Source organism: Bacillus sp. FSL R5-0654 (assembly GCF_038008745.1).
Taxonomy (GTDB): Bacteria; Bacillota; Bacilli; order Bacillales; family Bacillaceae; genus Bacillus; species Bacillus safensis.
Genome location: NZ_JBBOZV010000001.1, coordinates 2185732 through 2243402, shown reverse-complemented (window position 1 = coordinate 2243402; position 57671 = coordinate 2185732). Strand labels below are relative to the sequence as shown.

Sequence of the window (57671 nt, the reverse complement as noted above, 5' to 3'; positions counted from 1 at the left end):
TGCAAGCCAAGAAATTGAAACACAAGATGAATTGGTCGATATTTTGAAAGCCGATGGATATAACATCACACAAGCGACCGTTTCTAGGGATATTAAGGAATTGCATTTAGTGAAAGTTCCGACGAACAATGGAACATATAAATACAGTCTTCCTGCAGATCAGCGGTTTAATCCGCTGTCAAAGCTGAAGCGGTCCCTAATGGATGCATTTATTAAAATGGATGCTGCCAGTCATTTAATTGTTCTGAAAACAATGCCGGGTAATGCTCAGGCGATTGGTGCTTTAATGGATAATTTAGATTGGGAAGAAATTATGGGAACGATTTGCGGGGATGATACGATTTTAATCATTTGCCGCACCCCAGATGATACAGAGACAGTTTCGAGCAAAATTTTAGAGCTTCTATAAAGAATCAGGTTTACTAAAAGAGGTGTCAAATGAGTGTTAGCAGAACTAACCATTAAAAACTTTGCAATCATTGAAGAGTTAACGGTTTCATTTGAAAAAGGACTCACGGTTCTAACGGGGGAAACAGGTGCCGGAAAATCCATCATGATTGACGCTGTCTCACTTCTCGTGGGAGGAAGAGGATCCTCTGAATTTGTCCGCTACGGTGAAAAAAAGGCAGAGCTGGAAGGGCTTTTTCTTGTACCAGCCGATCACCCTGTATTTGCTCTATGCGAAGAGCAGGGAATTGACGCATCAGATGAAATGATGATCCTCCGCCGTGATATTAATAACAGCGGGAAAAGCATTTGCCGGATTAATGGAAAGCTTGTCACCATCTCACTTTTACGGGAAGTAGGACGGCTTTTGCTTGATATACATGGACAGCACGATAACCAGCTGCTCATGGAAGATGAAAATCATCTGCATTTGCTCGATCAATTTGGAGCAGAAGACATTGCACCGGCTCTCTTGCAGTATCAAGAAGCATATGATCAATATATGAAGACGGCTCAAAAGCTAAGGCAGCTGTCTGAGAATGAGCAGGAAATGGTGCATCGCTTAGATTTACTGCAATTTCAGCTAGAGGAGATTGAGGCGGCACAATTAGAGCCGGGAGAAGATGAGAAGCTTCAGGAAGAGCGTCATCAAATCAGCAACTACGAAAAAATCTATTCCTCACTCCAAAACGCGTATAACGCCTTGCGTAATGAGCAAGGAGGGCTAGATTGGGTTGGTATGTCTTCAAGCGAGCTTGATCAGGTGTCTGAGATCAACGATGATTTGAAAAAGCTATCTGAACAAGTGTCGAACTCCTACTACTTATTAGAGGATTCAACCTTCCAAATGCGGAGCATGCTGGATCAATTAGAATTCGACCCGGCTCGTCTTGATTTTATTGAATCCAGGCTGAATGAAATGAAGCAGCTAAAACGAAAATACGGCACAACCGTTGAAGAAATTTTGGAGTATGCGGCGAAGATTGAAGAAGAAATAGATCAGATCCAAAATCGAGACAGCCATCTGCAGACGCTCAAAAATAAATTAGATGCGATGAGCCGTGACGCCCTGCTCGAAGCACTTAACGTTTCGGAGCTGCGTAAAAAATGGGCCAAAAAGCTAGCGAAGCAAATCCAAACAGAGCTCAAGGATTTGTATATGGAGAAGTCATCATTTGACACAGCTTTTTCTGTTCGATATGCGCCATTTGGCAGCACCGATTGTCCGCTATTAGACGGAAAACCTGTGCAGCTCGGGAAAAATGGAATCGACCAAGCACAATTTGTCATTTCTACAAATACAGGCGAACCGATGAAATCTTTATCGAAAGTAGCCTCAGGTGGAGAAATTTCACGTGTCATGCTCGCTGTGAAGAGTATTTTCTCAGCTAAACAAGACGTCACATCCATTATTTTCGATGAAGTTGATACAGGCGTCAGCGGCAGAGTGGCACAAGCCATTGCTGAGAAAATTTACAAAGTTGCGTCTGGATCACAAGTGCTCTGCATTACACACCTGCCTCAAGTAGCAGCAATGGCTGACACACATCTCTTCATTTCGAAACGCTCGAAAGCGGGCAGAACACTGACGAGTGTCAAACCATTAAGTCATGAAGAAAAAGTGAGTGAAATTGGCCGGATGATTGCCGGTGTGGAAGTGACTGAGCTGACAAAACAGCATGCAAAAGAACTATTGCACCAAGCAAATGATGTCAAAACAACAGGGTAGCTGAATCATCAGCTGCCTTTTTTTATGTTGTGTAAAAGCCGGCGTATATACCCATAAAATCGTCTTTTTCTTTTATCAATTTATCCAATCATTTTCTAAAGCTGCCGGTTATAAATCCTCTAGAAGAAGGCAAAAGTAAAGATGTAGCCAAAACATGAGTGTTCTGGTGTGGGTAAGGAGCGAGGAGAGTGAAAAATGAATGCCCGAAAAGATGAGAAAAGCCATTGGTGTGATTCTCCTTGTTTCTTTAATAAGTACAGGGTTTATGAGCATAGTGAAGGAATACATCAGCATTCCAACAAATGTTGCTGTATTTGAAAAACAGAAGCACTCAATTGACACATCGATTGAAGCGTCAGCCAATGCTTCTTCACCAGCCTTTAGCCTTTCAGAGAAAAAGAATCAGCTGGATATTACAGGACAAAAGGCGGGAAAAGCCGAAATTGTTTATGATTTTAAAGGATTTCCTATTAAGAAAACAAAAGTTGACGTTCTCCCTGAATTAAAAGTCATTCCTGGAGGTCAATCCATTGGCGTCAAGCTCCACTCTGTAGGAGTTCTCGTTGTAGGTTTTCATCAAATCACAACAGCAGACGGCAAAAAATCACCAGGTGAAGCCGCAGGCATTCAATCAGGGGATATGATCATTGAAATCAATGGTCAAAAAATGGAGAAAATGAATGACCTCACCCCATTTATTCAGAAAGCAGGGAAAACGGGTGAAACGCTTCGTTTGCTCATAAAGAGAGATCATAAAACCTTTCAAACAACATTAACACCCGCAAAAGATGCAAGTGAAGGCATCTATCGAATTGGTCTTTACATTCGTGATTCTGCAGCAGGAATCGGCACGATGACCTTTTTCGAACCTTCATCTAAAAAATATGGTGCCCTTGGGCATGTGATTTCTGACATGGATACAAAAAAACCAATTGTTGTCGACAATGGTGAAATTGTTAGATCAACCGTGACATCGATTGAAAAAGGCACAGGAGGCAATCCTGGAGAAAAATTGGCGAGATTCTCTTCCGAAAGAAAAACAATAGGAGATATTTCCCGCAACAGCCCTTTTGGTATCTTTGGTACGTTAACCGAAAAGCTTGAAAATCATGTAGCAGATAAACCACTTCCAGTCGCTTTATCAAATGAAGTAAAAGAAGGCCCAGCAGAAATTTTAACCGTTGTGGATCATGATAAAGTGGAGAAGTTTGATATTAAAATCGTCAGCACAACACCGCAGAAATTCCCAGCAACTAAAGGAATGGTATTGAAGGTAACAGATGAGCGGCTTTTAAGCAAAACGGGCGGAATCGTCCAAGGAATGAGCGGAAGCCCCATCATCCAAAATGGCAAAGTCATTGGAGCTGTCACACACGTATTTGTCAATGATCCGACTAGCGGGTACGGCGTACACATTGAATGGATGCTGTCAGAAGCAGGAATCGACCTTTATCAAAAAAACAAAAAAGCAAGCTGATTATAAACTGCCGCGAATCTTCCGGCAGTTTTTTTCTACCCTTTCTTTCTCTTCCATCATGTTATAAAATAAGGAAAAAGAGATTTTTCGACAAAATGGAAAAAAGCATGTTGTCAAATTGCAATAATCGTCGATTCGTTAAGAAAAACGTAGAAAAAGCTAGATAATGCTCTATTATTCGGAAAATTAAAGTTTTTTAAAGGGGATAGCATGGTTTTGTCGAATTGAACACTCAGAAGAGAAATGCAAAAGACTAAAGGAATCGACATTGGGGAGGAAAGAACGTGGAGAAAATTAAAGTGTGTGTAGCTGATGACAATCGAGAGCTTGTTGGCCTTTTGACAGAGTATATTGAGGGACAGGAAGATATGGAAGTACTTGGCGTGGCGTATAATGGTCAGGAATGCCTGACATTATTTAAAGATAAAGAGCCCGACGTTCTCCTCTTAGACATTATTATGCCTCATTTAGACGGTCTTGCTGTACTAGAACGCCTCCGTGAAAACAATGAAATGACAAAACAGCCAAGTGTGATTATGCTAACGGCATTTGGACAAGAAGATGTCACGAAAAAAGCAGTTGATTTGGGCGCATCCTATTTCATTTTAAAGCCATTTGATATGGAAAACCTAGTAGGTCATATTCGTCAAGTCAGTGGAAACGGCACACAAGTTACCCATCGCTCTTCATCAATCCAAAACAGTGTTCTTCGTAACAAACCTGAACCGAAACGTAAAAACTTAGATGCGAGCATTACGACCATTATTCATGAAATTGGCGTGCCCGCTCATATTAAAGGCTATTTATACTTAAGAGAAGCCATTTCTATGGTGTACAATGACATTGAGCTTCTCGGAAGCATCACTAAAGTGTTGTACCCAGACATTGCAAAGAAATTTAACACGACTGCCAGCAGGGTAGAACGAGCGATTCGTCATGCCATTGAAGTCGCTTGGAGCAGAGGAAACATTGATTCCATTTCCTCACTCTTTGGTTATACTGTCAGCATGTCAAAAGCGAAACCAACCAATTCAGAATTTATTGCCATGGTAGCTGATCGTCTGCGTTTAGAGCATAGAGCAAGCTAGTATCTTTTTCATGAAAAAACGTTTCTTCATTGAGACGTTTTTTTATTTTGAAACATGTTGTCAAAAATTGGTTAGGTTGATAAAATCATCTTAATGTTTAAATTGGACAAACGGGCTGCTTTATTTTCAGAATAAAATGAAAAATAAAGCATGAAAAAAATAAAAAAGACATAAAGTAGTGGTAATCAGCTGCGCCAATCGATCATGAATTCTTCAAAATAGAAGAAGAAAACGCTCATTCGTAAGAAAAAGGATGAGAGGAAAAGGTCTCATGGATTTGGTAATTAAAGTAAACGAGATCGAAAGTTCTATTTCTATTGACCTGATTGGTTGGCGTTTTAAAGTCACTGGCTTCTTAGAGATTGTGCCATTTGAACTGAATATTCCCATTGTCGAATTTAATAATTTTCACATTCTTTTACTATGCTATAATAATGAAAAGAAGAGGGTGAGGTTATGGGAAAGCTGAAAATCCACTCTGCTGAGGTAGCGAACGAAATTAGCAAGTGGACGAGGGTCATTTCTCAGAATGACTTAGAAAAATCTGCTGTCTATAAAGAGAAAATTCAGAATTTGCTAAAAAATACAGATGAAGACCGTGAAGTTCTCCTTTATTATCAGCTTGTTGACGGCAGACATGAAATGTTACTTGGAAATATCGAAAAAGCCAATCAAATTATGAAAAGTGTCGGAACGCTCGATGAGAAGGCAGATGACATTATTAATTTTTATTTTTACTTTTACAAAGGCCAATATGCTGCATATGTGAAAAAGTATGATGAAGCCATTAGCTTTTACAAAATTGCAGAACAGCGGCTAAAACGTGTGAATGAAGACCTGGAAGTAGGAACTTTTCACCATAAGGTTGCTTCGATCTATTACGAACTGAAACAAAATTTCATATCCATTAATCATATTAAAAAAGCCATCGATACATTCAAAGCGCATGAAGAGTACACAGCGCAGGCGATTGACAGCTTAATTTTACATGCAAGTAATTGCATTGATTTGTTTCAATTCGATGAAGCAGAGAAAAAGTATAAAGAAGCACTTGAGAAAAGTAAGCGCATTAACAATGAAGTGCTGATTGGGAAATGCTATCACAATTTAGCGGTTCTTTATTATGCAAAGCATGATTATGAAAAAAGCGCACATTATGCCAAAAAAGGAATGGGCATTCAAATTCATCGTGACAATAGCCATTATTACATCCAATCTTTATATGTTCTGGCCAATGCCTTGGTTCATTTAGGAGATCAAGAAGCGAGGGAATATATTAAAGAGGGTATTTTGTATAGTTGCGATATCCAAAATAATGAATATATAGTAAAATTTGAAATTTTGGATTTGATGTGCGAGAATAGTGGGGCAGCAGACGTATTCTCAGAAAAATTAGACTACATAGAAAAAAATAGATTATATGTGGAGCTTGAGGATTTGTCTGAACAAATATCGAAATACTTCAAGGAACGAAATGATTATCAAAATGCCATTCGTTTTCTTGAAAAGAAATTCGATGCACAAATACTTCAAAAGAAAGTGGAGGTTATCTTATGAAAAAGTTGTTGTTAGGTGTAACCGTTGTTACAGCAGTCGCAGTTGTTTCTTCCCTTTTTGCTCTTGACGCAGAGACGACAGAGCAAGCCATCAGAGCGATTACGTGATCGAATTTATCTGTCAACCTCTTCGCATGAATCAGAAGAGGTTTTTTTTAGGCGCTCAAAACTGGAAAAACGAAAAAAGACACGTCATAATGTAAGGAAGCATCATATTTAGAGGTGACCTATGACGAAAATTTTTGCACACAGAGGCTTTAAAGGCATTTATCCTGAAAACACCATGATAGCCTTCGAGCATGCACTCCATTCAGGAGCTGACGGAATTGAGCTGGATGTTCAGCTGACGAAAGACGGCAGACTTGCTGTCATTCACGATGAGAAATTGAACAGAACAACGAACATGAAAGGTTTAGTGAAAGACCATACATATGAAGAATTAAAAGCGGGAGATGCGAGTCATTCTTTCTACGAAGAAACCGGTGCTCTATCCATTCCTCTTTTGGAGGAAGTATTAGAGCTAGTGACGCAGCAATCATCATTGATTATCAATATTGAATTAAAAAACTCCATTTATCGATATCCGGGGATCGAAGAGAAAGTAAAAAAACAAATCGAGCATTTTCAAATAGAAGACCGTGTACTTGTTTCATCGTTTCATCACGGCAGTTTAGCTCTTTTTCACAAACTGATGCCTCATGTTGAACTTGCGGTTCTCACAATGGATGTGATTCATCAGCCGGAGATGTATATAAAAACAGTACCAGCAAGGGGCTACCATCCAAATATCAAGGGTGCCGGAGTGACCAAAGAGGTTGTGGCAGCTCTCCATACATCTCAGCAAGTGATCAGGCCGTTTACAGTAAATAGTGAAAAGCAAATGAAAAACATGTTTTCTTTAGGTGTCGATGGCATTTTTACTGATTTTCCTGACCGAGCCGTGAAAATAAGAGAAGAAATGAAAAAAGACCTGCTCTAAATCAGCGGGTCTTTTTTCACGTTTTATCTCTGCTTAAAGCGAGCAGTCACTTTATTTCGTTTACGGTCTCTATATAAAATAAAGCCAGCCACTACATAAAGACCTCCCCCTAAAAATAACAACCCTGCAATTCCTTGCAGCCATAAATATGGAAATGGTGCAATGATGATGCCGAAAACAGTGTCACGCAGCAGCTTAATCCCAAGTGCTGCAAGCGCGCCAGGTATTAAAATAATCACTAGTGCAAGTATTCTCCCCATCAAATGTCCCCTTAAACGTCATTTACTTCCATTGTCTAATTCAAAAAATATTTTGTCAAGAAAGGAAAACGTGGTAATATAAGAGTTGTGCAATTTTTTGCAACGGAAAAATATGGTGTGCAAATTTTTTCATATAAAGGGGTAACGGGATGCAGAGAGTCTTGATTGTCGGTGCAGGACAGGGTGGATCAGCATTGCTTGAAACATTGCTGAAAACAAATACGATTCAAATCATTGCGATTGCCGACCTTGATCTTGAGGCACCGGGGATGGTAGAAGCGAAAAAGAATGGAATTGATACGACAACGGATTGGAAAGAATACATAAAAGATGACATTGATATCATCATCGAAACAACAGGCAGTTCAGCAGTGCTGAAAGAACTGATTGAAAAAAAGCCAGAGCACGCAGTCATTGTTCCAAGTTCAATGGCTTACGTTATATCAGAATTAATGTCAGAAAAACAGCAGCTAATCCAAATGTTAAAGGAACAAACCTATAAGCATGACCGCATTTTTAATGCAACGAACGACGGGATGATTTTTATAAACATGAATGAAGAAGTCGTCCTGTTTAATCGATCAGCGGCCAAAATGGTTGGATGTTCGCAAAAAGATGCGATTGGCCGTCATATACGAGAAGTGATCCCAAATACAAAGCTTCCCGACATTTTAAGATCGAGAGAGCCAGAATTTAATCAAAAACAATTTCTGAATCAGCAAATACAAATTGTTACAACGCGTTTGCCAATTATTGATGACGCGGGGAGAATGCTAGGTGCTTTATCCATCTTTAAAGATATTACAGATGCCGTTGAGCTTGCGGAGGAAGTAACCAATCTTAAAGAAGTGCGAACGATGCTGGAGGCGATCATTCAATCGTCGGATGAAGCCATATCAGTTGTTGATGAGCAGGGAAAAGGGATCTTAATCAACCGGGCTTATACGAAAATGACTGGATTAACAGATAAAGAAGTTGTGGGGAAACCAGCAGGTGCAGATATTTCTGAAGGGGAAAGCATGCATTTGAAGGTACTTGAAACAAGAAGACCCGTTCGAGGCGTCAGAATGAAAGTCGGACCGAATAAAAAAGATGTGATTGTCAACGTAGCGCCAGTCATTGTTGATGGCATTTTAAAAGGCAGTGTCGGGGTCATTCATGACGTATCAGAAATTCAATCACTCACAAATGAATTAAATAAAGCAAGGCAGCTCATCCGTACACTTGAAGCAAAGTACACATTTGAAGACATCATTGGAGAGAGTGAGCAAATGCTTGTGGCGCTAGAGCAGGCGAAGCTAGGCGCGAAAACGCCAGCCACCATTTTACTCCGGGGAGAATCAGGTACTGGAAAAGAGCTGTTTGCGCACGCCATTCATAATGAAAGTGACCGGAAATATAATCGCTTTGTACGGGTCAACTGTGCAGCCTTATCTGAGACCCTTTTAGAGTCAGAGCTTTTTGGCTATGAAGAAGGAGCATTTTCTGGTGCAAGGCGAGGCGGGAAAAAAGGGCTGTTTGAAGAGGCGAATCAAGGCAGCATTTTTTTAGATGAAATTGGCGAAATGACGCCAAGTACACAGGCGAAGCTGCTTCGTGTGATGCAGGAGAAAGAAATAGTAAGGGTAGGCGGAACAAAGGCTATACCAGTCGATGTTCGTGTGATCACGGCGACAAATGTCAATATTGAAAAAGCGATGGCGGAAGGAAAGTTCAGAGAAGATTTATATTATCGAATGAACAGATACCCGATCTCCATCCCGCCGCTAAGGCAGCGCCTTGAGGATATTGACTCGTTAAGCAAACGTCTCATCCAAAAGATCAATTTAGACTATGGACGGAACGTGAGCGGGTTAACGGAACAGGCACTTAATAGACTGCGATCATATAAGTGGCCAGGAAACGTAAGAGAGCTTGAAAATGTACTTGGACGAGCCATGATCTTTTTGAACCCGCAAGAAGAATGGATTGATGAAGGGCATATTTCTTTCATGGAGTCAGAAGATCAGGAAGAAAAAGAGCAGCAGGAACTGACTGTCAGTCAATTTGAGGGAGAGACGCTTTCGGATGCTGTTGAGGCATTTGAAGCGCAGCTGATTAAACAAACCCTTGAAAAGCATCAATTCAATCGCACGAAAACAGCGAAAACGTTAGGGATCAGTATTCGGAACCTTTACTATAAAATGGACAAATATCAACTTGCAAAAGATAGCATGCAATAAAATGCATGTAATCTGCAAAAGATTGCACGAATGTCATGCGAATTGCCTCATATTCACTGCATTTCAAACTGGCACGGAACTTGCATATAAAACATGAACCGAGCACAAGGAAAGGTGGGCATATATGAAGCTTGACGATCTGATTATGAAAGCCGCCCAGCTGCAGAACAAAACGGCGGCTGTGGCTCATGCAGAAGACGAAGAAGTGCTTCATGCCATCAAGATGGCAATTAAGCGAAAGGTCGCTCGCTTTCTCCTGGTTGGGAACAAACGCAACCTGAAGGAGCTAGTGAAGCAGCATGAAATCAATGAGGACTGGATAGATATTATTCATTCAGATTCTCCCGAAGAATCTGCCAAAATTGCCGTTCAGGCAGTGAGCGAGAAGCATGCAGATATTTTGATGAAGGGGCATGTCCCGACAGCCGTTCTTTTAAAAGCGGTACTGAATAAAGAATATGGGCTCAGGACGACAAGTGTCCTATCACATGTTGCGGCATTTGAAGTACCGGGCTTTGACCGCTTTATTTATGTCACGGATTCTGCGATGAACATCGCGCCCGATTTAAATATGCTGAAAGAGATTACGATCAACTCTGTTCAAGTAGCACAAGCTGTCGGAAACGACATGCCAAAGGTTGCAGTGCTCTCTGCGGTGGAGGTCGTGAATCCGGCAATGGATTCAACTTTGACTGCGGCAAGTCTTGCGCAAATGAATCGGCGGGGGCAAATTTCTGGATGCCTGATTGATGGGCCTCTTGCTTTAGATAATGCCATTTCTCAAACGGCAGCTTCTCATAAAAATATTACAAGTGATGTAGCCGGCCATGCAGATATTTTGCTTGTGCCAACAATTGAGGCAGGAAACATTCTTTATAAATCTCTCATCTACTTTGCACATGCGAAGGTGGGAGCTGTGGTGGCAGGAGCGAAGGCGCCGATTGCTTTAACAAGCCGGTCTGATTCAGCCGAAAGTAAGCTTTATTCAATTGCGCTTGCCATCTGTACATCAAATTAAGCGGAAGTAATAGGAGGAATAACACGATGGAACTTTTTAAATATATGGAACGATACGATTATGAACAGCTTGTATTTTGTCAGGATGAGCAGTCTGGTTTAAAAGCCATTATTGCGATTCATGATACAACACTTGGGCCGGCACTAGGCGGAACGAGAATGTGGACGTATGAAAACGAAGAAGCAGCCATTGAGGATGCACTGCGTCTAGCGAGAGGAATGACTTATAAAAACGCGGCAGCAGGACTTAATCTTGGCGGCGGAAAAACGGTCATCATCGGTGATCCGAGAAAAGACAAAAATGAAGAAATGTTCCGTGCATTTGGACGTTATATTCAAGGGCTGAATGGCCGCTATATTACAGCAGAAGATGTCGGTACAACGGTAGAAGACATGGATCTCATTCATGAAGAAACCGATTTTGTCACAGGAATCTCTCCTGCATTTGGTTCTTCTGGAAATCCGTCTCCGGTCACTGCTTACGGTGTATACAAAGGGATGAAAGCCGCTGCCAAAGCTGCATTTGGGACCGATTCATTAGAAGGAAAAACAATTGCCGTCCAAGGCGTAGGAAATGTCGCTTACAACTTGTGTAAACATCTGCATGAAGAAGGCGCGCAGCTCATTGTCACAGATATCAACAAAGACTCTGTCAAACGAGCTGTTGAAGACTTCGGGGCAAAAGCAGTCGACCCTGACGATATTTACGATCAAGCATGTGATATTTATGCACCGTGCGCACTTGGCGCAACCATTAACGATGTGACCATTCCTAAGTTAAAAGCAAAGGTGATTGCAGGTGCTGCAAATAACCAGCTAAGAGAAACGCATCACGGAGACCTTATCCATGAAATGGGAATTGTATATGCTCCTGACTATGTGATCAATGCAGGCGGTGTGATTAACGTGGCTGATGAGCTTTATGGCTATAATGCAGATCGTGCGATGAAAAAAGTCGAAGGCATTTATCAAAATATTGAACGTGTGATTGAAATTTCAAACCGTGATGCCATTCCAACTTATAAAGCGGCAGACCGATTGGCTGAAGAGCGAATTGAAAGAATGCGCAAATCAAGAAGTCAATTCTTGCAAAATGGTCAACATATTTTAAGCCGTCGCTAATTTGAAGAATGAGTTGAAACGGAGGTTTTGTTTTTGCTGACAAAAGAATGGCGTATTCTCACGATTAATCCTGGCTCTACTTCAACAAAAATCGGTGTGTTTCATAATGAACGGTCTATTTTTGAAACGACACTTAGACATACAGATGAGGAATTAAAGCAGTTTCCTCATATCATTGATCAATTTTCATTCCGTAAAGAAACCATATTGAAAACACTGCATGAACAGGGGATGAACATCTCAAAGTTTGATGCAGTTTGCGCACGCGGCGGTCTCCTTCGTCCGATTGAAGGAGGCACATATGAAGTCAATGAGCAAATGGTGAAAGACCTAAAAGAAGGATATGCCGGCCAGCACGCATCCAATCTCGGTGGAATCATCGCGAGAGAAATTGCACTTGGCCTGAATATCCCAGCTTTTATTGTCGATCCAGTTGTAGTGGATGAACTAAAACCAATTGCTCGTATTTCAGGGCTGCCAACGATCGAAAGAAAAAGCATTTTTCATGCATTAAATCAAAAAGCGGTCGCAAGAAAAACAGCGGCTTCTTTTGGAAAAAGTTATGAAGATTTGAACATGATTATTACTCATATGGGCGGCGGTATTACCATTGGTGTTCATGAAAAAGGAAAAGTCATCGATGTGAATAACGGTCTGCATGGCGAAGGTCCTTTCAGCCCAGAGCGTGCGGGAACCCTGCCGACAGGTGATCTTGTGAATCTTTGTTTTTCGGGGGAGTATACCCAAGAAGAAATGCTCAAACGCATTATTGGTGAAGGCGGGCTTGCGGGCTATCTTGGCACGACAGACGCTGTGAAAGTGGAACGCATGATTGAAGCGGGTGATGAGCGGGCGGCGCTCATTTATGAAGCGATGTGCTATCAGATTGCCAAGGAAATTGGTGCGGCTAGCGCTGTCTTAAAAGGAGCAGTTGACGTCATTGTATTAACAGGCGGACTTGCATACAGCAAACAAATTACGTCAAGTATTCGCGGCTATATTGACTGGATTTCAGATGTTGTTGTGTTTCCAGGTGAAAATGAGCTGCAATCGTTAGCAGAAGGTGCGCTTCGTATTTTAAAAGAAGAAGAATCACCGAAAGAATACCCAAATGATCAACAGGAAAAGAAAGGAGTGACAAGTCATGGCAACTGAATATGACCTCGTCATTCTTGGTGGAGGCACAGGCGGCTATGTAGCGGCCATCCGTGCCTCACAGCTTGGATTGAAAACAGCAGTTGTAGAAAAAGAAAAGCTCGGCGGAACATGTCTTCATAAAGGCTGCATCCCGTCTAAAGCGCTGCTCAGAAGTGCAGAAGTTTATCAAACCGTCAAACGCGCAGCTGATTTTGGTGTTGAGGCAGGAGGCGTTGCCTTGCAATTTGCCAATGTGCAGAAAAGAAAAACAGAGATCGTCGAAAAACTAGCAGGCGGCGTCAAACATTTAATGAAACAAGGAAGAATTGATGTATATGAAGGGATCGGCCGTATTCTTGGTCCATCTATCTTTTCGCCAATGCCAGGAACGATCTCCGTAGAAATGGCAAATGGAGAGGAAAATGAAATGCTCATTCCAAAGCAGGTCATCATCGCGACAGGATCAAGACCGCGTGTGCTGCCAGGGCTTGAAGCAGATGGAACACACATCCTCACTTCAGATGATGCACTTGAACTGCCAGAGCTTCCGCAGTCAATGCTAATTGTGGGGGGCGGAGTGATCGGAATCGAGTGGGCTTCCATGCTTAATGATTTTGGTGTGAACGTCACTGTGCTTGAGTTTGCAGACCGCATTTTGCCAACAGAGGATCATGACATTTCTAAAGAAATGGAAAAGCTATTATCTAAAAAAGGCATCACTTTTGTGACTAATGCGAAGGTACTGCCAGATAGCGTAGAAAAGCAGGAAAATCTCGTGACAATTCAAGCGGAAAAGGATGGAGACATTCAGACGTTTGAAGCGGAAAAACTCCTTCTTTCAGTGGGCAGAGTACCTAATATCGAAGGCATAGGTCTTGAAAACACGGACATCCAAACCGAAAAACAAGGCATTGTCGTGAATGAACATTATCAAACGAAAGAATCGCATATTTACGCAATAGGAGATGTCATCGGCGGGCTTCAGCTGGCACATGTCGCTTCTCACGAAGGGATGATTGCTGTAGAACATATGGCTGGGAAAGATCCAAAGCCGCTCGATGAAACGCTCGTATCTAAATGTGTTTACTCTCACCCAGAAACCGCTAGTGTTGGACTCACTGAACAGGCGGCAAAAGAGCAGGGCTTTGAAGTCAAAATAGGGAAATTCCCATTTATGGCGATTGGAAAAGCACTTGTGTACGGTGAGTCTGATGGATTCGTCAAAATCATTGCCGATCAAAAGACAGATGATATTTTAGGAATTCATATGATTGGTCCTCATGTAACAGATATGATATCTGAAGCTGGATTAGCCAAAGTACTTGATGCAACCCCGTGGGAAGTGGGGCAGACGATACACCCGCATCCGACCTTATCAGAGGCGATTGGCGAGGCAGCCCTTGCTGTTGACGGGAAGGCGATCCATTTTTAATCAAGGAGGGAAACATGATGAGTAACATGCGTCATCAGGAATTAGGATTATCAGATGAACAAGCAATTGAGATATACAGAACAATGCTTCTAGCAAGAAAAATCGATGAACGGATGTGGCTTTTAAACCGTTCCGGGAAAATTCCATTCGTTATTTCTTGTCAAGGGCAGGAAGCGCAGCAAGTCGGCGCTGCATTTGCTCTTAATAGAGAAGAAGATTACGTCTTACCTTACTATCGTGATATGGGGGTTGTCCTTGCTTTTGGGATGACAGCAAAAGATTTAATGATGTCTGGTTTCGCAAAACAAGACGATCCAAACTCAGGCGGAAGACAAATGCCGGGGCATTTTGGGCAAAGAGCAAATCGAATTGTGACTGGGTCGTCACCTGTAACAACGCAGGTTCCTCACGCGGTAGGAATTGCCCTTGCTGGACGATTAGAGCAGAAAAACTTTGTCAGCTTTGTCACGTTCGGTGAAGGCTCATCAAACCAAGGTGATTTCCACGAAGGCGCAAACTTTGCTGCTGTTCATAAACTGCCTGTTATTTTCATGTGTGAAAACAATAAGTATGCGATTTCCGTGCCATATGACAAACAAGTAGCCTGTGAACGCATTTCAGATCGTGCGGTTGGATATGGGATGCCTGGTGTCACTGTAGATGGAAATGATCCGCTTGAAGTATATGCCGCTGTCAAAGAAGCAAGAGACCGTGCGGCTAGAGGTGAAGGCCCGACATTGATTGAAACAATCTCTTACCGTTTAACTGCGCATTCAAGTGATGACGATGATTCAAGCTATCGAGAAAAAGAAGAAGTGCTTGAAGCAAGAAAGAAAGATCCGCTCATCCAATATGAAACGTATTTAATCGAAGGAAACGTCATGACTTCTGAAATGAAAGAAGAGATGACAAAAGAAATCATGCAAATCGTAAACGAAGCTACTGATGAAGCGGAAAACGCGGCTTATGCTGATGCAGAAAGCGCACTTCGTTACGTGTATGCGGAGTAAGGGGGAAGAAAAATGCCTGTTATGTCATATATAGACGCTATTACACTGGCGATGAAAGAAGAAATGGAGCGAGATCCGAAAGTGTTTGTGCTCGGAGAGGATGTCGGGAAAAAAGGCGGCGTATTTAAAGCGACAGCGGGTCTTTACGAGCAATTCGGAGAAGCGCGCGTCATGGATACACCTCTTGCAGAATCAGCCATTGCGGGTGTAGGTATTGGGGCAGCGATGTATGGAATGCGCCCAATTGCAGAAATGCAATTTGCGGATTTTATTATGCCTGCAATCAACCAAATCATTTCAGAGGCTGCAAAAATTAGATACCGATCAAATAATGATTGGAGCTGTCCAATGGTCATCCGCGCACCTTACGGGGGCGGAGTACACGGGGCACTTTATCATTCACAATCGGTCGAAGCCATTTTTGCTAACCAGCCTGGTTTGAAGATTGTGATGCCTTCTACACCTTATGATGTCAAAGGTCTTTTAAAGGCTGCAGTGCGTGATCCAGATCCTGTATTGTTCTTTGAACATAAACGTGCATACCGTCTGATTAAAGGAGAAGTGCCTGAAGAGGATTACACTCTTCCGATTGGAAAAGCAGATGTGAAGCGTGAAGGCGATGATATCACGGTCATTACATATGGCCTTTGTGTCCATTTTGCGCTGCAAGCAGCAGACCGCCTTGCAAAAGACGGCATTTCCGCTCATATTCTCGATTTGAGAACAGTGTACCCGCTTGATCAGGAAGCGATTATAGAAGCGGCTTCTAAAACAGGTAAAGTGCTTCTGTTAACAGAAGATACAAAAGAAGGCAGCATCATGAGTGAGGTTGCGGCGATCATTTCGGAGCATTGCTTATTTGATTTAGACGCACCAATCAAACGCCTGGCAGGACCAGATATTCCGGCAATGCCTTATGCGCCGACAATGGAGAAATTCTTCATGGTCAACCCGGATAAGGTAGAAGCTGAAATGAGAGAGCTGGCGGCGTTTTAAGAAAGAGGAGGGTTTCAAAGTGGCAATTGAACAAATGAAAATGCCTCAGCTAGGTGAAAGTGTAACAGAAGGAACCATTAGCAAATGGCTCGTTTCACCTGGCGATCATGTGAATAAATACGATCCGATTGCGGAAGTCATGACAGATAAAGTGAACGCAGAAGTTCCGTCATCTTTTACAGGAACGATTACAAAGCTATCGGCTGAGGAAGGCGAAACGCTGCAAGTAGGAGAAGTGTTCTGTGAAATTGAAGTTGAAGGAAGCGAGCAGCAGAGCGAGAAAGAAGAAGCAGCACCTGAGCAAAGCGAAGCGCCTGAAGCAGATCAAACAAATGAGAATCAAAGTCAAAAGAAACGTTATTCTCCAGCCGTTCTTCGTTTAGCAGATGAGCATGGCATTGATTTAGCGGCTGTTCAAGGTACGGGAGCAGGCGGCCGAATCACTAGAAAAGATTTGCTGCAGCTCATTGAAAACGGCGGCGTCAAAGAGAAGACAGCACCTGTCAATGAACGTGCCGTTCAACCGGAGCCTGCGCAGTCTTCTCAAGCAAAAGCAGCACCTGCCGTCCCTTCTATGCCTGGTGATGTTGAGCTGCCAGTCACGCCGATCCGTCAGGCAATTGCGGCCAATATGCTGAGAAGCAAACATGAAATTCCGCATGCTTGGACGATGATGGAAGTCGATGTGACAAATCTAGTGACAAGAAGAAATCAGCTGAAGGATCAGTTTAAAGCAAAAGAAGGCTTTAACTTGACGTTCTTTGCGTTCTTTGTCAAAGCAGTGGCTCAGGCCTTAAAGGAATTCCCTGAAATGAACAGCATGTGGGCCGGAGATAAAATTGTGCAAAAGAAAGCAATCAATGTTTCGATTGCTGTCGCTACAGATGACGCGCTTTTTGTTCCAGTCATTAAGGATGCGGATGAAAAGACCATTAAGGGCATTGCCAAAGAAATTCATGAGCTGGCGTCTAAGGTGAGACAAGGGACGCTTAAGCAAAGTGATATGGAAGGCGGTACCTTCACTGTCAACAACACGGGATCATTTGGTTCGGTACAATCAATGGGAATCATTAATTATCCGCAAGCGGCGATTTTACAAGTAGAATCGATCGTGAAGCGTCCAATGATTGTAAACGGAATGATTGCGGCAAGAGACATGGTCAATCTTTGTCTTTCATTAGATCACAGAGTACTAGATGGTCTTGTATGCGGCAGATTCCTTCAGCGAATTAAACAAATCCTTGAAGGCATCGACGAGCAGACATCTGTTTATTAAAACAATATTTTCCCCCCTCCCGGTATGAGAGGGGGATTTCCACATCTAGGAGAAAGGAGCGATGATATGTCTGGACTAGATTTTTTTGCTTTTCTCACGATTGGTCTCATGTTTATCACAGCGATTGCCTTCGCTTTTCTGCGGTACATTTCTAAATCACGCAATCATCCTGAACGATTACTGCTTATCATATCGATCGTTTCAATCATTCAAATCGTGTACTGTCTGCTGATTGTCGGCGGGTTTAAAGGAGCAGCCAATAGCTTTTTAGGAATATCACTTCTCGCCGGGACGCTTCTCGGATATGCACTTGAATATTTATACAGACGCTATATCAAAAAAACGCCCGAATCAAAATGATGTCGGGCATTTTTTATTCTGCTGGAACAATAAAGGTCAAATGTTGTTTTAACACTTCTAAAGAAGAGGGGGCCGTCATATAAACTTCACCATCTGTATCAGCATCCATTTCCTCTTTTGTGTGGATATGAATACTGGACGCTTGAATGAGAGACAGATCGCCGGTGAAATCCTCCAGCTCTTCCCGGTTCATTGAGAAGATTTCTTTTAAAGCAGAGAAACTCGTATTTCTGCAAATTAAGATTTCTGCTTTTCCATCATCAATGGCTGCATGAGGCAAATCAATTCTATTTGTACCGATAAAATGTCCATTCATGACAAGAACGATGACAGCTTCCTCATCCCAGCTTTCCTCTTCCGTCTCAATACGTACGTGAAAAGGATCTGTTTGCTGCAAGGTGCGCAGCGCACTTGTGAAGTAGCTGATTTTGCCGAGTACGGCTTTTTCCTTGTCGTTAATATTGTTGGACGTGTCTGCGATCAGCCCAATTCCCCAAAAGTTTAACACGTATCGATCTTCTGCTTTGATTAAATCGACCTTTTTTTCTACGCCGTCTACAATCATTTGAGCGGCTTTTTGCATTTGTTGAGGAATACCAAGTGTTCTAGAAAAATCATTGCATGTCCCGCCTGGCAATATCGCTACAGCGGGCCTTTTTTCTAAACCGCCAATGCCGTTCATGCATTCATGCACGGTACCATCTCCGCCTAATATGATGAGCAATTCCACCGTTTCATCAATTTGACGGCAGAAATTATAAGCATCATTTGGCTGCTTTGTTGGTTTCAAAATGAGTTCATCAATATGTAGAGAAAGAAGAGGCACTGTTTGACCGAGTGTTTTTTCCATGTTTTTTTGTCCAGCATTTCCATTATAAATGAGCATCGCTTTTTTGAATTGTGCCATCACGCAGTTCTCCCTTTCATCTCTTTATCATCACTTTTCCCCAATTTGACAGCTCATAAACGATGTTCGGAAAAAGAGGCGGGAGGAAAAGACAACACATTTGCCCGCAGGCGTTTTCCTTGATATGATGGAGTTAAAATGGTTATGGTACGCAAAAGGAGTGGACGGACATGAATATTGATTTTAATTTATTTATGAATGATATTGTGAAACAAGCGAGAGAAGAAATTAAACAGGCAGGCTACACTGAGCTCACGTCAGCTGAAGAAGTAGACGAAGCACTGACTAAAAAAGGAACGGCACTTGTCATGGTGAATTCAGTATGCGGCTGTGCAGGCGGTATTGCAAGACCAGCTGCCGGCTATTCTGTTCATTACGATAAGCGTCCAGATCAATTGCTGACAGTGTTTGCTGGGCAGGACAAAGAGGCAACAGCAAGAGCCCGTGAATACTTTGAAGGCTTCCCGCCATCTTCACCATCTTTTGCCTTATTAAAAGATGGAAAAATCATCAAAATGGTCGAGCGTCATGAAATTGAAGGGCACGAGCCAATGGAAGTCGTTTCAAAACTACAAGCCGCTTTTGATGAGCATTGCGAAGAAATCTAACATATGACTTTTGGTTGAATAAATATAAAGCAGTCCGGTCTTTAGATCGGTCTGCTTTTTGTTTTATAAGACAAAAGAATCAAAATAATTTTAGCAAAATACTATTGCATCTTAAAAAGAAAGTGTTTAAAATACATTATAGTGAATAAATATTCAAATCAATACATGATTTTAAATACTGGGAGGCATCATCATATGAAAAAGTGGTTATTATTACTTATGACAGCTGGTCTTGCAGCTGCACTCGCAGCATGCGGAACTTCTTCTAATAATTCAAACGCATCAGGAGATGACAAGACACTCGTTATGGCGACATCAGCAGATTATCCGCCATTTGAATCAAAAGACGGAGATAAAATTGTCGGTTTTGATGTAGATCTTGCAACAGCACTAGCGAAAAAGAACGGCTACAAGCTAGAAATTCAAGATATGGACTTTGCTAGCCTTGTATCAGCCCTCAAAACAAACAAAGCTGATATTGTCCTTGCAGGAATGACACCTACAGAAAAACGTAAAAAGCAAGTTGATTTCTCTGATGTTTATTACAATGCTAAAAACTTGGTTGTATCAAAGAAATCTAGCGGTATTAAGGCAGAGAAAGATTTAAAAGACAAAACAGTCGGCGTTCAATTAGGTTCCATTCAACAGGATGAAGCAAATGGACTGCAAAAGAAATATAACCTAACAGTTGAAGACCGTAATAAAATTTCTGATATCATTCAAGAGATTAAAGCAGGCCGTTTTGATGCAGCAATTATTGAAGATAAAGTAGCTGCTGGTTACTTGAAAAAGGAAAAAGACTTCCAAGCATTTGGATTGAACAGCTCAAACGAAGGTTCAGCCATTGCATTCAAGAAAAACAGCGACTTAACAGCGAAATTTAATAAATCATTAAAAGAAATGAAAGATAATGGCGAACTTGATAAATTAATTAAAAAATGGTTTGCTGATGAAAAGTAAGTCAGGAAAAGGATCAGCGTCATTCCAGAAAATCAAGTAGAAAAGCGCTGAAAAGTTCAACTCATGTTGAACTTTTTTCCTGTTTTGTATGAAGGCAGAAAAAAGGAGAATGTCATGTTTGATTTTAAAGATGTAATACCTCAGATGCCCTTTATTCTAGAAGGACTTAAGGTCACGCTTTCTATAGTAGTGGTATCCCTTTTACTTGGATTTATCTTAGGAATTTTATTAACGCTTTGTAAAATTAGTGTGTTTAAGCCGCTCATTTGGCTTGCAGATTTTTATACGTCAATTTTCCGAGGCACACCGCTTGTGCTTCAATTGCTCATTATTTATTTTGGTCTGCCTCAGCTTCTTGGGTTTCAAATCGACCAATACTGGGCTGCTGTAGCGGCATTTTCACTCAACTCGGCGGCATACGTATCTGAAATTATTCGTGCGGGTATTAATGCCATTGATAAAGGTCAAAAAGAAGCAGCCGTTGCTTTAGGCATCCCTTATGCTAAAATGATGAAGGACTTATTGCTTCCGCAGGCGTTTAAAAATATTTCACCTGCACTTGTGAATGAGACGATTACACTGACAAAAGAATCAGCGATTGTAACAGTCATCGGACTGGGTGATGTCATGAGACGAGCCTATCAAGCAGGGGCCGTCACGTATAATTATCTTGAACCGCTTATTTTTGCGGGTCTTATCTATTATGTCATCGTGCTTGTTCTCACCTTTGTCGGCAAATCGGTGGAAAGGAAGTTAAAATCAAATGATTAAAATAGAGAAACTCACAAAATCTTTTGGTAAAAACGAAGTTTTAAAGGGGATCGACACCACCATTAAAGAAGGGGAAGTTGTTGCGGTTATTGGACCATCTGGTTCAGGAAAATCGACGTTCCTCCGCTGCATGAATTTACTTGAAAAGCCGACTTCTGGTGTCATTACGATTAAGGACACCGAAATCACCAATCCAAAAACGAATGCACTAAAAGTGCGTGAGAACATCGGAATGGTGTTTCAGCATTTCCATCTGTTCCCGCATAAAACGGTGCTGGAAAATATCACGTATGCGCCAATGAATGTGAAGAATCAATCGAAGGAAGACAGCATCAAGCAAGCTGAAGACCTGCTCAAAAAGGTAGGGCTTTTAGAGAAAAAAGATGATTTCCCGAACCGTCTGTCAGGCGGTCAAAAGCAGCGTGTAGCGATTGCGCGTGCGCTTGCGATGACACCAGACATTATGCTGTTTGACGAACCAACGTCTGCTCTAGATCCAGAAATGGTCAAGGAAGTATTAGAGGTCATGAAAGAGCTGGCTCAATCTGGAATGACACTCGTTATCGTCACACATGAAATGGGCTTTGCAAAAGAAGTGGCTGACCGCGTGATCTTTATGGATGATGGGAAAATTGTAGAGGATGCAAACCCTGTGCAATTTTTTGAATCACCGTCTTCACAGCGCGCAAAAGACTTTTTACAAAAAATATTATAAAGAAATAAGAGAAGGAGACTTAACATCTCCTTCTTTTTTTGATTATAATGGGGAAAGTAAAAAAAGTTCATCATTTCACAAAAGTGAATGGAAACAAGACAGAAAAGAGTGAATCACATCATGTTTAAAATCGGCTACCGAACGCTGAAAACAGCATTAGGAACAGCGATCGCTATTTATATTGCACAATTGCTTGGCTTGCAAAATTATTCAGCTGCCGGGATTATTACGATCCTGTGTATTCAGGTGACAAAGAAAAGATCCCTCTTAGCATCGGGAGCTCGCTTTGCAGCATGCAGTCTTGCTATTTTATTTTCTTATTTATTTTTCGATCTGATTGGGTATCATCCTTTTGTGATCGGTTTGATGCTGCTTGTCTTTATTCCGACAACGGTTTTGCTTCGAATTAAAGAAGGGATTGTCACAAGTTCAGTCATCATTCTCCATTTATACATGTCTGGCGGGATTACCCTGCATCTCATCTGGAATGAACTGCTGCTGATTACCATTGGTGTTGGGGTAGCGCTGATTATGAACCTCTATATGCCAAGTGTTGATAAAAAACTTAAACGCTACAGCGAACAGATTGAAGCCAACTTTGCTAAAATCTTTGAGGAAATCGAGCAATACTTAATGACAGGGAAACAAGACTGGACAGGAAAAGAAATACCAGAGACACATCAATTGATCAAAGAAGCGAAAGCTCTTGCATATCGTGATGTTGAAAACCATGTATTAAGACATGAAAACCTGTATTACCATTATTTCAACATGAGACAAAAGCAATTTGAAATCATTGAGCGTGTGCTGCCCAAAATTACGTCGATCTCCGTCACAACGGAGCATGGACAAATCATTGCAGAATACATTAGAGACTTACGCGAACATATTCACCCGGGGAACACAGCGCATAAGTTTTTAAGACGTCTCATTGATATGAAAGAAGAGTTCGATGCACTTCCGCTCCCGCAAACAAGAGAAGAATTTGAGGCAAGAGCGGCACTCTTTCATTTCCTCGGTGAAATGGAACAATATTTAGTACTGAAAAGCTATTTTAAAGGGATGAAAGAATAGAGACGCATGAGTTCCTCCTTCATTGGTCAATCTAATGAAAAAGGAGGAGCCTATGCGTCTTTTATTTTATACCGTACTGACCATGTCCCTTTCACCTATCTGGCCGCTTGGACAAAACCCGCTTCCAGGTGACCCGTTTGTCATCATTAATAAACAAACGAATGAACTTGCCTTCATTGATCAAGGGAAAATCCAAAAAGTATATCCTGCTTCAACAGGAAAAACAGCGGATTTAACGCCAGAAGGTGAATTTACGATTATGATCAAAGCGAAAGATCCCTATTACAGAAGAAAGAATATTGAAGGGGGTGCAAAGAATAACCCTCTTGGGCGAAGATGGATTGGATTTGATGCACGAGGAACAGATGGCAGAACCTACGGAATTCACGGAACGAGTGACGAAACATCGATTGGGAAATTTATCACAGCAGGCTGTGTAAGGCTTCATAATCAAGATGTAGAGCTTTTGTTTGATCAGCTTCCAATTGGCACCAAGGTATGGATTACAAAAACAAGTGCTTCCTTTGAAACGCTTGCCAAAGACAAACAGGCCATTCGTTGATATCGCGAATCACCTGCTTGTCTGCCTTTATTAAAACCTTATAAAAAGGCTGCTGCTCCTGCTAAAAGTGAAGAAACTAACAGCAGGCTAATCATAAGCAATACCATAAATTTCATGAATTTTTGAGACATATCGCACCCCTATAACCGAAGATTTTTGCGACAAGCGCACTTGTCTTTATTTTATCTGGTTTTTTCATATGCGACAAGTGATCAGCAAAGGAAGTGAACGGATGAACCAAATCGATCATATTGCCATTGCCGTCTATTCTATTAAAGAAACATCTCAAACGCTTCATCAGCTATTTAACTGGCATTTTTCAGACATACAAGAGATTCCTGAGCAGGAGATTAAAGCGTCCTTCGCTTCACTTGATGATCTGCACATTGAATTAATTGAGCCCATCTCAGCCCGCAGTAAACTACATACCTTTTTAACAAAAAGAGGAGAGGGCCTTCATCATATAGCGTTAAAGTCAGATGACATTCAGGCTGATCTTAGCCGTCTCGATCACCTTGGCGTGCAGCTTCTCCAAAAAAAAGCACAGATGGGCGCCAGCGGAAAGCAGATTGCCTTTATTTCACCTAAAGAAACGTCAGGTGTGTTATTTGAATTGTGCGGGTCCTTGAAAGGAGAGAAATATTGCGATGAATGAATCGTTCAATGACTTGTCTGAATGGCGGAATAAAGCGTTAATGGGCGGAGGCGAAAAACGAGCAGCGGCTCACAGAAGCAAAGGAAAGCTGACGGTTCAAGAGCGGCTGCATGAACTTCTTGACGAGGGCAGCTTGATGGAAATTCAGTCATTTGCAACAGGCGGTCTGTCAGAGCATGTTGGTGACGGAGTCGTCATTGGAACGGGACTCATTCACGGTAAGCCTGTCTGTGTTTATGCACAAGATGCAACCGTATATGGGGGCTCATTAGGCGAAATGCATGCGAAAAAAATTGCCTCTTTAATGGATCTGGCAGCTAAAAATCAGATGCCGGTCATCGGTCTAAAAGACTCAGGTGGTGCGAGAATTCAAGAGGGTGTGGTATCATTAGAAGGATACGGACAGATTTTTAAACGGAATGTGCTGTACTCTGGTCGAATCCCGCAAATATCAGTTATTTTAGGTTCATGTGCTGGAGGTGCAGTTTATTCTCCTGCATTGACTGATTTTGTCTTTATGACAGAGCAAACAGCTCACATGTTTTTAACTGGTCCGAAAGTAATAGAAAAGGCAACAGGAGAAACGGTCTGTCCTGACCGTCTTGGCGGTGCAAGTGTTCAGCATCAGACGAGCGGGAATGTGCACTATACTGGGAAAGATGAGAAGGACGTGTTAGAAGCGGTTCGAACTCTTTTAACGTACATACAAACGAAACAGCAGGCTGTCACACGCGCTGGGACGCGAAAGCATGATACCGCCGATCCAGGCGGCATCTTGCCAAAAGATCCCTCACGAACTTATGATGTCAAACAAGTGGTGACAGCGATAACCGATCCAGACTCATTCTTTGAAACGCAGCCTTGTTTCTCAAAAAATATTGTCACAGGCTTTGCCAGATTACAAGGAGCCTCCATTGGTGTTGTTGCCAATCAGCCAAAGGTGCTGGCAGGCAGCCTTGATCTTGACGCTGCCGATAAAGCGGCCAGGTTTATTCGATTTTGCGATGCGTTTCATATTCCGATCTTAACCCTTGTGGACGTTCCTGGTTTTTTACCAGGAGAAAAAGCCGAGCATGCGGGAATTATCCGCCATGGGGCAAAGCTTTTATATGCGTACGCTGAAGCAACCGTTCCAAAAATCACTGTGATTTTAAGAAAGGCGTTTGGCGGTGCATATGTCGCGATGAATAGCAAGGGCTTAGGCGCTGACTTTGTTTATGCATGGCCAGAAGCCGAAATTGATGTCATGGGGAAAACGTTCGCAGACGAAATCGTTCATCCTGCTTCGCGCAAGTCTGAAAACAAACCAAGTGTATGGAAAGCGGCTCAGGCAGGTCTGATAGATGATATTTTCATGCCAGCTGAAACGAGAGAGCGATTGATCCGCTCATTTGATGTGCTTCGCAGTAAGGAAGAAGATAGACCGTTAAAAAAGCATGGCAACATGCCGCTATAAGAGGAGGAGCATCATCATGATCAATGAAAAACGCTTACTAGACGAATTTTTAGAATTAGTTCAGATTGATTCAGAAACAAAACACGAAGAGAGAATTGTTGAAGTATTAAAAGAAAAATTCTCGCAGCTTGGTCTAAAAGTGATTGAAGACGATTCAAAAGCGGCAACAGGCCACGGTGCAGGCAATCTTGTCTGTACTTTAGAAGGGAATCAAGAGGCAGATACAATTTATTTCACTTCCCATATGGATACAGTTGTACCGGGAAATGGCGTAAAACCAGTCATTGAGGACGGCTATGTGAAAACAGATGGAACAACGATTCTTGGTGCTGACGATAAAACAGGACTTGCTGCTATGCTTGAGGCGATCCGCGTGCTGAAAGAGAAAAATTTACCGCATGGGACAATTGAATTTGTGATCACAGCAGGCGAGGAATCAGGACTTGTTGGAGCAAAAGCGTTAGATCCGAATTTGATGAAAGCGAAATACGGCTATGCCCTTGATTCAGATGGCAAGGTTGGTACGATTATTGTAGCTGCACCAACACAGGCAAAAGTACGCGCAACGATTTACGGAAAAACCGCTCACGCAGGTGTCGCGCCAGAAAAAGGTGTGTCTGCGATTACCATTGCATCAAAAGCAATTGCCAGCATGCCGCTTGGCCGGATTGATGAAGAAACAACGGCCAATATCGGCCGTTTTGAAGGCGGAACACAAACGAATATTGTGTGCGATCAAGTCGATATTTTGGCGGAAGCACGCTCTTTAGAACCAGCAAAAATGGAAGCTCAAGTAGCGAAGATGAAAGAAGCCTTTGAAAAAACCGCTAAAGAAATGGGAGGAAGTGCCGATGTACAAATTGACATCATGTATCCAGGCTTCAAATTCTCACACGGCGATCAAGTCGTAGAAGTGGCGAAAAAAGCGGCAGCAAAAATTGGCCGTCCTTCAGAACTGCAGACGAGCGGCGGAGGCAGTGATGCAAACGTCATTGCAGGCAACGGCGTCCCAACTGTCAACCTAGCTGTTGGATATGAAGATATTCATACGAAAAATGAGAAAATGCCGATTGAAGAATTAGTCAAAACAGCTGAAATGGTTCTCGCCATTATCGAAGAAACGACAAATCCATCGTAAAGGCAGGAGACTCTGTGAGCACGCAAAAGATTATTATTTTTCAGGTGGGGCAAGAGGAGTTTGGCATCAGTGTAGAGCATATTCGTTCGATTGAGAAGGTCCCTTACTTACAAGAAGTATCGAACCTTCCAAAAGAAATTAAAGGGCTGATGTCATTAAGAGGAGAGGTCATTCCTGTTAGTGACACAGGCGTGATGCTTCACGGAAAGCCTCTTGATGTGAACGAGCAGTCCAAGGTGCTGCTATTTGAAGTAAACGATCAAATGATTGGCTGTCTTGTCTCAGATGCAAAAGATATCATCGATATCGAGCAAAGCGAGATCAAGCCATTTCATATGAACACGAAGGCCTCTGAATATTTCTTCGGCGTTGTGGAGAGAGAAAACAAAATGATTTTACAAGTGGACCCAAATAAGTTCCTTGGGAAAATTGAGGACCTCGATCAATTGCCAGACCGGTTGAAAGAAGAATTGGCATAATGAAAAGCCCCTTATCCTTTAGATAAGGGGCTTAATTTTATTCAGCAGCTGGTTTGGCTTGTTCGTTAGCCGCAGCTTTCGTTTTTGATTTTTGGTACATGACATTTAAAATAATCGTTTGAATCGTGAGTAGTAGTCCGCTTGTCATCCAGTATAAAGGAAGAGCAGCGGGTGCATTGATTGAAAGAAACAGCATCATGATTGGGAAAATCATGCCCATTACTTTCGCTTGCTTCAGCGCAGCCTCTGTCTGGGTGCCTGATTGCTTCGCATATTTTTGTGTGACATAAAATTGCAAGAAATACATAGCCCCTGCAAAGACTGCCACCAATAAATCGGTTTGTCCCAAGTTAAACCATAAGAACGTATGAGTTGCGATCTCAGGTGTTGAGCGGATCGCTGAGTAAAAGCCAAGAACAATTGGAATTTGAATCAGCATAGGCAGACAGCCCATTGCCAGCGGGTTCACATTGTTCTCTTTATATACTTTCATCATTTCCATTTGCAGTTCTTTTTGTTTTTCAGGATCTTTTGTTTTCTTCAGTTTGCTTTGTATTTGGTCAATCTGAGGTTTCACCAGTGCCATTTTTTCCTGCATGACTCGTTGCTTCTTAAATTGGTTCGCAAAAAGCGGGAAAATCAGCAGGCGGACAATCAAGGTGACGAACATAATGGATAAACCATAATCATCATGGAAAAAGTTCGCAAGCCAAATGATCAGCTCAGAAAAAGGCTGAACAAAATAATGATGGAAAAACCCATCAGAGCTCGTATTCGTTTGCGCACTCGCTGCAAATGCAGGTGACGCAATCATCATCAAACATAAAGTCGTAAAAACAGTCAATAAACGTTTCAATTCGTTTCCTCCTCATGATTAAAAAAATTTAATTAGTGAGAGGAAGCGAATGGTCTTCATCATCATTTGATGATCGTTTCATTCGAATGACTTTACTAATCCAAGTTGTAATGCGATCGTATATGATAAACAGAAAGTCTGTTCGATTCAAGCAAGATGCGTCCAACTCTTCCAAACGATGTCCACCAAGGTGTTCGTTCATACGGCAGTCTTTTAGTAAAAACGCAATGCCGATGGCCGTCAGCGCTGGAAGAATAATCGTAAAGAATTCAACAAGGAAAAAGACTTCATTGAATGTATCAATAATCATGATTATCACATCCATTTCATTAATCACAGTGTACTATACACATGGTTAAATGTCTAACACAACCACGTGTTTTCTCTATTAAATAAAATCCCTTATTTTGTATAAAATAGTAAATGTCATCCAAACTTCATATTTCCTATCCTATAATGAGGGGGATAAAAGAAATGGAGGTTTTGAATATGACAAGTATTTATCCAAAGTTTCGAGCAGCGGCGGTACAAGCAGCACCTGTCTACTTAAATTTGGAAGCAACCGTTGAGAAATCATGTGAACTGATAGACGAGGCAGCTTCAAATGGTGCAAAGCTTGTGGCATTCCCAGAAGCATTTTTACCTGGTTATCCTTGGTTTGCTTTTATTGGTCATCCAGAATATACGAGAAAGTTCTATCATGAATTATATAAAAATGCCGTTGAAATCCCTAGCTTAGCCATTCAAAAAATCAGTGAGGCAGCAAAAAGAAATGAAACGTACGTTTGTATATCATGCAGTGAAAAAGATGGCGGCTCTCTCTATTTAGCTCAGCTTTGGTTTAATCCAAATGGGGATTTAATAGGAAAACACCGGAAAATGAGAGCTTCTGTAGCAGAAAGACTCATTTGGGGGGATGGAAGTGGAAGTATGATGCCGGTCTTTCAAACTGACATTGGAAACCTTGGCGGATTGATGTGCTGGGAGCATCAAGTCCCGCTTGATCTTATGGCGATGAATGCTCAAAATGAGCAGGTACATGTAGCCTCTTGGCCAGGTTATTTTGACGATGAAATTTCAAGCAGATATTATGCCATCGCGACACAGACATTTGTGCTGATGACATCATCTATATATACGGAAGAAATGAAAGAAATGATTTGTTTAACGCAGGAGCAAAGAGATTACTTTGAAACATTTAAGAGCGGGCATACGTGTATTTACGGGCCGGACGGGGAACCGATCAGTGATATGGTTCCTGCTGAAACGGAAGGAATTGCTTACGCTGAAATTGATGTAGAAAGAGTCATTGATTACAAGTATTATATTGATCCGGCTGGACACTACTCCAATCAAAGTTTGAGTATGAATTTTCATCAACAGCCCAATCCGGTGGTAAAACATTTACATCATCAAAAAAATGAAGTATTCACATATGAGGACATTCAATATCAACATGGTATACTTGAAGAAAAAGTGTAAATGAACGTGAAACCCAGCGCGCAGACAAACCCTCGCATTCGGCTAGACTGCATAGGTTTTTGATCACGCTGAAAAGAAGACTAAGGCTAAAATCAAGATCATTTTAGCCCTTTGTTAACAGTCTGGCCTTCTCTTTTTTAGAGAAGGTTTTTTTAAGGAAAGATGAAATAAATCAATGTATAATTGAACATAAAAGAGAGCAATCATGTTTGATATATTAGGAAACAGCTGATCAAAATACAGGTAGACAAGAAAATGGGGTTATGCCAATGTCAAATATTATTTTTCATATAGACATGAATGCTTTTTATGCCAATGTAGAAATGGCGTATGATCCTTCTTTGCGAGGGAAACCTTTAGCCATCAGCGGAAATGCAAAAGAGCGTAAAGGGATTGTTGTGACGTGCAGCTACGAGGCAAGAGCACTAGGTGTGAAGCCCCCGATGCCTTTGTGGGAGGCGAAGCGGCTATGTCCGGGACTCATTGTCCGCACACCGAACTTTGACCGGTACCGCAGCTCCTCACAAGAGATGTTTACAATACTAAGAGAATACAGTGATTTAGTCGAACCTGTATCGATTGATGAGGGCTATATTGATTTAACACATACGCCATATGCCGAGCATGCGGTAAAAACGGCTCATGATATTCAAACAAGGCTTGTAGAGGAACTGATGCTTCCTTCAAGTATCGGCATTGCACCGAATAAATTTTTAGCGAAAATGGCGTCTAATTGGAAAAAGCCAATGGGCATCACCATATTGCGTAAACGAGATGTTCCGAACATGCTCTGGCCGCTCCCTGCTGGTGATATGCACGGGGTTGGACAAAAAACGGCAGAGAAATTAAAAAAAATCGGAATTCATACCATTGAAGACTTAGCGAAAGCGAATGAGTATACGCTAAAAGAATTGCTTGGCATTAATGGACCGAGATTAAAGCAAAAGGCGAATGGTGAACATGACGGCATCGTAGACCCAGAAAGAATATACGAATTTAAATCCGTCGGCAATTCATCTACTCTTCCTCATGATTCGGATGATTCAGATGAACTTGTCACGTTAATTGATAAGCTGTCACAATCTGTGAGTGCAAGGTTAAGGAGAAAAGAAGTGATGGCGAACCGGCTGCTCATCATGATTCGGTATGCAAGCTGGAAAAATATCACGCGAAGTGTCATGCTCACAAATCCAACGGATCGAAAGGAAGACATATTTGAAGCGGCAAAGCAGTTATTCCTTAAACATTGGAATGACCAGCCAGTGAGGCTCTTAGGTGTGACGGGGACAGACCTTGTCGAACGAAAAGCAGCTGTTAAACAGCTTGATTTATTTTCATATACAGAAGATGCAAAAGAAGAGCCTCTCCAAACCATTTTAGATGGACTGAAAGAAAAATATGGAAAGTCATTGGTGCAAAGAGGGATCACTATTAAGGAAAAAGAGAGCAAAACAAGCGGGACAAGTTTTAATAAAGATTTTTTTCAGGACGAAAGAGGAAATGACTAGCCTGAAAACTTGATAAAAGAGGTGATGTTGTGGTAATTTCAAAGGGTACATCATTTCAGCAGTAATCAATATAGTGTGTTAGAAGGGACGTCAGAATTATGTCAAAACAACAAATCGGTGTGGTTGGACTAGCCGTTATGGGGAAAAACCTTGCCCTCAATATTGAAAGCCGCGGTTTCTCCGTATCCGTTTATAACAGATCTAGCAGCAAAACAGAAGAGTTTCTTCAAGAAGCAGAAGGAAAAAACGTTGTTGGCACATACAGCATCGAAGAATTTGTTCAGTCGCTTGAAACACCGCGTAAAATTCTTTTGATGGTAAAAGCTGGTGCAGCAACAGATGCAACCATTCAATCATTACTTCCTCACCTAGAGAAAGGTGACATTTTAATTGATGGTGGAAATACATATTACAAGGATACACAAAGACGTAACCAAGAGCTTGCAGAAAGTGGTATTCACTTTATTGGTACAGGTGTTTCCGGCGGTGAAGAAGGCGCGCTAAAAGGTCCTTCCATCATGCCAGGCGGTCAAAAAGAAGCGCATGAGCTAGTGAAACCAATTTTAGAAGCGATCTCTGCGAAAGTAGATGGCGAGCCTTGTACAACGTATATCGGCCCAGATGGAGCAGGACATTATGTCAAAATGGTTCATAACGGTATCGAGTACGGAGATATGCAATTGATCTCTGAATCATACTTTATCTTGAAGCATGTTGCTGGATTATCAGCAGGGGAGCTTCATGAAGTATTCTCAGAGTGGAATAAAGGCGAGCTTGACAGCTATTTAATCGAAATTACAGCTGACATTTTCACAAAAGTGGATGAAGAAACAAACCAGCCGCTTGTGGATGTGATCTTAGATAAAGCTGGTCAAAAAGGAACTGGAAAATGGACAAGCAAAAGCTCACTTGATCTAGGTGTCCCGCTTCCAATCATTACTGAGTCTGTTTTTGCGCGCTACATTTCAGCAATGAAAGATGAGCGTGTGGAAGCAAGTCAATTGATCGAAGGTCCAGAGCCAGCGCAATCAGCTGAGAATAAACAAGAGCTGATCGAAGCAGTTAGAAAAGCCCTATTCATGAGTAAAATCTGCTCTTACGCACAAGGCTTTGCGCAAATGAAAGCAGCGTCTGATGAATATAACTGGGATTTGAAATACGGTGAAATTGCGATGATCTTCCGCGGTGGATGTATCATTCGTGCAGCCTTCTTACAACAAATTAAAGAAGCGTATGACCGTAATCCTGAACTGAAAAACCTATTGCTTGATCCATACTTTAAGGATATTGCTCAAAACTATCAATCATCACTTCGTAAAGTCATTTCACTTGCAGTGGAACAAGGAGTTCCTGTTCCTTCATTCTCAAGTGCACTTGCTTACTTTGATAGCTATCGCACAGCTGTCCTTCCAGCGAATTTAATTCAAGCACAGCGTGACTATTTCGGTGCACATACGTATGAGCGTACAGATAAAGAAGGCGTATTCCATACTGAATGGATGAAATAAATAGAGAACGACTGAAAAACCTTACCTTTGGTAAGGTTTTTTTGTTTGCATCTTTTCGGCTAAAAATGTGAAAAAGAGGGATGCTATGTAAAAAAGACAAGAAAGTAGGGATAGAAGTGGGCATCTTATATGCACTTCTCCCAGCGATATTTTGGGGAAGTATTGTTCTCATCAGTGTCAAACTAGGCGGGAATGCGTATCAGCAAACCCTTGGCATTACGCTCGGCGCGTTTTTATTTTCGATTGCAGCCTTTTTCATCAAAATGCCAGAGCTGACACCGCTTATTTTTGCGGTTTCCGTCATTTCAGGCATCTTCTGGAGTATTGGACAAATGAATCAGCTTTCAAGTGTTGCTTTTCTCGGTGTGTCTAAAGCGGTTCCCTTATCAACGGGCATGCAGCTTGTGAGCACAACGCTATTTGGCGTCATGGTCTTCAAAGAATGGCAGACGATGACGGTCATACTCATTGGTTCTTGCGCCATTTTACTGATCATTGCAGGTGTTGTGATGACATCGCTCGGCCAAAAAAAGAATGGCGGCGGGAATGGCAGAGGCAATTTTAAAAAAGGGATCATTATTCTGCTCATCTCAACCGTTGGTTACGTCGGATATGTCGTCATTTTAAGATGGTTTGATATTGATGGCTGGTCTGCACTTGTCCCGCAATCCGTCGGTATGCTGCTTTCATCCTTAGCGATTAGTTTAAAACAGGACCCATTTAGTAAATATACGTTTAGAAATATCATTGCCGGTCTTGTTTGGTCAACAGGAAATCTTGGTCTGCTTTTGGCCATTCCATTAATCGGCGTAGCCGTAAGCTTTTCGATGTCACAAACAGGGATTGTCATCTCAACACTAGGCGGCATTTATTTATTAAAAGAGAAAGCATCTAGAACAAGCTTTGTCATTGCAGGCTGCTTGATGATTATTGCAGGCGGTGTGCTGCTAGGCTTTACAAAATAGGAGGTTACACGAATGTATCCAGATTTAGAAGGAAAAACAGTTCTGATTACAGGTGCAGGTACAGGGATTGGCCAAGCGATGGCCCGCCGATTTGGACAAGAAAAAGCCAATGTGGTGATCAATTACTTCTCCGATAAAGAGAATCCGGATGATACCATTGCAGAAATTCAAAAACATGGCGGACAGGCTGTGAAAATCAAAGGAGACGTATCAAAGGAAGAGGATATGCAGGCGATGATTGATAAAGCCGTTGATACATTCGGCAGTCTTGATGTGATGATCAATAACGCAGGCATTGAAAATGAAGTACCCTCTACAGAAATGACGCTGGATAATTGGAACAAAGTAATGTCTACCAATTTAACAGGCATGTTTCTAGGGTGCCGTGATGCACTGAAGTATATGACAGATCATGGGATAGAAGGCTCGATCATTAATATGTCGTCGGTTCATCAGCAAATTCCTTGGCCTCATTTCGTGCATTATGCAGCCAGTAAAGGAGGCGCCAAGCTTTTGACAGAAACATTGGCGCTTGAATATGCCCCTAAAAAAATCCGTGTAAACAGCATTGCACCAGGCGCTATTGATACCCCGATTAATGCGGAGAAATTCGATGATCCAGCATTGAAAAAAGGCGTGATTGAGCTGATTCCAATCGGCTATATTGGAAAGCCGGAAGAAGTGGCAGCATGTGCTGTCTGGCTGGCATCAAAAGAAGCGAGCTATGTCACAGGCTTGACGTTATATGTAGACGGCGGCATGACTAAGTATCCTGGGTTCCAGGCAGGAAAAGGATAAAACAATGAAGACAAATCAGCGTGTAGACAAACCCTCGCATTCGGTGTCAGGTCTGCGCTCCGGTGCTCACGAATGTCAAATTCGCTCCGCTCCTGTGCTCGTCCTTCCTAGACTGCAAAGGTTTTCTATCAGGCTGAAAAGAAGACAAAGGGTTAAAATCAAGCATTTTAGCCCTTTGTCAACAATTTGAACGAGCGTAAAATACGCTCTTTTTTTATATTAAATACATACAAATGAAATTAAATGTCTAGACATTTAAAAATAAAAATATATAATATTAATTGGAAGCGCTTTTATTACAACAATGGGGTGAGAGAAATGAAACGTATTTTATTAGCATGCAGTTCGGGAATGTCTACGAGTTTACTAGTGACAAAGATGAAAGCACATGCCGATTCAATTGGGGACGAAGCAGAAATTTGGGCAGTTGGTCAAGATCAAGCAAAAAAAGAAATGGCGAATGCAGATGTTGTGTTAATCGGACCGCAAATGAGCTTTTTAAAAGGAGACCTCCAAAAAGAAGCAACAAAATACGGGATTGAGGTAGAGGTCATTGATATGCAGGCATACGGGCTTGCCGATGGACAAAAAGCGTATGAACAGGCACTTACATTGATGGGGGAATCTTAAAGGATGGAAAAGAAAACACTCGAAGGGCTCACGGAGGAACAAGTGAGCTTTCAATTGATCTTACACAGCGGGAATGCACGCAGCAAATTGCTTCAGGCTCTGAAACAATATCGAGAAGGTCTAGAAGAAGAAGCTTTTAGTCATATGAAAGAAGCGGAAGAAGATTTACGGCTTGCACATGACATCCATTTTCAACTCGTGCAGAAAGAGGCAGGAGGAGAAACAACATCCTTTTCCTTATTGCTCATGCACGCTGAAGATCATTTAATGTCGACCATTACCATCAAGGAGCTTGTGGGAGAGCTTCTGCCGATATTCCAATCGCTTAAACAATAAAGGGTGTAAACAAGGGGGGAAACCAATGTTTGATAAAATAAGTGCCATTTTGGTTCCGATTGCTGGGAGATTGAACAACAACCGATATTTAGGCGTATTACGTGATGCCTTTATGCTTGCGTTCCCGCTCACCATCTTTGGTTCCATTATGGTTGTGCTGATGAATTTGCCATTTTTAGATAAAATCATGAGTAAAACCGTACTGGAGGGCGTCCAGTCTGCACTGAATATCGCACCAAGTGCGACCATCAGCATTATGAGTGTGTTTGTTGTATTTGGGATTGGCTACTATTTATCAAAAAGCTATGATGTAGAAGCTGTCTTTGGCGGCGTGATTGCTTTAGCCTCTTTCTTGCTTCTAACTCCGTTTTTACTAGAACAAGAAGGCGGTGCAACGATTGCAGGCGTTATCCCAGTTGATCGTTTAGGTGCAAAGGGGATGTTCCTAGGAATGATCACAGGCTTTTTGTCTGCTGAAATTTATCGTTATTTTGTCCAAAAGAAATTTGTGATCAATATGCCGCAAGGGGTTCCGCCAGCTGTTTCCAAGTCTTTTGCTGCACTGATCCCGGCTACTTTGACACTTACAACCTTTTTGCTCATTAATATCATCATTACACAAGGCTTCAAAACAAATATGCATGATTTGATTTATCATGCCATTCAGGCGCCGCTTGTCGGTCTTGGAAGCGGTATTATTCCGACGTTGATCGCTGTTTTCTTTATACAAATTCTTTGGTTCTTTGGGCTTCATGGCCAAATTATTATCAACTCTGTCATGGATCCGATTTGGAATACATTGTCCATTCAAAACCTAGAGAGCTACACAAAAACAGGTGAGGTTCCTAATATCATCAGCAAGCAGTTTATTGAAATCTATACGGTTGGAATGGGTGGAACCGGTATGACGCTTGCTGTTGTGTTTACGATTTTAATTTTCCTGAAAAGTAAGCAATTAAAACAAGTAGCCAAGCTTGGCTTAGGACCAGGATTATTTAACGTCAATGAACCGATTATCTTTGGTTTACCGATTGTCATGAATCCGCTTATTCTCATTCCGTGGATTTTGGCGCCAATGGTCATTACATGTATTACTTATTTTGCGATGGCATCAGGGATTGTACCGCCGCCGACAGGCGTGAATATCCCATGGACAGTGCCGATCTTTATTAGCGGAATGATGGCAACAAATTCACTAGCGGGCGGTCTGCTTCAGTTGTTTAACCTGATGATTGTGTTTGTCATTTGGTTCCCGTTCCTGAAATTTATTGACCGTATGAATGTGAAAAATGAAAAAATAACGACAACAGAAAAAACGAAGGCAGCAAACATCAAAGGTGAAGGAGACTCAATACATGTCGATGGAAACTAACAAGCAATCATATACATTTCCAGAAGGTTTCTGGTGGGGATCATCTGCTTCTGCGACGCAAACAGAAGGGAGCGTCCCCGGCGATGGAAAGGGACCGAACATTTGGGATCATTGGTTTGAACAAGAGCCGACTCGTTTTTTTGATGGCGTAGGACCGGACGTGACATCTCAATTTTATCGAAAATATAAAGAGGATATCCGTCTCATGAAAGAAATTGGCCACAATTCATTTCGGCTGTCGATTTCATGGTCACGCCTTTTACCAGAAGGAACAGGTGCTGTGAATGAAGAAGCGGTGTCTTTTTATAATGATGTGATCAATGAACTGATTGCACATGATATCGAGCCATTTGTGAACCTGTACCATTTCGATATGCCAATGGCACTGCAGGAGAAAGGCGGCTGGGTGAACAGACAGGTGGTCGATGATTATGTGAGCTATGCAACATTATGCTTCCAATTATTTGGCGACCGGGTGAAAAAATGGTTTACCCATAACGAACCGATTGTTCCTGTAGAAGGCGGATATATGTATAGCTTTCATTATCCAAACGAAGTCGATTTCCAAAAGGCTGTACAGGTCGGTTTTCATGAACTTTTATCAAATGCGAAGGCGATTGCGGCTTATAAAAAGCTGCAGCAAGGCGGTAAGATTGGCATCATCCTAAACCTGACTCCTTCGTACCCGCGAAGCCAGCATCCGCGCGATGTAGAAGCAGCAGAGATGGCCGATGCTTTCTTTAACCGTTCCTTCTTAGATCCTGCGGTGAAGGGGCATTTCCCGGAAAAGCTAGTAGAAGTCTTAAAGAAAGAAGGCTTTATGCCAAGTATGGAAGAAGGGGACCTTGAGCTCATTCGAGAGAATACGATTGATCTTCTAGGCATCAACTATTATCAGCCAAGAAGAGTGAAAGCGAAAGAGCATATGCCGCATCCTCAAGCACCATTTATGCCGAACCATTATTTTGATTCTTTTGAGATGCCGGGAAGAAAAATGAATGTGTACCGAGGCTGGGAAATCTATGAAAAGGGCATTTACGACATATTGAAAAAAGTCCAAACAGACTATGATAATATTGAATGCTTTATTTCTGAAAATGGAATGGGCGTCGAAGGAGAAGAGCGGTTTAAGGATGAAGAAGGAATGATTCATGACGATTACCGCATTGACTTTATTTCTGAGCATCTCAAATGGGTGCATCAAGCCATTCAAGAAGGAAGCAATGTGAAAGGCTATCATCTATGGACCTTTATGGACAACTGGTCCTGGTCGAATGCATATAAAAATCGTTATGGATTTGTCTCAGTTGATCTTCAAAAAGACGGGAAACGAACGATTAAGAAAAGCGGATACTGGTTTCAATCCGTTTCAAAGAATAACGGTTTTTAATCAAAATACTTGCTCTTTCCTTGAAAAGAGCAAGTATTTTTCTTATGTGACGGTAAGTGGATGAAACAAAAATGGCTGGCACCTTTTAAGCTCACATCCCTTAGTGTAAAATGAGAGGAAGGCTAAAAAACGCCATATTTCCTTCTAGAATAAAGCGCTATGAAAAAACAAGTCAGTTGGTGGTGTGAGATGAAGAAGTACGAACTCATTTCAGAAGAAATCAGAAAACGAATAGGAACAGCCTATTATCCAGAAGATCAACCCATTCCAGATGAAAACTCGCTTGCCGCCGAATTTCAATGCAGCAGAATGACAATGAAACGTGCGCTTGATCTTCTCGTTGCAGAAGGTCTGCTCTTTAGAAAAAGAGGCCACGGTACATTTATTGTAAAGGCAGCGCTCAATCAAGGAGCAATCAATGTATCAGGCCATGAAAATAAAGGGTTCACAAAGGTCATGGCGGATAAAAACGTCACGACTCAAATCATTCATTTTGATGTCCATTTTCCAAGCGAAGAGGTGGCAGCCCATCTATCTATTGACTCAACCACACCTGTTTATGATATCATCCGGCTCCGTCTTGTGGATGAAGAGCCTTACGTATTAGAAAAAACGTTTATGCCTGTCAATCTCATTAAGGGCATAGATGAAGAAGTTCTACTGGGTTCTATCTATGGCTACATTTCAAATCAGCTTCATTTAAAAATAGCAGGTGCGCACAAGAAAATTAGGGCGGCTAAATCAGATCAGCTGGATCAGCAGTATTTAGGGTGTGACCCAACAGATCCTGTGCTTGAAGTCGAGCAGGTTGCTTATTTAAACGCAGGGCAGCCGTTTGAATACTCATTTAGCCATCATCGCTATGATAAATTTGACTTTTCAACGGTTGAAATCACGAAAACAGGACGTTAAAAAAAGAGCAGAACCCCAAAGGGAGACTGCTCTTTTTTCATTTGATTTTATATATTCCACCAATGGTATCCATCTTTTTCTAGAAGCTCATCAGCTTCTTTCGGTCCCATAGAACCAGCAGGATAGTTTGGTTTTAATGTTTTGCTTTCTGCCCATTTCTCAGAAATCGGATCAACGAAGTTCCAAGAAAGTGCCACCTCGTCCCAGTGAGCAAAGTTTGTTGCATCGCCTAGCAAGCAGTCATGAATCAGCTTTTCATATGCTTCTGGTGTATTCATGATGTCGTTATAGTTTGTTTGGTAGTCAAGCTTAATCGGTTTCGCATACGTGCCGCCATCGAGCTTGCGAGCATTCAGGTGAAGGGTGATGCCTTCATCTGGCTGAATATGAATGACGAGTAAGTTTGGATGCATGGCATTTCCGTTTCCATAGTATAGGTTCATTGGAATGTCTTTAAATTGAACTACGATTTGAGTAGATTTCTTTTCTAACCGTTTTCCTGTCCGAATGTAAAATGGCACCCCGGCCCATCTAAAGTTATCAATCAGCAGTTTCCCTGCCACAAATGTTTCTGTGTTTGAGTTCGGGTCAACATTTTGCTCTTTCAGATAAGAAGGAACCTCGCTGCCATCAATCGTACCAGTATCATACTGTCCGCGGACAAAGAATTGATCGACCTCATCTTTAGAAAAAGGACGAAGAGCGCGCAATACTTTCCGTTTTTCGCTGCGGATTTCCTCTGTATTGAGTTTAATTGGCGGCTCCATTGCTAAAAGGGCAACCATTTGAAGCATATGGTTTTGGACCATATCTCTTAGTGCACCAGAATTTTCGTAATATCGAGCCCGGTCTTCAACCCCTAAGGATTCACTGGATGTAATTTGAATGTTTGAGATATAGCGGTTTGTCCAAAGCGGTTCAAAGATAGCATTCGCAAAGCGGATGACCTCAATGTTTTGAACCATTTGTTTACCAAGGTAGTGGTCAATACGATAAATTTGATCTTCTGTGAATGCATCACGAATTTCTTCATTTAATGTTTTGGCACTTGGCAGATCATGCCCAAATGGCTTTTCAATGACAAGTCGTGACCAGCCGGTTGTTTCTGATACGCCCTCACTCTTTAGGAACTTCGCAATCGTTCCGAAGAATTCCGGTGCCATAGCTAAATAGAACATGCGGTTATTTGGAATACTGTACGTATCTTCAAGACCTGTTAGAAGCGTGTTAAGCGCTTGATAGGAAGCAGGGCTTGATACGTCAAAATCATGATAATAGAAATGTGAAATAAATTCCTCTGTTTTCGCTTCTGCATCATCAGAAGAAACAGATTCCTTTACCACAGCTCTGAGGTCCTCATGAGACCATGGGCGGCGTCCAACTCCGACAACAGCGAATTGATCACCTAGCTTACCGCTATGATAAAGTCTATGTATAGAAGGGTAGAGCTTGCGTTTGGCAAGGTCTCCTGTTGCGCCAAAAATGACAATGACTGCTTTAGGGTTGTTAGTTTCTGTATTCACGAGAAGTACCTCACTTTATTCGTAGCATTGTTGTAAAAACCGAGAATGTATGTACATTTTCTTTATTTTAAAGCTTCATTGTTCGTAAAGCAAACATTTGATTCGACTTTTTCTGCTCTCGTTTCACTTTTTTCAAAAATTCCGCTGAATTCACATTTACCTTGTCTTCATGTATTCTATATGAATGAAGATATTGTATACCGGCTTTAGGAGGAAAAGTAATGGAACTGCTCTTTTTAGGAACAGGTGCAGGCATTCCTGCAAAAACAAGAAACGTCACTTGCACAGCGCTAAAGCTTTTAGAAGAAAGAAATGCAGTGTGGCTTTTTGATTGCGGAGAAGCAACGCAGCACCAAATCTTACATACAACGATTAAACCGAGAAAGATCGAGAAAATATTTATCACACATATGCACGGTGATCATGTATATGGCCTACCAGGACTCCTTGGCAGCAGATCCTTTCAAGGCGGGGAGGATGAATTGACGATCTATGGACCAAAGGGCATTAAGGCCTTTGTGAACGCAGCACTTTCAGCTACTCAAACGCATTTGACATATCCGCTGCATATCATAGAAATAGATGAAGGGGTCGTGTTTGAAGACGATACCTTTCAAGTAGAAGCAAGAAGAGTCTCTCACGGAATTCCAGCTTACGGCTACCGGGTTGTGGAAAAAGATATGCCTGGTTCATTAAAAGCCGAAGACCTAAAAGAAATCGGTGTAAAACCTGGACCTTTGTATCAGAAGTTGAAAAATGGGGAAACCGTGACACTCGAAGATGGAAGAACCATTGATGGAACCGATTATTTGGAACCCCCTAAAAAAGGGAGAATCGTTGCATTTTCAGGAGATACCCGTTTGTGCGAGAATATAACAAGGCTTGCCAAAAATGCGGATGTGTTAGTCCATGAAGCAACATTCGGTAAAGAAGATGCAGATTTAGCCTACAATTATTATCACAGTACAACAGAACAAGCAGCGAAAACAGCACAGGAAGCAGGCGCAAAAAGGCTCATTTTGACCCATATAAGTGCACGGTACCAAGGAGAAGAAGCACTGAAACAACTGTTGAAAGAAGCCCGCGATATATTCCCGCTGACAGAAGCTGCACATGATTTCTCTTCTTTCCCCATTGAACGCAGCCTGTAAAAATTGGATAAATCGTCAAAAAAAGTTGTGTGATTTTTTTGATATTTATGATGACGCTCTTTTTCAGGTAGTGGTAAAATGGTGAAGAAAAACAAATGACGAATCAAACTATGAAGAATACGGGAGGCACAATCAAAGATGAGCGGTTTTACAGCATTAAGTGAAGCAGAATTGAATGACTTATATGTGGCACTACAAAATGAGTATGAAACTTACAAAAGTAAAAACTTGCACTTAGACATGTCTAGAGGGAAGCCTTCACCAAAACAGCTCGATTTGTCTATGGGCATGCTCGATGTTGTGACATCAAAGGATGCAATGACAGCTGAAGATGGCACAGATATGCGAAACTATGGCGGCTTGACAGGCCTTCCTGAAACGAAGAAATTTTTTGCAGAAGTACTCAATTTAAAGCCAGAACAAATCATCATCGGCGGTAACTCAAGCCTGAATATGATGCATGATACCATTGCACGTGCGATGACTCACGGCGTATGTGACAGCAAAACACCTTGGGGAGAGCTGCCAAAGGTAAAATTCCTTGCACCAAGCCCAGGGTATGATCGTCATTTTGCCATTTGTGAGCTATTTAACATAGAGATGATCACGGTCGATATGAAGGCTGATGGACCTGATATGGATCAGGTAGAAAAATTGGTCGCAGAAGATGAAGCGATTAAGGGCATTTGGTGTGTACCGAAATATAGCAACCCAGACGGCATTACGTATTCAGATGAAGTCGTTGACCGCCTAGCTTCAATGAAAACAAAAGCAGACGACTTCCGCATTTTTTGGGATGATGCATATGCAGTCCACCATCTAACGGATACACCTGATACGTTAAAAGATATTTTTCAAGCAATTGAAGAGGCAGGATACCCGAACCGTGTGTTTATGTTTGCGTCTACGTCTAAAATTACATTCCCAGGCTCAGGTGTTGCACTGATGGCGTCTAGCCCTGACAATGTAAGCTTCACTCAAAAGCAATTATCGATTCAAACGATCGGACCAGACAAAATTAATCAGCTAAGACATCTTCGTTTCTTCCAAAATCCAGAAGGTTTGAAGGAACATATGAAAAAGCATGCAGCGATCATTAAGCCAAAATTTGATCTCGTTCTTTCCATTCTTGACGAAAAACTTGGCGGGAAAGACATTGCTGAATGGCACAAACCAAATGGCGGATATTTCATTAGTTTAAATACACTTGATCATTGTGCAAAAGCTGTTGTGCAAAAAGCAAAAGAAGCAGGTGTCACAATGACAGGTGCAGGTGCAACATACCCATATGGAAAAGATCCGCTTGATCGTAACATTCGCATTGCACCAACATTCCCGGCTCTTGAAGAACTAGAGCAAGCGATTGACATCTTTACATTATGTGTTCAGCTTGTCAGCATTGAAAAGCTGCTTTCAGAAAAAAGTCAATCTGCTCCAACGGCATAAATAAAAGAAACTCCTTGACTCATAACGGGCCAAGGAGTTTTTTATTTTAATTAGCCGTTTGATAATAGGAGACAGGTTGTTTGGCTGCGCACCATACATCATAGATAGCAAGCTGTACAATATGCGGTTCATCATGATGAATATAGTGCGAACTGTTTTGCGCCTGAATCCATCCGCTTTGGGATGACAAAGACAGCATACGTTTATGAAGTCTGAGCCAAGCTTCATGAGCTGGGTGAAACAATCGGCTCTTACCTGATGAAATGACAAGAAGCGGCATCATTCCATAATGGGTTTGCTCCTCTTTGATTGTGCTTAGCATTTGCTGAAAGTCCTCATGCGTACATTCTGCTGTAAACTGCGCCATATATGAAGTGCGTTCTTCCTTTGATAAAAGCGGCAGGATCACCTGCTCTTGCTCCTCACTTGCCGGGTCTAACAGCACCATACCAATGACATCATCTCCTCTGCGGCTTGCCCATAACCGGCTGACAAGAGAGCCAAATGAGTGAGCGACAATAAGAAATGGCGGCTGAATATTGGCTTCTTTCAGCAGTGCATCTAAATCATCAGCGAGGTCATGCAAGGTTCTTCCTTCACCGCTCTCACTGCTCTTTCCATTTCCTAAACGGTCGTATAAGAAAACCCCAAGCTCTGGGTCAATATCACGTGCCATATTCGACCACGTATCACTAGAAATGCCATAGCCTGCTTCAAAGATAATCGTGGCTTGCCTTTTGCCTTGACGATGTTTTGTATAAAAGTGGTGTCCATCTATATGATACATTTTTTCAATCATTGCCGAATTCATTCTTCCATCTCCTCTAAGTGGTTCTTTAGCTAAAAGACGGCACAAAAGGCAGATATGTTTCTCTTAAAAACAAAAAAGATGCCTATTTCGAAAAATAGACACCTTTTTTCCTAAGAGCTTTTACCAAGCGCGATCATATTGACGCGGGCTTTCGATGGATGTACGGAGCTCTTGAGCAGCTGTTTTCGGGAAGTATGGATCCCGTAAAAATTCTCTGCCAATAAAGATCAAATCCGCACGATGATTTTGTAAAATCTCCTCTGCCTGTATACCAGATGTAATCAGACCGACAGCTGCTGTTTGAATGCCGGCTCCTTCTTTTATTTTCTCTGCAAATGTTACTTGGTAGCCGGGGAATGTGTTGATTTTCGCCTGCACGACAGCACCTGAGCTGACATCAATTAAGTCGACACCTTGCTCTTTGAGCCAAGTGGCAATCCCAATATAATCTGCAATATCAAGTCCTTTTGTCGTGTAATCAGAAGCCGACACACGGACAAATAAAGGTCCGTCCCATACGGCATTGACTGCATCTACGACTTCTCTTAAGAAACGATAACGGTTCTCTGGTGAGCCGCCATAGTCGTCTGTTCGGTGGTTCGCCAGCGGTGAAAGAAATTCATTGATTAAATAGCCATGTGCACCATGAATTTCAATGATGTCAAAGCCCGCTTTTTTTGCCCGTACAGCTGCATCCTGAAACGCCTGAACAGTATCTTTGATTTGATCAATAGACATCTCGACAGGGGTTTTAGATGTTTCATCAAATGGGATGCTTGACGGTGCAAGAATGTCTCCATCAAGTTCAGCTTTACGTCCTGCATGGGCTAGCTGGATAGCTGTCTTCGTTCCATATGCTTTAATTTGTTCGTTTAATGAAGCGAATCCTTCAATGTGCTCATCGCTCCATATACCGAGGTCTTGATCACTAATTCTTCCCTCGGGAGAAACCGCACTTGCTTCCACCATGATGAGGCCAGCCTGACCTTGTGCACGGGAAATATAATGTGTGAAGTGGAAAGGCTGTAATTTCCCATCACGGTCATAGGATGAATACATACACATCGGGGACATCACGATGCGGTTTTTCAGTGTAACACCTTTTAATGTCCAAGGTGAAAAGAGTTTTGTTTCCAAATACCTTCGCCTCCTCATGGAATTGTATAGCCGATTATAACAGCCATTCAAACTTTCGTCATAAAAGGTGCTCAAAGAATATAGCTTTTATACACGTTTTTGTATAATGGAGAGATAGAGACATCAAAGGGGGAGAACGGATGAAATGGCAAACAGAGAGTGAACTAAAGGAGCTCCTGACAGCTCTTATGCAGTATGAAAGCATATCAGGTACAACAGGAGAAGTCGCGTTAGCGGAATATTTATATTATTTGTTAAGGGAGCGGCCTTATTTTGAGCAGAACCCTGATCATTTGGCTTTGCATCCGATGAAAGATGGCCGGTATTATTTAACGGCACTTGTGAAGCGCAGTACGCTGCGGCGTACCGTGCTGCTTCTTAGTCACTTTGATGTAGTCGATACAGAAGATTACGGCGAATTTCAAAACATGGCATGCAAGCCTGAAGAGTTAATGGCTTCCTTTTCGCAAAAAAGTGAGCTTCTTCCAAAGAGGGCAAGAGAGGACCTTGCTTCAGGCGACTGGCTGTTTGGAAGAGGGGCCATGGATATGAAAGCAGGTCTCACCGTACAGCTTTCTATGCTGGAAAGGGCGATGACAGGAACATTTGATGGAAATGTCCTGCTCGTCACAGTTCCTGATGAAGAAGTGAATTCACAAGGAATGCTTGAGGCTGTGCCGAAACTAAAAGAGCTTAAAGAAAAACATGATCTTGACTATACTGCTTGTTTAAACAGTGAGCCGATGTTTGAAAAGTATCCAGGGGATGAACATCATTATATGTATACAGGCAGCATAGGAAAGGTATTAGCCGGATTTTTCTGTAAAGGGATTGAAACACATGTAGGAGAGCCTTTCTCAGGCTTAAATGCGAATTTTATGGTATCTGAACTAAACAGGCTGTTAGAGCTCAATAGTGATTATTGTGAGGAAGTAGATGGTGAAGTAACGCCTCCTCCAACGAACTTAATGCAAAAGGACTTGAAAGAAGCCTATTCCGTTCAAACACCCCACACAGCCGTATCTTTATTTAATGTGCTCATGATGAAACGTTCAAGTGAAGAACTGCACGGACTTCTCTATGAAACTGCGAAACAAGCAGCAGACCAAATCGAGGCCAATCTTCAGCAAAAAACAGCGGACTTTCAGCGCTTTAAACACTTTACTCCAATTGACACTCAGGTGACGGTTCTTACGTATCACGAGCTGTATCAAAAAGCCGCAGAACGCTCTGGTGAACAGGAAGTCGAGCGCATTGTCAACTATGCATTCGCCAACCGAGGTGAACTTGGAGATCGTGATTTTTCAACGAAAATTGTCTCGGAGCTGACGACGCTATGTAAGGAAGAAGGACCGCTGATTGTGCTATTTTATAGTCCGCCATTTTACCCTTCGGTGTCCTCAACAGAAGATCCGCATATTCAGAAGACATTCAAGAAGATTCAAAAAGAGGCAAAAGAGGTATATGGACTTGAAGTAGAGGAAGTGAAATATTTCCCGGGATTGTCTGATTTAAGTTACTTACAGCTCGAAAAGCAGGAAGTAGGTCATTATACAACCAATATGCCGCTTTACCAAAAAGGCTATTCTTTACCGCAAGGAGAAAAGGAAGCCCTTTACGTTCCAGTCATCAACGTAGGTCCACTAGGAAAGGACCCGCACAAATGGACAGAGCGGCTGCACGTCTCGTTCTCTTTTGGCATTTTGCCAGAATTGCTAGAATCAACGATTCATGCTTTATTAGAGAAAAAATAAGTAGATGTAATGAAGAGCTCTATCTTGATGATAGGGCTTCTATTTAATAAATAGAAGATGATATTAAAGAAGACTTACATTTATTTGAAGGGGGGGAAGAAAATTAAATGGAAACTGGGAAATTAACAAAAACAGACATCATCACATCGCTTCAGGAAAGTATGAGTGAACTAGAGAAGCTAGTGGAGGCTTGTGATGATTATACACTGGATCGATCTTTAGGGGAGGATAAATGGTCAATTAAGCAGCTCACCGGGCATTTGTATGACACAGAAGAAGTCTGGTCAGAGCGGATAGAGCAGGCGATATCAGATCATCACACGCCTTTTCAATCATATGATCCTGAAATGTATGTGAAAGAAAGAGCGTATGAATGGTATAACGCAGAGGAGATCAAAGCATTGATCAAACGGATGAAAGAGAGAAGAAACAACACGCTTCGGCTATTAGAAAAAGATATATGGGAACAATCCGGTCTGCATCCGGAAGAAGGAGTGATGACCGTCCAAGTATTAGCTGAAACCATCGCTTTACATGAACAACATCATCTGGATCAAATCAAAGCCATCATGTCAATGAGGCAGTGAAAAGCACCTGTCATCAAAACAGGTGCTTTTCAATTTCATTTATACGTACTTGCTGAAAACATTTCATTTAATTCTGCTGCGCGTTTAGTGGCTGTTTTGACACAATCGACAACGGCCTCTTCAAATTGATAGGCAGCCAGTGTGTTCAGGCCGGCTTCTGTTGTTCCGCCTTCACTTGTGATTTCTTTGCGCAGTTCGGCCGGCTCTTTTCCGCTGTCTTGAAGCATATTAGCGGCGCCCGCAATCATTTGGCAAATGAGTAATTTCGCAGTTGCTTGGTCCATTCCAAGTTCTGAAGCACCTCGCTCCATTCCTTCAATCAAATGATAAATGAAGGCAGGGCCGCTGCCTGCGATGGCTGTCACAGCATTTAGCTGCGATTCATCTAATACTGTGACATGCCCGATCGTTTCAAACAGCTCGACGGCCTTTTTCTTTTGCTCCTCTGTCACTTCATGACTTACGGCAATACCAGTTGCTGACTGCTGAATCGCCGCTGATGTATTTGGCATCGCACGAACGACTGCACTCTTTCCGCCAGCATAGTGTTGAATCGTTTCAATAGAAATACCCGCTAAAATAGAAATGATCAGCTGTCCATGTAAATGAGGACGGACTTCAGAAATTCCGCTTTCTGCATCCTTCGGTTTTAAGGCAAAAACGAGAATATCCGCTTCTTCATAAATAAAGGACCGAGCGAAATCCGTTTTGACCCCATAACGCGCCTGTAATTCCTCTAATCGTTTTTCATTCGTTTTGTTTGTCACAATGATATCTTCATTCGACATCATGCCGCTTTTTAATAAACCTTTGATCATAGACTCTGCCATTGAGCCTGCACCGATAAATCCAATTTTACTCATGAGCTGCTCCTCCTTGTAGAAAATAAAAAAACCTCTCGCCTGAAAAGGACGAAAGGTTTTTCGCGGTACCACCCTCAATTAGCATGCAAACATGCATACTCAGCTCTAGTCCCTTAACGCGGGAAACGTTTAGGTTTGCCTAACAGCTCAAAGGGCAGGTTCAGCAAATAAGAGGATGGTGAAGTCTTTCAGCCGGCGGACCTCACTCTCTTGCATCATTATTTTGCTTACTAATCCTTGTCATCGCGCATCATATATTTGTTGTTCATTATGCAACGATGGACAAGTTTATGTCAATAGGGGCAGTTAAAAAAATTGCCCGTCTAAACCGCATGACAGTCTGCCTTTTGCAAGTTACAATGAAGTAAGAAGGCTTAAGTACCCACAATCATGAGTCAAAAAGCAGGAGATGACGTATAAAAGTGAAAGAAGAGATCATTCAATTATCCATCCCGACGCCGTTTGCTGTTGGGGATGTGTATGCATATGTATTAAAAGGAGAGGCCGTAACCTTAGTTGATTGCGGGCCGATGACAGAAGAGGCAGAGCATGCTTTTGTCACGCAATTAAAGGAACATCGTTTATCGATAGACGATATTGATCAGGTGGTGCTGACCCATCATCATGCAGATCATGTCGGTCTGTTAAATCTGATGAAACCTCATGTCCGTGTGATCGGACACCAGCTAAATGAGCCGTATATTAGTCAGGATCCAGTGTTTAAGCAGCGCCAAGTGGACTTTATGATTCCTTTTTTTCAGCAGTTAGGTGTCCCGCTTCGGCAAAATGAGTGTGAAAAAATGGTGAAGCAATCTTATACATATTCTTGTACTTCACATGTAGATGAGATCATAAAAGAAGGTGATCGTTTAAGCGGGCATGAACACTTCTTTGTGATGGAAACACCCGGACACGCACAGTCTCATCTTTCCTTTTTAGATGAAAGAACGGGGAATTTTATTGGCGGCGACCTGCTTTTGACGACCATTTCTTCAAATCCGTTAATGGAAGCACCGGATGAGGGCGAGGAACGTCAAAAATCACTGCTTCAATATAAAGCATCACTCAATCGGTTATTGCGTCTGCCAATCAAGACGATTTATCCAGGACACGGTCAGCTCATCACGTCCCACCATGAATTGATTGAAGAAAGATTTAAGAAACAAGATAAACGAGCAAATACGATGTATCAGCTGCTTAAACAAAAAGAAATGACGGCCTTTCATCTTTGCCGCAAGCTATTTCCTGTGATGTATGAAGAGGCCTTGTTTTTAACGATGTCTGAGACAGTCGGGCAGCTGGATGTGCTCTTAGAGGCTGGGCGAATTGAAGAAATGCAAAAAGACGGAATCGTCTATTACAGAGCAAACTAAGGAGTGAGACACATGGGGCGATTGACAGGAAAAAGGATTTGGATTACTGGCGCATCTGGGGGCATTGGTGAAAAAATGGCGTACTTGGCAGCAGAAGAAGGCGCAGAAGTCATTATTTCAGCAAGACGAGTGGAAAAGCTTACTAGTGTGAAAGAAAAAATTATGAGTGCTGGCGGGGTGTGTCACATCGCTCAGCTTGATGTCAGCCAGCTTGAGGACATTGATCGCGCGTATGAAGAAGTGGGGCCGGTCGATATTTTGGTCAACAATGCCGGCTTTGGCGTATTCGATCTCGTCGAAGATGCCTCCATAGAGGAAATGGTGTCGATGTTTGAGGTGAATGTGTTTGGCTTAATCGCCTGCACGAAAAAGGTCATCCCTGAGATGAAACAAAGAGGGCAGGGACATATTATCAATATCGCATCCCAGGCAGGAAAGATTGCGACACCCAAATCAGCGATTTATTCCGCATCAAAGCATGCTGTTCTTGGATTTTCAAACAGCCTCAGAATGGAGCTGGCAGACTCAGGCATTCACGTGACGACGGTCAACCCAGGACCAATTGCCACAGACTTCTTTACCATCGCTGACCGCAGCGGTGAATATGTGAAGAACGTTGATTTTATGATGCTGAGTGCGGACAAGGTGGCAGAGAAGGTCGTATCTGCCATGATGACGAAAAAGAGAGAGATTAATCTGCCCGGCTGGATGAACGCTGGCAGCAAATTGTATCAGTTATTCCCATTTTTATTTGAAAAAGCAGCACGAAAAGCAATGATGAAAAAGTAACAAAAAAGAAACCGGTTTTGAACTGGTTTCTTTTTTTGAGGTGAGGCTTCATTGTGACACTTTCTATATCCGTCTTGCCGCTTGCTGAAGCGGGTCCCATACACTGTTAAACGGCGGTGCATAGCTAATATCTAAATCTTCAAGATCTGTTATGGTCAGCTCTTGGTAAAGGGCAGCCGCCACGATATCGATCCGTTTATCTACACCGTTTCTGCCGATGATTTGGGCACCAAGCAACGTGTGGTCATCGCTTCTGTAAATCAGTTTCACTTTCATTTTCTGCGCTTCTGGGTAATACTTCGCGTGATCTGTACTATCAATGGTGATGACGGATAAAGGAATGTCCGCCTCTTTTGCTTCTTTTTCTGATAAGCCTGTTCGTCCCGCTGTCACGTCCATAAATTTCATGACGGCTGTTCCAGTCACGCCTTGAAACGCCCGGTTTGTCCCTGTCATATGAAATCCTGCGATTCTCCCTTGTTTATTCGCAGTTGTGCCGAGCGGAATATAATCCAGTGATTTTTTGATGCGGTGATAGGTTGCCGCGCAATCACCGGCAGCATAAATGTCTTTTATATTGGTTTGCATGTATTGATTTACTGCAATAGCGCCATTTTGAAGACGCTTGATTCCGGTATGATGTAAAAAGGAGGTTTGCGGAGTGACACCGATGGCCATGATGACCATATCTGTTTGTATGGTTTGTTTGTCTGTGATAACAGCTGTGACATGTGACTTGCCTTCTAATTGCTGTACCGTTTCTCCAAGCGATACGTGAATGCCCTTGGCGTCAGCCTCTTCTTTAAGATATTTTGCCATATCGGAGTCAAAGCCCGGGCCGAGTGCTGCTCCCCGCTGAATGATATGTACGTTTTTTCCGAGCGCTTTTAAATTTTCAGCCATTTCAAGGCCGATATATCCACCGCCAATAATCGTGACATGTGTGATGTCCTTTTTTAAATGGTCTAAAATGGACAGCGCATGCGGGATGGTTTTTAATACGTGTACGCCTTCTAATGGCTGTCTGTCTAAATCCAGTGTGACAGGGCTTGCTCCTGTCGCAATTAAGAGGCGGTCGTAGCTTTCTGTAAAGGGTTCTTTTGTTTTCGTATGATGACCCGACACTGTTTTTTGCTCTGGGTCAATGGAGGTCACTTCGTGTAAGCATCTGGCGTCAATTCCATATTTCTCACGAAAGGTTTCAGCACTGCGTGCGATCAGCTTTCTGTGATCATCAATGAGACCGCCGATCAAGTAGGGGAGTCCGCACTGTCCATATGAGAAAATCTCTCCTTTTTCAAAAGCAACAATGTATGCATTTGGATCCTCTCTATATATTTGCATAGCGCAGCTCATTCCAGCTGCATCTCCGCCAATCATCACATATTTCATTTAGTGTGCTCCCTTCTATCTATCGTACTGAATACTCTTATTTACCCTCATATTCCTTTTTTTAATGCTTTTTTTTCGCAAAACAAGCAAACTTTCGTTGAAAAATAAAGACAGCGCCTTCATTTTAAGCTACAATCGGATTATCGTCTTTTTGGGTTACGAGTTTAGTGAAGATTGGTGGGAAAGACTTTGAGTGACACGCGACTAGATTTTAATACGCTATACACGCGCCATACGAGAGAGGCCTGGGCAGCTCTTGGAGAATATATGCCGGTATCTGTTTCAGAAGAGGAAGCAAGAGCGCTGCAAGGGTTAAATGACTATTTATCGCTTGAAGAAGTTCGAGATATTTACATACCGCTTATTCGTTTTCTGACATTACATGTCTTTGCAGAAAAACAAAAAAACCAGCATGTGAATGCCTTTTTAAACTACCCGCATCATGCCAAAATTCCCTTTTTAATTGGGATTGCTGGAAGTGTAGCTGTCGGGAAAAGCACAACGGCTCGTATCATTGAAACGCTTTTATCTAGGCTTGGAGATGGGCTGAAGGTGAGTCTTGTGACAACAGATGGCTTTTTATATCCTCAAAAAGAATTAAAGGATCGAGGGCTGATGGAAAAGAAAGGCTTCCCGGAAAGCTATGATGTCAAAGCCCTGCTGTCTTTTTTGAATGAATTAAAATCAGGTAAACAAACTGTGCATGCCCCGGTATATTCGCATCTGACCTATGACCGGCTAGAAGGGGTGTATGAAACAGTAGAGGATGCGGATATTGTCATCATTGAAGGAATCAATGTGCTCCAATCACCAGCGCTGGATGATCTGAAGGATGAACCGCGTGTGTTTGTATCCGATTTCTTTGATTTTTCGATTTATGTAGACGCCGCTGAAACGCAAATTCAGTCATGGTATAAAGAACGATTTCGTTTGCTAAGAGAAACAGCCTTCCAAGACCCTGAATCCTTCTTTCATCAATATAAAGATTTGACGGATGAAGAGGCAGATCAAATGGCAAGCACCATTTGGAATACCGTGAACCGCCCTAATTTATATCAAAATATTTTACCGACAAAATATCGGGCTGATCTCATTTTGAAAAAAGGGGATCAGCATAAGGTGGAAGAGATCGCCATCCGCCGGGTATAAAGAAAAAACCGCTCAAACGAGAGAGCGGTTTTTTTAATGATCTCCACTTACTTTAACAGCTATGGCTGCTGCCGATCGCTTTTTTAGACGGTAATATCCAATGAGTAAGAATGGAACGCCTGCGATGGTGATCATTGACAAGACCGTAAAAATGGAGAGGGGATGGGCTGCGCCAAAATAGTCAATGCACAGTCCGCCGACAAATGGTCCGATGACACTGCCGAGCTGAGAAAATCCCATCGCCCCAAAGTACGATCCCTTCACTTCAGGCTTTGCAATATTGTCTACAAAAAGATCCATCATCGCAAACAGCAGAACCTCCCCAATTGTAAACACGACAATGATGAAAGCAAGCATGCCGAGACTTTGTGAAAAAGCAATGGCAAACAAACTGCCGGCAAGAAGAATATTCCCGGTGGTCAGCGACAAAATGGTGGAGTAGCGCTTTGCAATCATGATGAGCGGGTATTGTATGACAATGACAACCACTGCATTTAAAGATAAAAGATATCCAAACAGTTTAGGACCATCCTCAATCATAGGTGACGCTGATAAGTATTGAGGCAGCGTTGAGCTTAAATGCGAATACCCGAACGAACATAAGGTAACGCCGATGAGGATGATGCTAAAGACTGTATCTTTTTGGATAATGGAAAGGGCTTTTTTGACGCTGATTTGTTTCGTGTTTTCTGGAGCAGCAACTGGATGCTTCTGAAATTGCCAAGCCAGCGTTAATCCGTATAACAAATAAATGAAGGCAGCGACAAGAAATGGAAATGTTGTTTTCGATGATCCAAGATATAAGCCAAGCAGCGGGCCGAAGATTACACCGATGTTAATGGCCGTATACCGTAAATTAAAAACAAACAACCGAATACTTGATGGGGTGACATCAGATAAGAGCGCCTTAGACGTTGGTTCAAACAGTGCCCGGCACAGTCCGTTTAAAGCGTTCATGAGAAAGAAGACCCAAATGGCATCTGCAAACGCAAAGCCAACAAAGACAAATGACCAACCGAAGATGGATAGAAGCATGACTTTTTTTCTGCCGATTCGGTCAGAAACATAGCCGCCGTAAAAACTCGCCACGATCCCAATAAGGGAGCTGACGGCAATGATTAACCCAGCTGAAGAAGCTGAGGCCCCTTTGACTTGTGTCAAATAAACGGCTAAAAAAGGAATGCTCATAGACGTCGCCATTCGGCCGAATATGGTACCGATGATGATTGTCCAACTAAGTGGATGTAAAGTACGTAAGTTATTTTTCATGCTGTTTCTCCCCTGAGTGTTAAGATGTTCCAATCATACATGAAAAATTGTGCAAATTAAATACACAATTTGATGGAGGAGACATCCGTCATATGGCAGAGGAGCCTTTAATGGCCCCGCAAATTCGAAGTCTTGTTTTTTTCTCCCGGTGCTTCTATGTCTTTTAGTATGCTGATTCGTACGATCACTTAAAGACAATTTAATCAAGATCAATCGCGACAATTTGCTGCAAGGACAGGTGGAGAACATCTTCATCATTGACGATTTTTATGCGCTGCGTTTCATAATGAATGGTTTTCACCCAGCCCCAAAACTGCTGTTTCATACCTGCTGCAGCATATGTCACGCAAATCGCTTGGTCCTCTGTAATCGACTGTGTGATCAAAAAATTCATTTCCTCTAACTGGTCAGTACTCAGCGAAGGAGGCGTGTATTCTTTTTTCTTCCGTTTTTGAGCAAGCAGCTGTTCACGGTGCTCTGGGAGCATCATTCGGCTTGATTCCCACATGATGTTGTATCCAGGTGTTAATTTATTGGGATTCATGGCTGTTCGCCTCCGTTATTTGTAATGTCCACCAATTTTTTCGGCGCGGTGATACGCCTGCCCTGCGCTTGTTAGTGACGAGGCGTGCAAGAGTGCAGCAGGTCCATACTTCATATGGATCGCATCAAATACTTTGCTGAGTCTGTCTTTTTTGAAATGGTGATCAAATAAACTCAGCTGATAGTGGCTGTCAGGCTGCAGCTGCGAGAGAGTAATACCTACACTGCGAATGGGCTGGCCATCCCAGTGCTGCTGACATAGCTGAATAGCTGCTTCTGCAATATCTCTCCCGTACTGTGTGGGGGAATGGAGCTTGATTTGTCTATGAAATCCAGTCGGATGAGAAAAATCAGCGCCTCTTACGCCAACAGACACCGTTTGCCCAACATAATGCTTAAAGCGCGCACGTCTTGCCACTTCTTCACTCAATTCAAGAAGGGCGACTTTGATGTCCTCAAAAGACGCATAATCATGGGGAAGGGTCATATGATGCCCAACCGCTTTTTGCTGATCATGTGTGTGAAGAGTGACCGGGGAAGGGTCGTGTCCTAAAGCAGTTCGCTGCAGAAGCTCCCCGTTGATTCCCCAGCGTTTTTTTAGCCGGTCTAACGGATAAGCAGCAAGCGTCCCGATGGTACTGATGCCCATTCGTTTTAAATGGTGCTCCATCCGTTTGCCGACGCCAAATAATTTTCCAATCGGAAGCGGCCATAAATCAGCCGCAACCCGGTCTGCACGAAGTTCATAGATGCCAGATTTGTTTTTTTTAGCAAAATGGTCACAGGCCATTTTAGCGAGCACTTTATTAGGACCAATGCCAACACGTGCGTAAATGCCTGTCTGGTTCATAATGGTCGTTTGTATATTTTGAGCGATCTCGCGGGGCGAACCGAGTAGTGTCACACTTCCCGTAATATCAAGAAACTGTTCATCAATTGAATAGGGTTCGACAAGATCCGTGTATTGTTCAAGCAGTTCTGTCATCATGACAGAGACATCAAGGTAGCGCTGCATACGTGGACGTACGACGACGGCTTCAGGGCATTTCTCCTGTGCTTCCCATAATCTTGATGCATTTTGTACGCCCCGTTTTTTAGCGAGCGGGCAGGCTGCAAGTACGACCCCGCTTCGCCGTTCGGGATCTCCTGAGACGATGAGCGGCACATCCTTCAAATGGGGAGCCTCCACTTTTTCGACTGACGCATAAAACGACTGCATATCCACAAGCAGAATGGCTCGTTCATTCATGATTTTCACCTCTTAGAACGTATGTTCTGTATACATTTTAACCGCCAGAAGGTGAAATTGATACTGGTAAATCATTCAAAGAGAAGAGTGTAAATCCATACAAAAAAGACGAAGTGTCTCCACTTCGTCTCATCTGGGTAAAATGAGTCATTTTAAGCATGTGCCAAGTTGTTGGATGTTTGGAGCGGCTCAGAACGCAAACGATAGGCCGTTAGTTTTTTCTTAGGCTTATGGGTAAACTGCCGCACCACATCCACGTGGTCATCGTAATGATACAGATAAAGGGTTACATCATGCTTGCCAAGCTTTGTTTGCATGGTAAGCGGCGCTGGCCCTTCCTGTGGATGAAGAAAACGCTCTTCGTCACCAGGATAAATATAATAGCGTTCAATAAAGATCGCATCATTAAAATGTTGAATAATTTCGGATGTTTGCTGATCATCGAGTGGACGTCCTTGAAACGTCATCGTTGTTTGATCACTTGTTACTTTTGCATGCACCGCATAACGACTAAAAAGGCGTTCAACAACACCCGAAGGCAGCGAAGTGACAAGCAGCTTTAAAAGGCTAAACACAACAAGTGAAGTAACAATCCAAACCAATATCATCATCTCCAATAAACGTTTGTTCCATTTCCTATATGAACCATCTTAACATAACAAAAGAATGGATCTTTCGCATAAAAAGTGAACTTTTTGAAATAAGTGTGAAGATTTAAAAGGAGATGATAGCAAAAGAACGAAGAACCAACAAAGCTGAAAGGAAAAAAGGCTGATACATCACCTTTACAAACAATTGATCAGACAGGTAGACTATTGAAACAGTTGATTTTTTGTGAAAAAAGAGCGGTACAGCTAAAAATGAAAAGGGGCGAGGCCATCATGATACGTCAAGTGAAGCCGTCAGATTTTTATGCGGTCACATCCGTCATTCAAAGCTGGTGGGGAGGCAGAGATTTACGAGCGAAATTGCCAAAGCTATTTTTCGAACATTTTCAGCAAACAAGTTTTGTCGTTGTTGAAAAAGGTGAACTGATCGGCTTTTTAGTCGGTTTTTTATCGCAATCGCATTCAGATGAAGCGTATATTCACTTTGTTGGGGTACATCCAGACCACCGGAAATTGAAGATTGGCAAAATTCTCTATCAAGCGTTTTATGAAGCGGCTGAAAAGGAAGGAAGAACAACGATTAAGGCTATTACAGCTCCTGTCAATAAAGTCTCGATTGCTTACCATACAAAGCTCGGTTTTCAGATAGAAAAGGGAGATAAAACAGTGGATGGCATTTCAGTTTTTTCAGATTACGACGGCATTCATGAAGACCGGGTGCTATTTGTAAAAAAGCTGGAGGCGAAAACATGATCATCAGACTGGATCAAAAAAATGAAGAACAAGCGAAAGAGCTGTTACATATCCAATTGGCTGCATATCAGCGGGAGGCAGAAC

Annotated in this window: 58 protein-coding genes and 1 other annotated feature (2 of these 59 only partly in view); of the genes, 44 read left to right on the top strand and 14 right to left on the bottom strand. The window is 42.3% G+C overall.

Annotated elements, in window-relative coordinates; translation table 11 throughout:
- From ahrC to NSS76_RS11235, 6 genes are all read left to right on the top strand, one after another.
- Window positions 1–409, top strand: partial view of a transcriptional regulator AhrC/ArgR gene (gene ahrC / locus NSS76_RS11260; protein ID WP_024422938.1) — the 3' portion only. It extends 41 nt beyond the left edge of the window; 409 of the gene's 450 nt are visible here — the last part of the coding sequence; the start codon falls outside the window, past its left edge; it ends in the stop codon at window positions 407–409.
- Window positions 410–442: 33 nt separating this feature from the next.
- Entirely contained in the window at window positions 443–2176 is a 1734-nt protein-coding gene (recN, locus tag NSS76_RS11255; RefSeq protein WP_024428012.1) for a DNA repair protein RecN, read from the top strand.
- Between the two features lie 199 nt (window positions 2177–2375).
- Window positions 2376–3653 carry a SpoIVB peptidase gene (spoIVB, locus tag NSS76_RS11250; protein WP_025092993.1) on the top strand — a complete coding sequence of 426 codons (1278 nt, stop codon included), beginning with the start codon at window positions 2376–2378 and terminating at the stop codon, window positions 3651–3653.
- Between the two features lie 284 nt (window positions 3654–3937).
- The gene (gene spo0A, locus NSS76_RS11245; RefSeq protein WP_024422935.1) at window positions 3938–4741 is read left to right on the top strand and encodes a sporulation transcription factor Spo0A; all 804 of its coding nucleotides are present in this window, start codon (window positions 3938–3940) and stop codon (window positions 4739–4741) included.
- Between the two features lie 456 nt (window positions 4742–5197).
- The gene (locus NSS76_RS11240) at window positions 5198–6298 is read left to right on the top strand and encodes a Rap family tetratricopeptide repeat protein (protein WP_024422933.1); all 1101 of its coding nucleotides are present in this window, start codon (window positions 5198–5200) and stop codon (window positions 6296–6298) included.
- A gap of 228 nt (window positions 6299–6526) precedes the next feature.
- Window positions 6527–7276 carry a glycerophosphodiester phosphodiesterase gene (locus NSS76_RS11235; protein WP_341082250.1) on the top strand — a complete coding sequence of 250 codons (750 nt, stop codon included), beginning with the start codon at window positions 6527–6529 and terminating at the stop codon, window positions 7274–7276.
- A 23-nt stretch (window positions 7277–7299) separates the two neighbouring features.
- On the opposite strand, the gene NSS76_RS11230 is transcribed toward NSS76_RS11235, so the two are convergent.
- A complete protein-coding gene (locus NSS76_RS11230) occupies window positions 7300–7536 on the bottom strand; it encodes a DUF2627 domain-containing protein (protein WP_024422931.1) in 237 nt (78 codons plus the stop codon).
- A gap of 149 nt (window positions 7537–7685) precedes the next feature.
- Between NSS76_RS11230 and NSS76_RS11225 the strand changes: the two genes are divergently transcribed.
- From NSS76_RS11225 to NSS76_RS11185, 9 genes are all read left to right on the top strand, one after another.
- The gene (locus NSS76_RS11225) at window positions 7686–9758 is read left to right on the top strand and encodes a sigma-54 interaction domain-containing protein (RefSeq protein ID WP_133744186.1); all 2073 of its coding nucleotides are present in this window, start codon (window positions 7686–7688) and stop codon (window positions 9756–9758) included.
- Window positions 9759–9882: 124 nt separating this feature from the next.
- Window positions 9883–10776, top strand: a complete 894-nt coding sequence (gene yqiS, locus NSS76_RS11220; protein ID WP_024422929.1) for a phosphate butyryltransferase — start codon at window positions 9883–9885, stop codon at window positions 10774–10776.
- Between the two features lie 26 nt (window positions 10777–10802).
- Window positions 10803–11897, top strand: coding sequence for a branched-chain amino acid dehydrogenase (bcd, locus tag NSS76_RS11215; protein ID WP_003215658.1), 1095 nt, complete (start codon window positions 10803–10805; stop codon window positions 11895–11897).
- Window positions 11898–11930: 33 nt separating this feature from the next.
- On the top strand, window positions 11931–13052 hold the full coding sequence (gene buk, locus NSS76_RS11210; protein WP_034622326.1) for a butyrate kinase: 1122 nt from the start codon (window positions 11931–11933) through the stop codon (window positions 13050–13052).
- Window positions 13042–14466 (top strand): dihydrolipoyl dehydrogenase, encoded by a 1425-nt coding sequence (gene lpdA, locus NSS76_RS11205; RefSeq protein ID WP_341082249.1) that lies wholly within the window; start codon window positions 13042–13044, stop codon window positions 14464–14466. The genes buk and lpdA overlap by 11 nt, the downstream gene beginning before the upstream one ends.
- Before the next feature lie 17 nt (window positions 14467–14483).
- A complete protein-coding gene (locus NSS76_RS11200) occupies window positions 14484–15476 on the top strand; it encodes a thiamine pyrophosphate-dependent dehydrogenase E1 component subunit alpha (RefSeq protein ID WP_056767291.1) in 993 nt (330 codons plus the stop codon).
- A gap of 12 nt (window positions 15477–15488) precedes the next feature.
- On the top strand, window positions 15489–16472 hold the full coding sequence (locus NSS76_RS11195; RefSeq protein ID WP_024422925.1) for an alpha-ketoacid dehydrogenase subunit beta: 984 nt from the start codon (window positions 15489–15491) through the stop codon (window positions 16470–16472).
- A 19-nt stretch (window positions 16473–16491) separates the two neighbouring features.
- Window positions 16492–17748: a dihydrolipoamide acetyltransferase family protein gene (locus NSS76_RS11190; protein ID WP_122631083.1), complete on the top strand. Its 1257-nt coding sequence runs from the start codon at window positions 16492–16494 to the stop codon at window positions 17746–17748.
- Between the two features lie 66 nt (window positions 17749–17814).
- The gene (locus tag NSS76_RS11185) at window positions 17815–18108 is read left to right on the top strand and encodes a YesK family protein (RefSeq protein ID WP_024428019.1); all 294 of its coding nucleotides are present in this window, start codon (window positions 17815–17817) and stop codon (window positions 18106–18108) included.
- 13 nt (window positions 18109–18121) lie between these two features.
- On the opposite strand, the gene NSS76_RS11180 is transcribed toward NSS76_RS11185, so the two are convergent.
- Window positions 18122–19015 (bottom strand): YegS/Rv2252/BmrU family lipid kinase, encoded by an 894-nt coding sequence (locus tag NSS76_RS11180; RefSeq protein ID WP_198456933.1) that lies wholly within the window; start codon window positions 19013–19015, stop codon window positions 18122–18124.
- 170 nt (window positions 19016–19185) lie between these two features.
- On the opposite strand from NSS76_RS11180, the gene NSS76_RS11175 reads away from it, so the two are divergent.
- The 6 genes from NSS76_RS11175 to NSS76_RS11150 all read left to right on the top strand — a co-directional run bounded on the left by NSS76_RS11175 (window position 19186) and on the right by NSS76_RS11150 (window position 23705).
- Window positions 19186–19623, top strand: coding sequence for a BrxA/BrxB family bacilliredoxin (locus NSS76_RS11175; protein ID WP_024428021.1), 438 nt, complete (start codon window positions 19186–19188; stop codon window positions 19621–19623).
- A gap of 195 nt (window positions 19624–19818) precedes the next feature.
- Window positions 19819–20583 (top strand): transporter substrate-binding domain-containing protein, encoded by a 765-nt coding sequence (locus tag NSS76_RS11170; protein ID WP_024422920.1) that lies wholly within the window; start codon window positions 19819–19821, stop codon window positions 20581–20583.
- 114 nt (window positions 20584–20697) lie between these two features.
- Complete coding sequence (locus NSS76_RS11165; protein WP_024422919.1) at window positions 20698–21354, top strand: amino acid ABC transporter permease; 657 nt, start codon at window positions 20698–20700, stop codon at window positions 21352–21354.
- Window positions 21347–22069, top strand: a complete 723-nt coding sequence (locus NSS76_RS11160; protein WP_024422918.1) for an amino acid ABC transporter ATP-binding protein — start codon at window positions 21347–21349, stop codon at window positions 22067–22069. Before NSS76_RS11165 ends, NSS76_RS11160 begins: the two co-directional genes overlap by 8 nt.
- Window positions 22070–22189: 120 nt before the next feature.
- Complete coding sequence (locus tag NSS76_RS11155; protein ID WP_024422917.1) at window positions 22190–23143, top strand: aromatic acid exporter family protein; 954 nt, start codon at window positions 22190–22192, stop codon at window positions 23141–23143.
- A 52-nt stretch (window positions 23144–23195) separates the two neighbouring features.
- Entirely contained in the window at window positions 23196–23705 is a 510-nt protein-coding gene (locus NSS76_RS11150; protein ID WP_198456934.1) for a L,D-transpeptidase, read from the top strand.
- Between the two features lie 38 nt (window positions 23706–23743).
- Here the strand turns inward: NSS76_RS11150 and prli42 are convergent, their stop codons facing one another.
- Window positions 23744–23836: a stressosome-associated protein Prli42 gene (prli42, locus tag NSS76_RS11145; protein ID WP_149126490.1), complete on the bottom strand. Its 93-nt coding sequence runs from the start codon at window positions 23834–23836 to the stop codon at window positions 23744–23746.
- Window positions 23837–23937: 101 nt separating this feature from the next.
- Here prli42 and mce point away from each other — a divergent pair, with 101 nt between their 5' ends.
- Genes mce through NSS76_RS11125 form a run of 4 tightly spaced genes read left to right on the top strand, consistent with a single transcriptional unit; the run spans window position 23938 to window position 27433 of the window.
- Window positions 23938–24360 (top strand): methylmalonyl-CoA epimerase, encoded by a 423-nt coding sequence (gene mce / locus NSS76_RS11140; protein ID WP_044332745.1) that lies wholly within the window; start codon window positions 23938–23940, stop codon window positions 24358–24360.
- Entirely contained in the window at window positions 24353–25816 is a 1464-nt protein-coding gene (locus tag NSS76_RS11135; RefSeq protein WP_341082248.1) for an acyl-CoA carboxylase subunit beta, read from the top strand. The genes mce and NSS76_RS11135 overlap by 8 nt, the downstream gene beginning before the upstream one ends.
- Window positions 25817–25832: 16 nt before the next feature.
- On the top strand, window positions 25833–26954 hold the full coding sequence (locus NSS76_RS11130; protein ID WP_341082247.1) for a M20/M25/M40 family metallo-hydrolase: 1122 nt from the start codon (window positions 25833–25835) through the stop codon (window positions 26952–26954).
- Window positions 26955–26968: 14 nt separating this feature from the next.
- Entirely contained in the window at window positions 26969–27433 is a 465-nt protein-coding gene (locus tag NSS76_RS11125; protein ID WP_024422912.1) for a chemotaxis protein CheW, read from the top strand.
- A 37-nt stretch (window positions 27434–27470) separates the two neighbouring features.
- Here NSS76_RS11125 and NSS76_RS11120 read toward each other — a convergent pair whose 3' ends face one another.
- Entirely contained in the window at window positions 27471–28289 is an 819-nt protein-coding gene (locus NSS76_RS11120; RefSeq protein ID WP_025093006.1) for a membrane protein insertase YidC, read from the bottom strand.
- 28 nt (window positions 28290–28317) lie between these two features.
- Entirely contained in the window at window positions 28318–28599 is a 282-nt protein-coding gene (locus NSS76_RS11115; RefSeq protein WP_024422910.1) for a hypothetical protein, read from the bottom strand.
- A gap of 164 nt (window positions 28600–28763) precedes the next feature.
- Here NSS76_RS11115 and NSS76_RS11110 point away from each other — a divergent pair, with 164 nt between their 5' ends.
- The 10 genes from NSS76_RS11110 (at window position 28764) to NSS76_RS11065 (ending at window position 39190) form a co-directional block, all read left to right on the top strand.
- Window positions 28764–29771 carry a carbon-nitrogen hydrolase family protein gene (locus NSS76_RS11110; RefSeq protein ID WP_029706059.1) on the top strand — a complete coding sequence of 336 codons (1008 nt, stop codon included), beginning with the start codon at window positions 28764–28766 and terminating at the stop codon, window positions 29769–29771.
- 263 nt (window positions 29772–30034) lie between these two features.
- A complete protein-coding gene (locus NSS76_RS11105; protein WP_024422908.1) occupies window positions 30035–31279 on the top strand; it encodes a DNA polymerase IV in 1245 nt (414 codons plus the stop codon).
- Window positions 31280–31377: 98 nt separating this feature from the next.
- Window positions 31378–32787 carry an NADP-dependent phosphogluconate dehydrogenase gene (gene gndA / locus NSS76_RS11100; protein WP_024428028.1) on the top strand — a complete coding sequence of 470 codons (1410 nt, stop codon included), beginning with the start codon at window positions 31378–31380 and terminating at the stop codon, window positions 32785–32787.
- A gap of 116 nt (window positions 32788–32903) precedes the next feature.
- A complete protein-coding gene (locus NSS76_RS11095) occupies window positions 32904–33752 on the top strand; it encodes a GRP family sugar transporter (protein ID WP_025093008.1) in 849 nt (282 codons plus the stop codon).
- Between the two features lie 12 nt (window positions 33753–33764).
- Window positions 33765–34550: an SDR family oxidoreductase gene (locus tag NSS76_RS11090; protein ID WP_034622353.1), complete on the top strand. Its 786-nt coding sequence runs from the start codon at window positions 33765–33767 to the stop codon at window positions 34548–34550.
- 318 nt (window positions 34551–34868) lie between these two features.
- The gene (locus tag NSS76_RS11085) at window positions 34869–35180 is read left to right on the top strand and encodes a PTS sugar transporter subunit IIB (RefSeq protein WP_024422905.1); all 312 of its coding nucleotides are present in this window, start codon (window positions 34869–34871) and stop codon (window positions 35178–35180) included.
- A gap of 3 nt (window positions 35181–35183) precedes the next feature.
- The gene (locus tag NSS76_RS11080; protein ID WP_024422904.1) at window positions 35184–35516 is read left to right on the top strand and encodes a PTS lactose/cellobiose transporter subunit IIA; all 333 of its coding nucleotides are present in this window, start codon (window positions 35184–35186) and stop codon (window positions 35514–35516) included.
- A gap of 25 nt (window positions 35517–35541) precedes the next feature.
- Window positions 35542–36888 carry a PTS cellobiose transporter subunit IIC gene (celB, locus tag NSS76_RS11075; protein WP_034622356.1) on the top strand — a complete coding sequence of 449 codons (1347 nt, stop codon included), beginning with the start codon at window positions 35542–35544 and terminating at the stop codon, window positions 36886–36888.
- Window positions 36872–38278, top strand: a complete 1407-nt coding sequence (locus NSS76_RS11070) for a glycoside hydrolase family 1 protein (protein ID WP_029706057.1) — start codon at window positions 36872–36874, stop codon at window positions 38276–38278. The genes celB and NSS76_RS11070 overlap by 17 nt, the downstream gene beginning before the upstream one ends.
- A gap of 189 nt (window positions 38279–38467) precedes the next feature.
- Window positions 38468–39190, top strand: coding sequence for a GntR family transcriptional regulator (locus NSS76_RS11065; RefSeq protein ID WP_024422902.1), 723 nt, complete (start codon window positions 38468–38470; stop codon window positions 39188–39190).
- 47 nt (window positions 39191–39237) lie between these two features.
- Here the strand turns inward: NSS76_RS11065 and zwf are convergent, their stop codons facing one another.
- Complete coding sequence (gene zwf, locus NSS76_RS11060) at window positions 39238–40713, bottom strand: glucose-6-phosphate dehydrogenase (RefSeq protein ID WP_024422901.1); 1476 nt, start codon at window positions 40711–40713, stop codon at window positions 39238–39240.
- A gap of 221 nt (window positions 40714–40934) precedes the next feature.
- Between zwf and rnz the strand changes: the two genes are divergently transcribed.
- Together rnz and NSS76_RS11050 are read left to right on the top strand one after the other, a co-directional pair.
- Window positions 40935–41864 (top strand): ribonuclease Z, encoded by a 930-nt coding sequence (gene rnz / locus NSS76_RS11055; protein WP_341082239.1) that lies wholly within the window; start codon window positions 40935–40937, stop codon window positions 41862–41864.
- A gap of 138 nt (window positions 41865–42002) precedes the next feature.
- Window positions 42003–43310 (top strand): aminotransferase class I/II-fold pyridoxal phosphate-dependent enzyme, encoded by a 1308-nt coding sequence (locus NSS76_RS11050; protein WP_341082236.1) that lies wholly within the window; start codon window positions 42003–42005, stop codon window positions 43308–43310.
- Between the two features lie 46 nt (window positions 43311–43356).
- Here NSS76_RS11050 and NSS76_RS11045 read toward each other — a convergent pair whose 3' ends face one another.
- Window positions 43357–44121 (bottom strand): alpha/beta fold hydrolase, encoded by a 765-nt coding sequence (locus tag NSS76_RS11045; protein WP_024422899.1) that lies wholly within the window; start codon window positions 44119–44121, stop codon window positions 43357–43359.
- A gap of 120 nt (window positions 44122–44241) precedes the next feature.
- On the bottom strand, window positions 44242–45258 hold the full coding sequence (gene namA, locus NSS76_RS11040; RefSeq protein ID WP_341082230.1) for an NADPH dehydrogenase NamA: 1017 nt from the start codon (window positions 45256–45258) through the stop codon (window positions 44242–44244).
- Window positions 45259–45398: 140 nt separating this feature from the next.
- Here namA and NSS76_RS11035 point away from each other — a divergent pair, with 140 nt between their 5' ends.
- Together NSS76_RS11035 and NSS76_RS11030 are read left to right on the top strand one after the other, a co-directional pair.
- Window positions 45399–47012 (top strand): M20/M25/M40 family metallo-hydrolase, encoded by a 1614-nt coding sequence (locus NSS76_RS11035; protein ID WP_341082227.1) that lies wholly within the window; start codon window positions 45399–45401, stop codon window positions 47010–47012.
- A gap of 107 nt (window positions 47013–47119) precedes the next feature.
- Entirely contained in the window at window positions 47120–47599 is a 480-nt protein-coding gene (locus NSS76_RS11030) for a DinB family protein (RefSeq protein ID WP_073206218.1), read from the top strand.
- Between the two features lie 35 nt (window positions 47600–47634).
- Here the strand turns inward: NSS76_RS11030 and proC are convergent, their stop codons facing one another.
- Window positions 47635–48462 carry a pyrroline-5-carboxylate reductase gene (proC, locus tag NSS76_RS11025; RefSeq protein WP_024428040.1) on the bottom strand — a complete coding sequence of 276 codons (828 nt, stop codon included), beginning with the start codon at window positions 48460–48462 and terminating at the stop codon, window positions 47635–47637.
- A gap of 41 nt (window positions 48463–48503) precedes the next feature.
- Window positions 48504–48715: a binding site (T-box leader), on the bottom strand.
- A gap of 169 nt (window positions 48716–48884) precedes the next feature.
- Here proC and NSS76_RS11020 point away from each other — a divergent pair.
- Together NSS76_RS11020 and NSS76_RS11015 are read left to right on the top strand one after the other, a co-directional pair.
- On the top strand, window positions 48885–49835 hold the full coding sequence (locus tag NSS76_RS11020; protein ID WP_341082223.1) for an MBL fold metallo-hydrolase: 951 nt from the start codon (window positions 48885–48887) through the stop codon (window positions 49833–49835).
- A 12-nt stretch (window positions 49836–49847) separates the two neighbouring features.
- Window positions 49848–50624 (top strand): SDR family NAD(P)-dependent oxidoreductase, encoded by a 777-nt coding sequence (locus NSS76_RS11015; RefSeq protein ID WP_341082220.1) that lies wholly within the window; start codon window positions 49848–49850, stop codon window positions 50622–50624.
- A 63-nt stretch (window positions 50625–50687) separates the two neighbouring features.
- Here NSS76_RS11015 and NSS76_RS11010 read toward each other — a convergent pair whose 3' ends face one another.
- Window positions 50688–52016, bottom strand: coding sequence for a CoA-disulfide reductase (locus NSS76_RS11010; protein WP_341082217.1), 1329 nt, complete (start codon window positions 52014–52016; stop codon window positions 50688–50690).
- A gap of 189 nt (window positions 52017–52205) precedes the next feature.
- Here NSS76_RS11010 and coaA point away from each other — a divergent pair, with 189 nt between their 5' ends.
- A complete protein-coding gene (gene coaA / locus NSS76_RS11005; RefSeq protein WP_024428044.1) occupies window positions 52206–53165 on the top strand; it encodes a type I pantothenate kinase in 960 nt (319 codons plus the stop codon).
- 33 nt (window positions 53166–53198) lie between these two features.
- On the opposite strand, the gene NSS76_RS11000 is transcribed toward coaA, so the two are convergent.
- The 4 genes from NSS76_RS11000 to NSS76_RS10985 all read right to left on the bottom strand — a co-directional run bounded on the left by NSS76_RS11000 (window position 53199) and on the right by NSS76_RS10985 (window position 56828).
- Window positions 53199–54434, bottom strand: a complete 1236-nt coding sequence (locus NSS76_RS11000) for an MDR family MFS transporter (protein WP_073206209.1) — start codon at window positions 54432–54434, stop codon at window positions 53199–53201.
- 199 nt (window positions 54435–54633) lie between these two features.
- Window positions 54634–54978 (bottom strand): YolD-like family protein, encoded by a 345-nt coding sequence (locus NSS76_RS10995; RefSeq protein ID WP_041117889.1) that lies wholly within the window; start codon window positions 54976–54978, stop codon window positions 54634–54636.
- A gap of 15 nt (window positions 54979–54993) precedes the next feature.
- Complete coding sequence (locus tag NSS76_RS10990) at window positions 54994–56226, bottom strand: DNA polymerase IV (RefSeq protein WP_341082208.1); 1233 nt, start codon at window positions 56224–56226, stop codon at window positions 54994–54996.
- 152 nt (window positions 56227–56378) lie between these two features.
- On the bottom strand, window positions 56379–56828 hold the full coding sequence (locus tag NSS76_RS10985; protein ID WP_024422888.1) for a YfmQ family protein: 450 nt from the start codon (window positions 56826–56828) through the stop codon (window positions 56379–56381).
- A 279-nt stretch (window positions 56829–57107) separates the two neighbouring features.
- Between NSS76_RS10985 and NSS76_RS10980 the strand changes: the two genes are divergently transcribed.
- Window positions 57108–57587, top strand: coding sequence for a GNAT family N-acetyltransferase (locus NSS76_RS10980; RefSeq protein ID WP_024422887.1), 480 nt, complete (start codon window positions 57108–57110; stop codon window positions 57585–57587).
- On the top strand, window positions 57584–57671 hold the 5' portion of the coding sequence (locus NSS76_RS10975; protein WP_172880482.1) for a GNAT family N-acetyltransferase. 887 nt of this gene lie beyond the right edge of the window; the window shows 88 of its 975 coding nt (coding positions 1–88); the start codon lies at window positions 57584–57586; its stop codon lies beyond the right edge, outside the window. The genes NSS76_RS10980 and NSS76_RS10975 overlap by 4 nt, the downstream gene beginning before the upstream one ends.

What these genes read in the sequence shown, in the direction of transcription:
- spoIVB (WP_025092993.1), top strand. Translation starts at nt 2,376, where the DNA reads ATGCCCGAAAAGATGAGAAAAGCCATTGGTGTGATTCTCCTTGTTTCT.
- NSS76_RS11240 (WP_024422933.1), top strand. Translation starts at nt 5,198, where the DNA reads ATGGGAAAGCTGAAAATCCACTCTGCTGAGGTAGCGAACGAAATTAGC.
- NSS76_RS11235 (WP_341082250.1), top strand. Translation starts at nt 6,527, where the DNA reads ATGACGAAAATTTTTGCACACAGAGGCTTTAAAGGCATTTATCCTGAA.
- NSS76_RS11230 (WP_024422931.1), bottom strand. Translation starts at nt 7,536, where the DNA reads ATGGGGAGAATACTTGCACTAGTGATTATTTTAATACCTGGCGCGCTT.
- NSS76_RS11225 (WP_133744186.1), top strand. Translation starts at nt 7,686, where the DNA reads ATGCAGAGAGTCTTGATTGTCGGTGCAGGACAGGGTGGATCAGCATTG.
- yqiS (WP_024422929.1), top strand. Translation starts at nt 9,883, where the DNA reads ATGAAGCTTGACGATCTGATTATGAAAGCCGCCCAGCTGCAGAACAAA.
- bcd (WP_003215658.1), top strand. Translation starts at nt 10,803, where the DNA reads ATGGAACTTTTTAAATATATGGAACGATACGATTATGAACAGCTTGTA.
- lpdA (WP_341082249.1), top strand. Translation starts at nt 13,042, where the DNA reads ATGGCAACTGAATATGACCTCGTCATTCTTGGTGGAGGCACAGGCGGC.
- NSS76_RS11200 (WP_056767291.1), top strand. Translation starts at nt 14,484, where the DNA reads ATGAGTAACATGCGTCATCAGGAATTAGGATTATCAGATGAACAAGCA.
- NSS76_RS11195 (WP_024422925.1), top strand. Translation starts at nt 15,489, where the DNA reads ATGCCTGTTATGTCATATATAGACGCTATTACACTGGCGATGAAAGAA.
- NSS76_RS11185 (WP_024428019.1), top strand. Translation starts at nt 17,815, where the DNA reads ATGTCTGGACTAGATTTTTTTGCTTTTCTCACGATTGGTCTCATGTTT.
- NSS76_RS11180 (WP_198456933.1), bottom strand. Translation starts at nt 19,015, where the DNA reads ATGGCACAATTCAAAAAAGCGATGCTCATTTATAATGGAAATGCTGGA.
- NSS76_RS11175 (WP_024428021.1), top strand. Translation starts at nt 19,186, where the DNA reads ATGAATATTGATTTTAATTTATTTATGAATGATATTGTGAAACAAGCG.
- NSS76_RS11170 (WP_024422920.1), top strand. Translation starts at nt 19,819, where the DNA reads ATGAAAAAGTGGTTATTATTACTTATGACAGCTGGTCTTGCAGCTGCA.
- NSS76_RS11165 (WP_024422919.1), top strand. Translation starts at nt 20,698, where the DNA reads ATGTTTGATTTTAAAGATGTAATACCTCAGATGCCCTTTATTCTAGAA.
- NSS76_RS11160 (WP_024422918.1), top strand. Translation starts at nt 21,347, where the DNA reads ATGATTAAAATAGAGAAACTCACAAAATCTTTTGGTAAAAACGAAGTT.
- NSS76_RS11155 (WP_024422917.1), top strand. Translation starts at nt 22,190, where the DNA reads ATGTTTAAAATCGGCTACCGAACGCTGAAAACAGCATTAGGAACAGCG.
- NSS76_RS11150 (WP_198456934.1), top strand. Translation starts at nt 23,196, where the DNA reads ATGCGTCTTTTATTTTATACCGTACTGACCATGTCCCTTTCACCTATC.
- prli42 (WP_149126490.1), bottom strand. Translation starts at nt 23,836, where the DNA reads ATGTCTCAAAAATTCATGAAATTTATGGTATTGCTTATGATTAGCCTG.
- mce (WP_044332745.1), top strand. Translation starts at nt 23,938, where the DNA reads ATGAACCAAATCGATCATATTGCCATTGCCGTCTATTCTATTAAAGAA.
- NSS76_RS11135 (WP_341082248.1), top strand. Translation starts at nt 24,353, where the DNA reads ATGAATGAATCGTTCAATGACTTGTCTGAATGGCGGAATAAAGCGTTA.
- NSS76_RS11130 (WP_341082247.1), top strand. Translation starts at nt 25,833, where the DNA reads ATGATCAATGAAAAACGCTTACTAGACGAATTTTTAGAATTAGTTCAG.
- NSS76_RS11115 (WP_024422910.1), bottom strand. Translation starts at nt 28,599, where the DNA reads ATGATTATTGATACATTCAATGAAGTCTTTTTCCTTGTTGAATTCTTT.
- NSS76_RS11110 (WP_029706059.1), top strand. Translation starts at nt 28,764, where the DNA reads ATGGAGGTTTTGAATATGACAAGTATTTATCCAAAGTTTCGAGCAGCG.
- NSS76_RS11105 (WP_024422908.1), top strand. Translation starts at nt 30,035, where the DNA reads ATGCCAATGTCAAATATTATTTTTCATATAGACATGAATGCTTTTTAT.
- gndA (WP_024428028.1), top strand. Translation starts at nt 31,378, where the DNA reads ATGTCAAAACAACAAATCGGTGTGGTTGGACTAGCCGTTATGGGGAAA.
- NSS76_RS11090 (WP_034622353.1), top strand. Translation starts at nt 33,765, where the DNA reads ATGTATCCAGATTTAGAAGGAAAAACAGTTCTGATTACAGGTGCAGGT.
- NSS76_RS11085 (WP_024422905.1), top strand. Translation starts at nt 34,869, where the DNA reads ATGAAACGTATTTTATTAGCATGCAGTTCGGGAATGTCTACGAGTTTA.
- NSS76_RS11080 (WP_024422904.1), top strand. Translation starts at nt 35,184, where the DNA reads ATGGAAAAGAAAACACTCGAAGGGCTCACGGAGGAACAAGTGAGCTTT.
- celB (WP_034622356.1), top strand. Translation starts at nt 35,542, where the DNA reads ATGTTTGATAAAATAAGTGCCATTTTGGTTCCGATTGCTGGGAGATTG.
- NSS76_RS11070 (WP_029706057.1), top strand. Translation starts at nt 36,872, where the DNA reads ATGTCGATGGAAACTAACAAGCAATCATATACATTTCCAGAAGGTTTC.
- NSS76_RS11065 (WP_024422902.1), top strand. Translation starts at nt 38,468, where the DNA reads ATGAAGAAGTACGAACTCATTTCAGAAGAAATCAGAAAACGAATAGGA.
- rnz (WP_341082239.1), top strand. Translation starts at nt 40,935, where the DNA reads ATGGAACTGCTCTTTTTAGGAACAGGTGCAGGCATTCCTGCAAAAACA.
- NSS76_RS11050 (WP_341082236.1), top strand. Translation starts at nt 42,003, where the DNA reads ATGAGCGGTTTTACAGCATTAAGTGAAGCAGAATTGAATGACTTATAT.
- NSS76_RS11045 (WP_024422899.1), bottom strand. Translation starts at nt 44,121, where the DNA reads ATGAATTCGGCAATGATTGAAAAAATGTATCATATAGATGGACACCAC.
- NSS76_RS11035 (WP_341082227.1), top strand. Translation starts at nt 45,399, where the DNA reads ATGAAATGGCAAACAGAGAGTGAACTAAAGGAGCTCCTGACAGCTCTT.
- NSS76_RS11030 (WP_073206218.1), top strand. Translation starts at nt 47,120, where the DNA reads ATGGAAACTGGGAAATTAACAAAAACAGACATCATCACATCGCTTCAG.
- proC (WP_024428040.1), bottom strand. Translation starts at nt 48,462, where the DNA reads ATGAGTAAAATTGGATTTATCGGTGCAGGCTCAATGGCAGAGTCTATG.
- NSS76_RS11015 (WP_341082220.1), top strand. Translation starts at nt 49,848, where the DNA reads ATGGGGCGATTGACAGGAAAAAGGATTTGGATTACTGGCGCATCTGGG.
- NSS76_RS11010 (WP_341082217.1), bottom strand. Translation starts at nt 52,016, where the DNA reads ATGAAATATGTGATGATTGGCGGAGATGCAGCTGGAATGAGCTGCGCT.
- NSS76_RS11000 (WP_073206209.1), bottom strand. Translation starts at nt 54,434, where the DNA reads ATGAAAAATAACTTACGTACTTTACATCCACTTAGTTGGACAATCATC.
- NSS76_RS10995 (WP_041117889.1), bottom strand. Translation starts at nt 54,978, where the DNA reads ATGAATCCCAATAAATTAACACCTGGATACAACATCATGTGGGAATCA.
- NSS76_RS10990 (WP_341082208.1), bottom strand. Translation starts at nt 56,226, where the DNA reads ATGAATGAACGAGCCATTCTGCTTGTGGATATGCAGTCGTTTTATGCG.
- NSS76_RS10980 (WP_024422887.1), top strand. Translation starts at nt 57,108, where the DNA reads ATGATACGTCAAGTGAAGCCGTCAGATTTTTATGCGGTCACATCCGTC.